This is a genomic window from Ruegeria sp. AH12, from assembly GCF_056541465.1.
In genome coordinates, this window is the sequence record NZ_JBQFYL010000002.1 from 279,039 (window position 1) to 336,457 (window position 57,419).

A 57,419-nucleotide genomic window follows, 5' to 3' on the forward strand; every position below is an offset into this window, starting at 1 on the left:
CCGGACGCAACCAAAATCTTTGGGAGGAGACAGATGCGGAGACATCTACTTTCCGCAGTGGCGGCGGCTGCCGTCATTGCGGGGCACGGTCCTGCTTGGGCCGACGAAGCCGCAGCACAACGTTGGATTGACGACGAATTCCAGCCATCAACCTTGTCGAAAGACGAACAGATGGCCGAGATGCAGTGGTTCATCGAAGCTGCACAACCCTATGCGGGCATGGAGATTAACGTCCTGTCCGAAGGCATCCCCACCCACTCGTATGAATCCGAGGTTCTGACCAAGGCGTTCGAGGAAATCACCGGTATCAAGGTCAACCACCAGATCCTGGGTGAAGGCGAAGTGGTACAGGCCGTACAGACCCAGATGCAAACGGGTCGGAACCTGTATGACGGATATGTCAACGACAGCGACCTGATCGGAACCCACTCGCGCCTGCAGTTGGCCTACCCGCTGACAGACATGATGGGCGGTGGCTGGGCGGCGACAACCTCGCCGACGCTGGATCTGGATGACTTCATGGGCATTCAGTTCACCACAGGTCCGGATGGCAAGCTATATCAGCTGCCCGACCAGCAGTTCGCGAACCTCTACTGGTTCCGCAAGGACTGGTTCGATGACGAAGCCAACAAGGCCGCGTTCAAAGAGAAATACGGCTATGATCTGGGTGTTCCGGTCAACTGGTCCGCTTACGAAGACATCGCCGAGTTCTTCACGAATGACGTCAAGGAAGTCGATGGTGTGACAATCTATGGTCACATGGACTACGGCAAGCGTGCGCCTGACTTGGGTTGGCGTATGACCGACGCCTGGCTGTCGATGGCCGGTGCTGGTGACGTGGGCGAACCGAATGGTGTACCCGTTGATGAATGGGGCATCCGCATGGAAGCGGGCACCTGTAACCCTGTCGGGGCCTCCGTCTCGCGTGGTGGTGCGGCCAACGGTCCGGCTGCGGTCTATGCTATCCGCAAGTGGGATGAATGGCTGCGGGCCTACGCTCCTCCAGGTGCGGCGTCTTATGACTTCTACCAGTCGCTGCCGGCACTTAGCCAAGGCAACGTGGCCCAGCAGATCTTCTGGTACACCGCCTTTACCGCCGACATGGTGAAGCCGAAGTCCGAAGGCAATAACACTGTCGACGACGAAGGCACGCCGCTATGGCGCATGGCGCCCAGCCCGCACGGCCCCTATTGGGAAGAAGGCCAGAAGGTTGGTTATCAGGACGTGGGTTCCTGGACCTTCCTGAAGTCGACCCCCGAGGATCGTGCTCAGGCAGCTTGGCTCTATGCCCAGTTCGTGACCTCGAAGACTGTCGATGTGAAGAAGTCCCATGTGGGTCTGACTTTCATCCGCGACAGCTCGGTCAATCACGAGTCGTTCACTGAACGTGCACCCAAGCTGGGTGGTCTGGTCGAGTTCTATCGCTCGCCTGACCGTGTGGCATGGTCGCCGACCGGCATCAACGTTCCGGACTATCCGAAGCTGGCCCAGATCTGGTGGCAGCAGATCGGTGACGTGAACTCGGGTGCGTTTACGCCGCAAGAGGCGATGGACCGTCTGGCCGAAGAGATGGACATCACCATGGCCCGGATGCAGGCCGCGGATGAAAGCGCCGGTGTCTATGGTGGCTGTGGTCCGCGCCTGAACGAGCCGCAGGATCCTGCCTTCTGGCTGGAAAAAGCGGGCTCGCCCAAGGCCAAGCTTGAGAACGAAAAGCCGCAAGGCCAGACCGTCAACTATGACGAACTGGTTCAGCGCTGGCAGTCTCAGTAAGCTCGAAAGAACTGGGGGTGCCGTTTTCGGCACCTCCTTCCCAAGACCAGTGCGTGCACTGAAGGACCGGAATCCACGGACATGATCGAACTACAAGACGCCACCAAACGGGTTGGCAACACCATCCATATCAAGCCCACGACCCTGACGTTGCGCACCGGCCATTTCAATGTGCTTTTGGGGGCGACAGGATCGGGCAAGACCTCTCTGATCAAGCTGATGGCGGGGCTGGACCCGATTGCCTCGGGCAAGGTCTTTATGGATGGGCAGGACGTCACTAAGCTGAACACACAAAAACGGCAGATCAGCTTGGTTCACCAGTTCTTCGTGAACTACCCGCACATGACCGTTTTTGACAACATCGCCTCGCCTTTGCGCGTGGCTGGCATGGCGAAATCCGAAATCGAAGGCCGCGTGGAAGAGGCTGCTGACCTCTTGCAACTGCGCCCGATGCTGCACCGCCGCCCGCATGAGCTGTCGGGTGGCCAACAACAACGGACCGCCCTAGCGCGTGCGATTGCGAAAGAGAGCCGGGCTGTGTTTCTGGATGAGCCCCTGGCAAATCTGGACTACAAGCTGCGTGAGGAATTGCGCGAACAACTTCCTGATCTGTTTGCAGGACGCGGTGCCGTTGTCGTCTACGCGACCTCGGAACCCGAAGAAGCCCTGCTTTTGGGCGGTTACACGGCTTTGATGGAAGACGGTCGCGTCACGCAATTCGGTCCGACCGCAGACATCTATCGCAATCCCGAAAACATCGCGGCCGCCCGCGTTTTCTCGGACCCGCCGATCAATGTTGCCCGCATCACCGTATCAGGTGCGCAGGCACAATTGGCAGGCGGCGGAGGCTGGACGGTCTCGGACATGGCCGACGGAGACTACATGGTCGCCGTGCGCCCGCATCGTGTGACACCGTTCCGCACATCGGATGCTGATGTGGAACTAACGGGCCGCGTGATCGTGACAGAACTGTCGGGTTCCGACTCCAGCGCGCATTTCAGGCATGGATCGGATGACTGGGTGTCCCTGGCCGTAGGGGTGCACCCCTATGAGGTCGGCGAAGATCACAGTTTCTACATGAACCCGGCCCATTGCCGGTATTTCGGCCAAGACGGCCAAAGGGTGGCCTGACATGGCACAGATCAAGCTTTCCAACCTGCGACACAGCTATTTCCCAACACCAAAGGGACCCGAGGACTATGCGTTGAAAGAAATCGATGTGACCTGGCGCGATGGCGGGGCCTATGCTTTGCTTGGGCCATCGGGCTGCGGCAAGTCCACGCTGCTGAACATCATCTCGGGCTTGCTGACCCCGTCTGAGGGGCAGATTCTGTTTGATGGTCAGGATGTTACAGCCCTGCCGCCAGATCAGCGCAACATCGCGCAGGTGTTCCAGTTTCCGGTGATCTACGACACGATGACCGTGGGCGAAAACCTGGCGTTCCCGCTGAAGAACCGAGGCGTCGATGCCGCGACGATCAAACGACGTGTCAACGAGATTGCCGAGATGTTGGACGTCACGGATATGCAGAACACCCGCGCCAGCGGCCTCAGCCCGGACAATAAGCAGAAAATCTCGATGGGGCGCGGTCTGGTGCGCGATGACGTGAACGCGGTGATGTTCGACGAGCCGCTGACCGTGATTGACCCGCACCTGAAATGGAAGCTGCGCTCGAAGCTGAAAGAGCTACACCAGCGCGTCAAAGCCACGATGATTTACGTGACCCACGACCAGACCGAGGCGCTGACCTTTGCCGACGAGGTCGTGGTGATGCAGGAAGGCGAAGTGGTGCAGATCGGCACCCCGGTCGAACTGTTCGAGCGCCCTCAGCACACCTTTGTCGGTCATTTCATCGGCTCCCCCGGCATGAACGTCCTGCCCTGCGAGGCCAAAGGCGACCGCGCGCTGTTCGAAGGCCACGAGGTCATACTGGAAGGCCCCACCCACGGCGAGGGTGGTCGCACCGATCTGGGTATCCGCCCGGAATATGTGGGCTTCGGCGACACGGGCATCCCGGCGCATGTCACCAAAGTGTCCGATATCGGCCGCCACTATGTGGTCAGCGCGATGGTCGGCAATACGGCCCTCAAGGCCGTGACCGAACACAGTGTGCCTGAACCGGGCTCACAGGTCTTCCTGCAATTCAAACCAGAACAATCCCGCGTTTACCGCGACGGCTGGATCGCAACCGAGGAGCGCAGCTGATGAGAACAGAAAACCAAAAAGCCTGGTTCTTTGTCCTGCCGGTGCTGGCACTGGTCGCGTTCAACGCGCTGGTGCCGATGATGACGGTGGTCAACTACTCGGTGCAGGAAACCTTCGGCAACAACCAGTTTTTCTGGGAAGGTCTGAGCTGGTTCGAGCAAATCCTGCGCTCGGACCGTTTCCAAGCGGCCCTTGGTCGGCAGTTCCTCTTTACCTTCCTGATCCTGCTGATCGAGGTGCCCTTGGGTATCATCGTCGCCCTATCGATGCCCCGCAAAGGGTTCTGGGTGCCAGTCTGTCTGGTCCTGATGGCCCTGCCGATGCTGATCCCGTGGAACGTGGTTGGCTCGATGTGGAACATCTTCACCCTGCCCAAGATCGGCCTGTTGGGCTATTTCCTGAATGATGTTCTGGGCATCAACTATGACATGACGCAACAGCCTCTGTCGGCCTGGATCACGGTCATCGTGATGGATGTCTGGCATTGGACATCGCTGGTCGTGCTGCTGTGCTATGCAGGCCTCGTGTCGATCCCGGATGCCTACTATCAGGCCGCGAAGATCGACGGAGCCAGCCCATGGTCGGTGTTCCGCTATATCCAACTGCCCAAGATGAAGACCGTCCTGACCATCGCCGTTCTGCTGCGCTTCATGGACAGTTTCAACATCTATACCGAGCCATTCGTACTAACAGGCGGTGGCCCCGGCAACTCAACCACTTTGCTGTCGATCGACCTTGTGAAGATCGCCCTGGGACAGTTCGATCTCGGCCCCGCAGCCGCGATGAGTCTGATCTACTTCGCTATCACGCTGCTAGTCAGCTGGGTCTTCTACACTCTGATGACAAAGGATGACGCGCAATGAAGAAGCGGTCTCTTATTCCGATCCTCTATATCGCGTTTCTGATGCTGCCGATCTATTGGCTGGTGGCGATGTCCTTCAAGACAACGAACGAGATCCTGTCGGGCTTTTCCCTGTTTCCCCAGACCTTTACGCTGGAAAACTACATTACCATCTTCACCGATCCCACGTGGTACTGGGGCTACATCAACTCGATCATCTACGTGACGATCAACACAGTGTTGTCGGTCTGTGTCGCCCTGCCTGCCGCCTATGCGTTCTCGCGCTATCGGTTCCTGGGTGACAAGCAGTTGTTCTTCTGGCTGCTGACCAACCGGATGGCCCCGGCGGCGGTGTTCGCGCTGCCGTTCTTTCAGCTCTATTCGTCGATCCACCTGTTCGACACCTATCTGGCCGTGGCTCTGGCGCATACGCTGTTCAATGTGCCGCTGGCGGTGTGGATTTTGGAAGGCTTCATGCGCGGCATCCCAAAGGAACTGGACGAAACCGCCTATGTCGACGGCTATTCCTTCCCGCGCTTCTTCGTGACGATCTTTTTGCCGAACATCAAAGCGGGCGTGGGCGTCGCAGCCTTCTTCTGCTTCATGTTCTCGTGGGTGGAAATGCTGCTCGCCAAAACCCTGACTGCGGTCGAGGCAAAACCCATCGCTGCCGTGATGACCCGCACCGCCTCCAGCGCGGGGTATGAGTTGGGTCTGTTGGCAGCCGCCGGAACCCTGACCATCATCCCCGGTGCCATCGTCATTTGGTTTGTCCGCAACTACATCGCGCGTGGTTTCGCGATGGGACGTGTGTGAGGTTCGATATGCGCAAACTTCTTCTTGCCCTCCCCTTCCTCCCAACTATCGCCGTCGCCCAGCAAGCTGGCTGGGGCAGCGTCGGCCAGCAAGAGGAAAAAGGCTTCTCTTGGACCGACCCTCTGTGGCCCGATTTCTGGATGGCGTGGACGCCAGCGACTTTGGCCCTGTTCGTCGGCATCTTTTCGGCCATCGCGCTGATCGGCCTGCTCGAAGGGTTCAAGTACCGCGACGGGATCGAACGGCGTGGCGTGTTGGGCCTGACAACCACGCTGGGCGATAGGCTGTTTATCACACTATTAGGTTCGGCCTATATCTTCCTTGCCTGGCTCGGGCTGGTTGGTCAGCCCGTCTGGACCCCGCTTTTCCTCTCCATCGGCTGGGGCATCTTCGTCTTCTGGAAAGTTTAAGCTTTGCGAAACAGCGAAAGGATGCTTGTCTGACAGGCAGACCAAACATGACGACACCGAGATCAATGCGTAAGAAAAAGACGACAAACCTGCTGACCGAAGTCGAACTGGAGTTCATGAACGAGCTCTGGGCGCTGGGGCAAGGTTCGGTGCGTGATGTTTTGGATCGCCTGCCCCCGGAACGGAATCTGGCCTATACATCAGGCGCCACGATCCTGCGCATACTCGACGAAAAAGGATTTGTCGAAAGCCGCAAGGATGGCAAGACGCTGATCTATCGGCCACTTCTGGACAAGGACAGGTATCAGGCACGCTCACTTCAGAACCTGTCGCGGACGTTGTTTGACAACACGCCCGCCTCGCTGGTCGCCCGACTGGTGGATGATGAAGGTCTGAGCGAAACCGATCTGGAGGAAATTCGAGCACTGGTAGAGAGGAGACTGCAACATGACCGCGGTTAAACCGGTACTCGACGCTTATCTGGAAATGAATATCGTGCTGGGCCTGTCCGCTGTGATCTGGGTGATCGCACGGGCTGCTTTGGCCCGCACATCGCTGCGTGGCGGCTTTATCGCACAGCTGCGCGCGTTCAAGGTGCTGTGTATCTGCCTTCTGGTCAGTCCGCTGCTTGCGCTTGGTGTGTCCGCTCTGGCCAGCCTCATCTGGCCGGATCGAGCCGTTGCGCTTGGTGATATTGCTGTCGCCGCCTATCTGCGGGGCGAGATAGCCATGCCTGCAACCCAATTCGAAGCACTGTTGAACACACGAGAGCGTTGGTTGGATCAGATCCTGTCCGGTCAATCGACCGCCTTTACGCTCCTCTTGGCGATATTGGCCGGCATGGCGGGTATGCTGGTGCTGCGTGTCACCCGCGACGCCCTTGCCATCCGCGCCACGGTCGAGACCAGCTTTCTCTGGCGTCAGTCAAACAAGGTGGATATCCGCCTGTCCGATCGCATCACAGTTCCGTTCGCCGTGCGCGGCCTGCGCCGTCGTCACGTGGTGTTGCCCAGTCATCTTCTGGATACCCCGCGCGAGTTGCGCTTTGCCTTGGCCCATGAGTTTCAGCATATCCGCGCGGGCGATGTGGAATGGGAGCTTGGGTTCGAACTGCTGCGCCCGTTTCTGTTCTGGAATCCGGCCTATCTGGTCCTGAAATACCAGTTTGATCGCCTGCGCGAGCTGGCCTGTGATCAGTCGGTGGTCGCACGCAAACGGATCGACTCTCGCGAATACACCACATGTTTGCTGGACTATTGCGCACGCACCGTGTCCGTCGGTCACCCGCGTGTTCTGAACGTCGCGCTGGTCAGCGGGGGCAAAGCCAAACATGTGCTGCGGCAGCGCGTTCTGGCTTTGACCGAAGCACCGCATGTAGCGGCCCCCCTGCCCGTGTTCTTTCTGGGTCTGACGCTGATCTTCGCAAGCCTTCTAGCCGTTGGCTCTGCGTCCGTTCAGCAAAGGCACGACTGGAGCCATGATCGGCTGATGCTGTCGACCGTTGTGAACCTTGAGCGCCTGCAAGCGCGCAATCAGGGGAACTGAGGCAGCTACCAACCCCGCCGACCAAACAGCGAATGGATGCGGTTTTGATCCGCGAAGGGCTCAGCTGTTTGTGTCCGCTGCAGGCCGGACACCACGCGCATGACCAGACCCCAGCTGATCACAGCGAAAATGACACCACCGAACGCTTGACCGAGCAGGACACCAGATGCCCCGGCAAGGCTTGACCCGATCGTCGCAAATATCCAGGTGCCGACCGTATGACGACCCCAGTTGATCCAGGTTGAATAAACCGGATGACCCAGATTGTTGAAACTGGCGTTCGCGACAAAGATGACACCGTTGAAAAACGACGCCAGCGCCAATGGTCCGCAGAACAGGTAAATCAGGGTGCGGGTTTCGCCTTGGGCAGCAAATAGATCTGCGATCGGCGCGCGCAGCAGAAACAGGATCGCAGCCATACCAAGAACATAAATTGCAGTAAATTTGATGCCCGCCAGATAAGCTGCGCGAACACGGTCGAATTTCTCGGCCCCGTAGTTTTGTCCGATAATGGGACCAATGGCCCCCGAAAGCGCAAAGATCACCGAAAACGCCACGGGTAACAAACGCCCGATCACTGCCATACCGGCGACAGCGTCTGTTCCGTATTGGGCAATCTCGCGCACGACGATGGCGTTGCCGATGGGTGTGGCCACATTGGTCAACACCGCCGGGATCGCAATGGCCCGAACAGGCCGGATATCCTGTACCACTTGTCTCATTGAGGGGCGCGCAAAGGCCTGATGCACGCGCAAGGCAGGCCACAGGGCGGCGGCCAGCATACAAACGCGCGCGATCACGGATGCAATCGCCGCTCCATCGAGCCCGAGCCCGACCCCGAAAATCAGGATCGGGTCAAGAACCGCGTTCACCACGCCACCATAGATCGTCGCCATCATCGACCGGCGCGCATCCCCATGAGCCCGCAGAACCGCCATCGACGCCATTGCAATCGACATCACCCACATCGTTGGCAAAATGATCGAGACATAGCGGGTCGCCAGCCTTAGAACTTCCCCCTCGGCTCCGAGCAAAGATAGCAAAAAGCTGATGTTTAACAGCACCAAAGCAGAGACTATTAACCCGAGGATTAGACCGATCACAGCCACACTGGAGGCATAGTTGCGGGCTTGTTCAGGCTGGCCCGCGCCGAGCTCTCGCGCGACAAGCGCGCCTGCTGAAATCGACAGCCCGATATTGATCGCGTTGGTAAAAAACAGCAGCGTACCGGCATACCCCACCGCCGCAGCCAAGGCGTCATTTCCCAGCATTGAAATGAAGACCATGTCGACGAAATCAACGGCGAAAATGGCCATCAATCCGATGCTGGTGGTCAGCGACATGCGCGTCACGTGGCGCATCAGACTGCCGTTCAGAAATATCGCCTCACGTGCAGAAGTCTCGGCCAAGGTCCCGTCCTGATATTGCGGTTTTGTAATCGTGTTCCGAAACACCGGCGATGTGAAACACATATTCCAATCCGAACCCTCTGTGTGAGGTTTTTACGCCAGCGTGTGGCGCGCGAGTGATTTCTACCCAGTCCATCCCACCCATTGGTCCAGGATCGCAGCCGTCGATCTCAATTTGTTTACAATTTGTTATGGGATTTCTGACTGGCCCACACAATTTTTTAGGAGTGCCGCCTATAATTCGCCTTAAACAAGCTGTAAGCGTGGCGCTGCTTGGTTGCCTTTGGATGTCATCCCGCAACATCTTAGAGAGCCAAACAATGACAAAGTTTTACCCAGTGGATGAGTTTCAGGTTTAGTCATGGCGAACTATTCATATATCGGCTACGCGCCGGGTGTCATTTCAGTAAATTTTTTCGGCCAGGATACCATCACCTTATCCGCAAGCTATGACCCAGCGACGGATCGCAGGGTCTTTGATGTCGAGGACGCGGCAGGTGGCACCATTTTGAACGGGGGCAACCCGCTGCCTGACACGGGAACCGTGTTTAACGGCGACAGGTTCAGCAACGAAAACGGGGATGACGCGACGCAAACAGGCGTTGTTACCAATCTGGACGGGTCGACAACCTTTGCCAGCGGTGACATCTATCTCGAGGAATCTTACATCCTGACGGTGCCCGGTGGCGGCAGCATCACCGTCTATGCCGTTGAAGTCGAGGGCACCCTTGTCGGATACATCACGTCTGAGCCACTTGACCCGGGCGTGACCTACAACATCCAGGTCGTCAATGTCACGCCGACAAACGCGCCTGACACGACCGACCCAACCTCAATTATCGATGTGCCCTGTTTTGCCGCTGACACTCTGATTGCAACGCCATCGGGGCTGAAACCGATCGACTCCCTAAGTGCTGGTGATTTGGTTTGCACGGCTGATCACGGGGATCAGATCATTCGCTGGATTGGGTCAACTCAACTGGATCAGGCAGCGCTGGCGGCTAAACCCAAGCTCAAACCGATACGGATTGAGGCTGGTGCTTTGGGCCGAGGGTTGCCATGCCGCGATCTCTTGGTGTCGCCTCAACACAGAATGCTGGTGCGTTCGCCTATTGCCACCCGGATGTTCGACGCCACAGAGGTTCTGGTGCCCGCTCATATGCTGACCGACCTGCCGGGTATCAGCCGTGAAGACCACGCCCAGTCGGTCACTTACTACCACATGCTATTTGACCGCCATGAGGTTGTGTTTGCTGAAGGGGCGCCGTCAGAAAGCCTGTTTACGGGCCCGCAAGCCATGGACAGCTTACCCCAAGCTGCGCGCGCCGAGATTCTTGAGCTATTCCCCGACCTGAGGCAGCCTGGGTACGTGGCACGATCCGCGCGACACATTCCATCCAAAGGTCGACAAGTTCGCAATATGGTGCAGCGACACCTTAAGAACGACCGCACTTTGATCTAGGGCTGACGGGCGTTCTGACCTGCCGCTTGTGCGATCTGAGTGGCACCGATCTGGGCCATGGCGATGCTCATCTCATCGCTGAGAACCTGCCACAGCTGGTGCAGCCCCTCTTCGCCCCCCGCTGCAATGGCGAATTGCAGGATCCGGCCGAAGAAAGTGAAGTTCGCGCCTGTGAGAAGGGCTTTCAACGCATCCTCGCCGGAACGCAAGCCGCTATCGTAAAACAGCGGAAATGTTTCTCCGACTGCGGCGCGGATTTCGGGCAGGATGGAAAATGGGGCCGGCGCGCTTTCAAGTTGCCGGGCGCCGTGGCTGGAGACCTGAATGGCGTCCACCCCGGCGGCCTTGAGAGCAACCGCGTCTTCAACATCCAATACACCTTTGACCACCAGATGCCCCGACCACCGATCCCGAAGGCTTGCCAGCGTGTCCCAATCTGCTTTGGCGCGGCTTTCGGTTCGGTCAAACTCGTACCCGTCCATCAGGAAATTGGCCATTTGCGGCTTACCGTGCACGAGGGTCGACAAGGACCAGCGCGGATGCAGCGCGAAGTCCAGAAACTGACGTGGACCCAACCGGAACGGCATGCGGAACCCGTGCCGCAACTCTCGGGGCCTGCGCCCAACCTCAGGGACATCGACAGTCAGAACAAGGGTGTCGTACCCCGCAGCCTTGGCTCGATCCACAAGCTTAGAGGTTCCTGATCCATCCCCGCTGAAATATAGCTGAAACCAGGCATTGCCCTCTGACACCTCCAGCATCTTTTCCATCGGGGTGGAGGCCACAGTCGATACGCCCAACGGCACCGAATAGCGGGCAGACAAACGGGCCAGCATCAGATCAGCCTCTGGGCCCGACAGGTTGCACATCCCCATGGGCGCAATGCCAAAGGGACGTTGCGCGGATTTGCCAAAGACAGAGCTTGCCAATGACCGCTCACTCACATCCCGCAGGATTCGCGGACGCAGGGTCATTGCATCCAGGGCGGCCCGATTGCGCGTGGCCCCGACCTCAGCACCCGCAGCACCATCAATGTAGTCGAACACCATCCACGGCAAACGCCGCCGCGCAAGGCGGCGGGCGTCTTCCGCACTGTGGATGTCGCTTGCGGCCATCAGGCCTCGACAGCCTTCATAAAGCGGTCTCGGATCACCACCGGGTCCATCGTGATAACCGGCATCTTAGCGTTGCCGCTTTCACATTTGCTGACGATAATAGTCATCTGTTTGCTGTCCAGCGCCTCTTGCAGCACGCGACCCGTATCCTCGGCGGCACATTCGACTACCCGCTCACACCCGGCGGCCTGCGCCATTTTCGTCAAAGAGGTTTTCTGACCCGCATAGGTTGGCTGGTCTCCGGTTGAGCCGTAAGAGCCGTTGTCGACGATCAGCAGGATATAGTTATCCGCCACGTTATTAGCGATGGTTGGAAGTGTGCCCAGATTGGTCAGGATCGAGCCATCCCCGTCAATCACGATCACCGGTTTAGGCTGCGCTAAAGCCAGACCCAGACCAATGGACGAAGCCAAACCCATGGTACCCAGCATGTAGAAATTCGTAGGCTGATCATCGATGGCGTGCAGTTCCTGGCTGGGAATGCCAATGTTGCAGACCACAAGTTGGTCGCGCAGGATCGGGGCGATTTCTTTCAGAATCTCAGAACGGATCATTGGTCGCCATAGCCTCCCCAAAAGTTCGCATCGGTCAGAATGGCAACCGGTTTGTTGCACATGAATGTGTATTTCAGGATCATATCGAGTTCTTCGACATCAGATTGATTGTGGAAGTGGTAGGTCGGGATGTTCATCTGTGCCAACAACGCCTTGGTATGCACAGCCATCTCGACCTGACAGGCGACTGGTTCCCGCAATTCCCCACGATACGAGATCAGCATGGGCAGTGGCATCCGGTAATATTGGATCAGCGTCGCCAGTGTGTTGATCGTCACACCAATGGCCGTGTTCTGCATGATGATGGCAGGGCGTTTCCCGCCCATCCAGGCACCTGCGCACAGGCCCATGCCTTCGTCTTCCTTGTTTGACGGGATATGGAATATGCCCTCGCGCTGGTCGATTTCTTCTATCACTCCGGCCAGTTGCTTGCAGGGGACGGTCGTCACGAACGAGATGTCGTTCGCCACCAGATCGTCAGTGATCTTCTTGTCTATGTTCATGGTCCAGCTTTTGGTCCTGTTTAGGGCGCGGTATGCGCGATTGATGATGTTTAGGTTCTGCGATGCACATGCACTGCACAGTGCGCGTGGCGAACGACGCGCGAGGCGGTCGATCCCAGAAAATAGTCGCTCAGGTCCGGCTTGTGCGAGCCGATCACGATGCAATCGATACCGTTGCTGTCGGCATAGTCGATGATGGTGCGTGCCGTGTGTCCTTTGACAATCTCGGCAGTCACACCATCTAACCCTTCGACCTTGTCCAGCAACTGGCGACGGGCACGCTCGAACCCTTCGGCGACCAGTGTTTTGTCCAGATAGGCGCTGACCGAGCCCTGAGGCATCTCATAGACATGCAAGGCAACGATCTCGGCCCCATCTTCGGACAGGGCGTGGGCAACCTCCAGCGTGTGTTGCGAGATGCCGTGATCCAGCGCCATAGGAACAAGAACTTTCTTATACATATCAATCTCCTTTTCAGCCCGGTCTATTCCCACGGGTCCAGGATAATCTTTGGCGCGGTAACCACGCCAGTGCGCAGGTCGCGAAACGCCCTTGCCCCTTCGGACAGAGGGCGCGCTTCGGTCCAGTCTAAGGCACCCAAACGCCCATCGAATATGGCCTGCGTCGTTTGGCGGAAATCTTCGGCGGTGTAGGTATACGTGCCGATAAAGGTGATTTCCTGCAAGGTCATGCGACGGATATCAAGCCCGCCTGTATCCTCACCCAAGCCGACATGCGCAATTACCCCACCAGGTTCTGCACAGGCCGACGCTGTCGCGCGCGTCGCTGCATAACCGACCGCATCAATCGCAATCAGATAGGTTCCCGCGGCTTCATCTAGGACGCGAAATCCTAGCTCTTGCAGGAATGCGCGTCGTCCAGAGTTCGGCTCAACCAGCGTCACGTCCTCAATGCTCATCGCTTTCAAAGCCAATGCCGCAGCCAGACCAATGGCGCCGCCGCCCAAAACCAATGCGCGTTTTTCGCTGGTCGGATGCAACGCTTCAACGACCAGTCGAACGGTGTGCCAGCTAACGGCCAAGGGTTCGGCCAAGGCGGCTTTGTCCAATGGCACACCATCTGGCACTTCAACCAGATTGCGGTCGGGCATCGACACATATTGCGCAAAGGCCCCTTCGCGTGGAGGCATCGAGATGATCTGGCGCTGCGGGCAAAGGTTTTCTCGGCCCGAGGTGCAAGCCGGACACAGCCCGCAGGACACAAGCGGATTGATCGTCACGCGCGTACCATCACGCGGGCCGCCGACGATCACACCAGCGGCCTCGTGGCCGAGGATCAGCGGTGCCGGACGCCGGGCATCATGCCCCAGATAGGCATGCATATCCGAGCCGCAGATGCCAACCGCCTGGACACGGATCAGATGCTCGTCCGTGCCGGGTGCAGCGTCGGGCATATCCCGATACGCAACCTCTTCGACCCCCTCATACACAAGCGCTTTCATTTCGCGGTGAACCCCCCATCGACCATGAGGACCTGCCCAGTGACATAATCCGAAGCTTTCGAGCACAGAAACAGGATCGGCCCGTCCATATCCTCCATCCGGCCGTTGCGCCCAGTGCAGGTTTGCGCCGCATTACGGGCGGCACGATCAGGGTCGTCAAACACGGCCTGCGTTAATTCAGTCGGGAAGAACCCTGGCCCAATGGCATTGGCGGTGATGCCATGGGGCGACCATGCCTCGGCCATCGCGCGGGTCAATTGCCCAATCCCGGCTTTGGTCGCGCCATAGGCGATGCCGCCCGGAAAGGCGCGTGTGGTTTGCAGCGAGGCAAAATTCACAATCCGGCCCCAGCCTTTTTCCTTCATCGCGGGCACCATCGCCTGGCTCAGGAAGAACGGCGCGCTCAGGTTCAGGGCCAATGTCGCATCCCACCCCTGCCCGGTCACGTCATCCGCCGCCTCACGGGTATTCACACCTGCGGCGTGGACGATGATATCGGGCGCACCAAAATGGGATGAGACCTCATTCACAAGTGCGCCCACATTCTCACGATCCGCAACATCACCGGTCACGGCGGCGGCATTTGCCCCGATCTCATCGCATAGTTGAGACAGCGCATCGGCCCGCCGTGCAACGCCAACGACTTTAGCACCAGCTTGCGCCAGAACCAAAGCCACCCGTCGCCCCAGTCCCGAGCTTGCACCAGTGACACAGGCCACGCGCCCTGTCAGATCAAAGAGCGCGCGTGGGTCATCCATCTGCGGTCAGGTCGAATTGCTCATCCGGGAAATACTTGGCCAGACGCACATCAGCGGCACGGGCATGACCCTCCATCCCCTCCAGACGCGAAATGCGGGCGGTAGCGACTGCGATGGGCTTGGACCCTTCACGCGTTGCCCGCTGCCATGTCACGATTTTCATGTATTTGTGGACGCTCAGGCCACCGGTATAGCTGGCCGCGCCCGAAGTGGGCAGAACATGATTGGTCCCGGTAGCTTTATCACCGTAGGACACGGTGGTTTCTTCACCCAGAAACAACGAGCCATAGCAGGTCAACCGGTCCAGCCACCAATCCAGATCCTCGGCCTGAACGGTCAGGTGTTCAGGCGCATAGTCGTCGGAACAGGCCGCCATTTCTTCACGATCCGCACAGACGATCACCTCGGCATAGTCGCGCCAAGCAGCAGATGCGTTTTCACGGTTAAGTTCGGGCAGGTCCTCAATCAGCGCGGGCACAAGCTCCATCACTTTTTCTGCCAACTCCCGATCATCGGTCACCAGCCAGACAGGCGAGTTATACCCGTGCTCCGCCTGACTGACCAAATCGGTCGCGACCACATGTGCATCTGCGCTGCCGTCGGCGAGGATCAGGCTGTCCGTCGGTCCCGCGATCATGTCGATACCGACCTTGCCGTAGAGAATACGCTTTGCCTCGGCCACGAACTGGTTGCCAGGCCCGACAAGGATATTCGCGCGCGGAAGTCCGAACAGGCCATAGGTCATGGCTGCTACGCCTTGTACACCGCCCATCGCCAAGATGCTGTCGGCTCCGCAGATATGCGCGGCGTAGACGATCGCAGGTGCGACGCCCTCACCCGGACGGGGAGGAGAGCATGCTGTGATATGGCGACACCCGGCTACTTTGGCTGTGGTTACCGTCATAATCGCACTGGCGATATGGCTGTAGCGTCCACCAGGCACATAGCACCCTGCCGCATCCACGGGGATGGCCTTTTGCCCCGCGACAACGCCGGGCACGATCTCGGTCTGCACATCCGACACGGTGGCTTTTTGCGTTTCGGCAAAGCGGCGCACGTTGTCATGGGCAAATCGGATATCGGCCTTCAGTTTCTCGGGCACCAAGGCGATGGCCGCGTCGATCTCGTCCTGAGTCATAAGGACATTGCCTTCGAACTTGTCAAATTTGGCGGCATATTCCAGCGCTTTGGCGTCACCCCCCGCCTCGATATCGGACAGGATGGTTTTGACCGTATCGTGCACCTCGGACGCATGAGATTGCGCCGTCAAGGTTGCCTTTTTCAGATAGTCACGCGGCATATTCAGCAAATCCTATTGGTAGATTTCAGGGAGCAATGTGGTTGAAACTGCGGGTACATACGCGATCAACAGAACCACAATCAGCATGGTCAAGACAAAGGGAACGGCGCGGGCCGCGATTTTTAGGATTGATTCTCCGGTTATCCCGGAAACAACAAACAGGTTCAGGCCCAGCGGCGGGGTGATAAAGCCCACGCCCAAGGCTGTGATCATCATGATGCAGAACTGAATCTCGTTCATGCCGATATTGTCGGCCAGAGGTTTCAGGATCGGTGCAAGGATCACGATGTTTGGCGTTGTTTCCATCACACAGCCAGCCGCGATCAGGATGCCGATCATCAGCAAGATCAGCAAGTACGGGTCATCGGTCAGGTTGGTAACAGAGGTCACAAAGCCCTGCGGCACACCCATGATCGCCAGCGCCTCGGCCAGCGGGGCCGAGAATGCAATGATCGGCAGGATCACCCCGTTCACCTTGGCCGAGCTGACCAGCATTGACGGGAAATCGGCCAGCGTCAGCGTGCGCAGTATGAAGCCCATGATAATGGTGACAACAACTGCCGTGGCACCGGCCTCGGTGGGGGTCAGACGGCCCGAGAAGATGCCGTAGAAGATGATGCCCGGCACGATGAAAGCGTACCAGCCGGATTTCAGCGCCTTGCCCAGATTGGCCAGCCACTCACCCATGGTCATCATGCCGCCGCCCTCATAGGCGTAAAGGCGGTTCATGATGATGTTGGTGATCAGGATCGAGACCAGAATGGCCAGACCGGGGATCAGCGCGGCCAGGAACAGGGTCGAGGCAGATATACCCAGCACAAGCCCGATGATGATGTAGGCAATCGAGGGCGGGATCAGGATGCCGGTACAGGCCCCTGCCGCAACCAATGCACAGGCATAGGGGCGCGGATAGCCGCTCTCGACCAGACGGTTGATCGTCATGCGCCCAACTGCGGCAGCACCCGCCGCGTCGGACCCGGAAATGGCCGCGAACATGCCGCAGACCAGAACGGTGGCCGAGCCAAAACCGCCCTTGGCGAAACAGGTCAACGCCTCGGCCACGTCCAGGAATTTTCGGGACAATCCGGTGCGAACCAGCACGTCACCGGTTAGGATGAACAGCGGCACGGCGGTCAGGGCAAAAGCATCAATGCCGGTGAAAAGGCTTTCACCCACGAGGCTGAGCGGCAGGTCGCCGGACATGACAAGCATCAGGATCGCTGCTGACCCGATCGCCGCCCAGACAGGCACGGCCATGGCGATCAGACCCACGAACAGGATCACGGGCAGATAAAAATCCCAGCCCAATTCGACCGTTTGATTGAGGGTATTCCAAAGCATCTCAGATCTCCTCAGTCAAACAGCTTGTCGCCTTCGAAGACGGGCGTGCCGTCACGAAGGGATTTCAAGTCGCGCATCAGGGATTGGATCAGACGCCAGATCATTAGCGCAAATCCGGTCGGTACAGCCATCAGGAACCAGACTTTCGAAATCCGCAAACCATCGGTGACCGAGCCGAACTTGGCCGAGACATGCACCGCCTCGTAAGACCAATAAAGGGCGATGATCGCGACAACGAACATGACCAGATCGCCGAAGATATACAGCAGTGCCTTGGGGCGCGGCCCGAGGTAATGCATGATCACATCGATGCGGATATGCGCGCGTTCCTTCACTGCGGCGGCGGCTCCGATCCATGCGAGGTAGATAAAGGAATACCGGACGATCTCTTCGCCCCAGATCGAGGAATAGGCGAAAATCTCGCGTCTTAGCACCTCGATTGCCATGGTGATAACCAGCATCACGTAGAACACCAGCAACAGCCAGCGCTCGGCGTCCCGGTCTATTTTCTGAAGTACAGTCATGTCCGGTTCCAATTCTTGGCAGCACTTCAGAATGCGGTCACGGTAACCGCTTCAACATGCTACTTATTGTGGAGCAAACGGGTGCGCCACGGCGCACCCGCCTAGATCGCATTAGGCGTCGTGGACGTAGTATTTGCCCTGCGTACCGGCCGCTTCGACCAGCTTCTCGAAGTTGTCCATCGATCCGGCCAGCTCGGTCTTGAACGGATCCCAATCGGCGTTCTGATAGCCGCCTGCGTCCTGCCATTCGGCCAGTTGATCGCCGCTGAGCGAGTGGAACTGAACGCCCGCCTTGTTCAGCTCGGCCATGGCATAGGCGCGCGCTGAAGGAACCTTGGACAGGTTCTGGTGGCTGGTCATTTCCGAACCCCACATGATGCCTTCTTGCACGTCGGCAGGCATCGAATTGAACCATTCCAGGTTACAGGAATAGACCTGACTGTCTGGCACCGCCTGAGTAAAGGTCACGTGGCTCAGGATGTCCTTGAAACCAAAGACAAACAGTGCGCCCACCGACGGGTCAAGCGCATCCGCCACGCCCTGCTTGATGGCCGAGGGGGTCTCGCCCCAGGCAACAGGCGTCGGGTTGGCACCGACCATACGGTAGTACTGCTGCAGCATTTTCGAGCCAGGCACGCGAAACTTGATCCCGCTCATATCGCCGGGCGTGATCACGGCATCGCCGCCTTGACGCACTGCAACCACGCGGGGATCGATCACGACATAGAACAGCGCCTTAAAGCCTGCGGCCTCGACCTTGGGATGCACCTCATTCTTCCAGGTGTCAGAGTGTACCAGGTTGGTGAAGCGCTGGTTCGAGCCGCAGAGATACGGCATGTTGATCAGGTCAACCGTCGATGCAAAGGGCGCAAAATTCGACAGCGAATGCTGCGCGGCCTGAATGGTTCCGCCCTGCACTTTCTGTACAAGTGAGCCACCCGCACCCAACTGACCGCCCGGCGCCAGTTTGACATAAACCTTGCCGTTTGTGGCGTTCTGGATGTTTTCTTTCAGGTCCAGCTGCATGATCGGATAGCTGCGGGACGCTCCCAGCACATAGGCGGTTGCGACGGTCATCACATGATCGGCGGCCTTTTCACGCTCGCTTTCTTCCTTGGCGGTTTGTGCTGCGGCCTCGGATGACCAAAGTACACCACCAGCGCCCGCGACTAGGGCGGCTGTGAACGCGCCACTGGCGCTCAGCTTCAGGAAATTGCGGCGCTCCGCGGACGCCAGTTCGTTTTTGTCGTTGTGCATTAAGTGCCCTCCCAAGCAGAAAATTCAGCCGCCGTTTTCGGTATCCCGATCGGCCTCTTTTTTCAGAATTGCGACAACGAACAGGATCGACGCCGCGAACAGGACCAACATTTCTCCGACATCCCCGAAAACTGCAGCATTTGCGAAGGCCCCCAAGGCAACGTTCGCAAAATAGATGACGAACACGACAATCGAGGCTGCAAGAAACATTTCCGGGACTCCCTATAGAATCGGTCCATCTTCATTTGTAAGCGCTTACATCATAAATGCAAGCGCTTACATTGATGCTTCCCCCAGACCCACGAACAGGATAAAGTTCAAAGAAATCGAAGCATGAGTTTGAAAATGCCAAAACCCCGGTCAGCACCCACCCTGGATGATGTCGCCAGAAAGGCAGGTGTGTCTACGGCGACAGTGTCCCGGTGTTTGAATGACCCGAAGCGCGTGGTCGAGGCGACACGCACCCGGGTGATGGCTGCGGTTTCAGAACTGGGGTACACTCCCAATTTTGCGGCGCGGGTCATGGCCGCGAAGCGATCCTTCACCATCGGCGCGATCATCCCAACGATGGAAAACGCAATCTTTGCCAGAGGGTTACAGGCCTTTCAGGAAGAGATTCACAACCAGGGCTATACTCTGCTGGTGTCCAGTTCAGCCTATCAGCCCGAGGCTGAAGAAGAGCAAATTCGCACCCTAGTCGCGCGCGGGGCAGATGGGCTTTTGTTGATCGGTCATGACCGTGATCCGCGCATTTTCGACTATCTGGACCGGCAGAGAATTCCCGTCGTTGTCGCCTGGTCTTTTGCTCCGAACCAAAGCGCCCCATCGGTTGGGTTCGACAACCGTGAGGCGATGCAGGCGCTGGCCGAACAGGTGATGAAACTTGGGCATACGCGCCTTGCGGCGATATCTGCGCTGACGCAAGGTAATGACCGCGCGCGGTTCCGGATCGAGGGGATAAGGGACGCAATGCGGGCAAATGGCCTGCCAGAGACATCGCTAAACGTGATCGAAACGACCTACGAGATCGAAAATGGCGCAGCCGCTTTCGAGCAGCTGATGTCCCTGCCCCGGCGCCCGACCGCCGTTCTTTGCGGCAACGACGTTTTGGCCGTCGGCGCGGTGCGTCAGGCGGAAAAGATGGGCATCTCGATCCCGGGTGAAGTCTCGATCACCGGGTTTGATGACATAGAGCTGGCGCGGATCATACGCCCCTCGCTGACAACCGTGCATGTACCCCATCGTGAAATGGGCCGCAAAGCCGCCGTCGAGCTGATTGATATGGTCGAAACCGGCTCAACCGGGCAATCGCTGCGGTTGGAAACCAATGTGATCAACCGCGAGTCCTTGGGTCCTGTCGCCTGACTATTTACCCATGATCGACTTGCGGCGTGCCTGCATGCGCTCATTCGCCTCAACCGTGCCGTCATGGAACGAGCCGAACCACTTATCCCAAGGTATCTCAAGCGAGCCGTAGTTACATTCAAAGTACCGGTGGTGCATTTGGTGGTGGAACGTACCCAAGGCCAACCTGTTCTTGTCTTTGATCACCAACCCCTGAAAGCCCGTATGCGTCGTCACCGCCGACAGCGTGTAATATTGCAGGTGGAAGATGATTTGCAGCGGATGCGCACCAACCACAAAATGGATCAGGACCGAGCCCAGATAGATCGCATGTTCCGCAGGATGCATAGACAGCCCGGACCACGGCCCCACATTGATGTTCCTGTGGTGGACCGCATGAATGTGTTTGTACAGAAACGGGAGGTGGATCAGCCTGTGAATCCAATAGAAATAGAAGCTTTCCCAAAGCGGTATCAGCAGGAAGATCGCCACAAACCAGATCGGATTCGCACCCCATGTCACCAAAGGGGCGTAGCCGTTTGCCAGCGACCAAAACATCAACACTTCGTAAGCCGACCAGAAAAACACTCCTGACCCTAACGTCCAGAACATATTGTCGCGCACCTGCCCGCCCAGGGTAAATTGCTTGCCCTTCAGCATCAAAGGCCGAGGATCATATTTTAGCTGGTCCCCCTGCGCCGAATATTTGTAGAACCACAAATGCAGCAGTCCTGCGATGCAAAAGATGAGAACCAGATTTCGAACGTAGATCTGTGCGATCCATCCGACCTCTAGCTGCGCCGCCTCCTCTAAGCTGGGACTGAGCCACAGGTAGCAGGCACAGGAGATTGCAAGGATGATGAGCTTCTCAGAGATCAGCAGCCAGGATTCCCAAACCCAGCGCAGCATAGAAAGCGGTCTGAGTGGCCACCTGAAAAAGGGAGAAACCTGTATTGGAACCTCTGGGATATGGTTCCAGCCTTTTAACTTCGGTTCAGACATCTGCGCGATCCCGCTGCGTATACGCGTCAGTCTGGCACGAACCACGCCTTGGACAAAGCAATTGTTCTGGCCTGCGTTTGCCGTCGTTAAGCGGATTCGAGCGGCAAAACGCGAAAGTCCTGTTCGATCCAGCGATATCTGGTGCAGATCGGGTCACAATAGTTTTGCTTGATCAGTTTGCTCAGAACGCGGTGTATCAGCATCGACGTTGAGGACGGATAGACCTCGGTCGTGAACAAAGACACGGTGCGCGCAAAGTTTCTGCCGGGAAAGGGCTGCACGTTGATGTTGTCGTGAAACCTGCGCGCACGTCGAAAGCTGGCGGCGGTGGTCACGGCCCATCCACTGCCTTCGGCGACCAGCCCGGCGATGGACTGGTTGCACTCTAGCTCGAACCGATTGGGCAGATTGATTTTGCTGCGCGTCAGCTGAATTTCGATCTGCTTTCCGATCGTGTAGTCGCGGGAATACCGCAGGAACGGCAGATCAGCATCTGGTTTCAGAACGTCTTCTACCGTGCCGGAATAGGTCCTGGGCAGGATGACCAGGAACGGATCGCGCAGTAGCGGGTATTCGATCAGCCCCTCTGTACGGCCCGGTGGGCGTGTGGCAACTCCAGCGTCCAGCTTATGCTCCTGCAACTTAACAATGATTTCATGGCTCGGACGGGTGAAATGCCGAAAGTTACACCGGGGAAGCGTCTGCGCCAGATAGCGGAACAGTTCCGGCGCGACCTGGTTGTCAAAATCATCAACCAGGGCCAATCGCAGAGATGTGGCGTGCAGCCAGTTCCCAGACCGGATTTCTGCCTCACCCCGTTTCAGCACGGTCAGCCCCTCGCGCACATATCGCGCGAACACTTCACCTGCAGGGGTAAGGCCCATCGGTCGACGCCCGTGATCAACCAGATCAATACCCAGCGCGGTTTCCAGACTGCGCAGATGGTTCGAAACGGTACTGATAGACAACCCCGTTTCAGACGCCGTTTGCTGGATGGATCCGGACTTGGCGATCAACTGGAACACCTCTAGCCAGCGCAAACTTAGCGATTTCGACATCAGCGTGTCTCCCGCTGCCCACTGTTTCGGAAAAACCGAAACAGAGAATCGCAGAGACAGCAATGCGGAAATTGAATTTGAGGCCAAGAAGGCGGCTTAAATAGCCAAATTGCGCAGTTTAGTGCCTAGCTCTGCATTCGCTCAAACTGTGAATCATAGGGCGAAGGCGCGATGATCATTGCTTCGACTCGCGTTCCGCACATGTCGATTTCATGTTTAGTGCCGATGTCGGCACACTCGGGCTCGATAAAGGCATAGGCCAGGTTCAACCCTGTCCGATGCCCCCATTCGCCTGACGTCACCGTCCCGACGACACGCCCCCCTTGCATCACGGAGGCCCCGCCATGTGCTGGCGCTTGGTCAGTTTGCACAGCAAGCGTCACGAGGCATTTGGACGGCCCTTTCTCGCGCCGTTCCACCAAGGCCTCTCGCCCGATAAAATCACCTTTATGAGGTTTCACAAACCGGGCCAAACCGGTCTCATACGGATCGAATTCGGTGATCAGATCAGCTTTCCAATGCAGAAAGCCTTTCTCCATTCGCATCGACTCGACCGCGCGCGCGCCAAACAGGCGCATATCAAACGCGCCCCCAGCCTGGCGCAAAGCTAAGTATGCGGCATAGAGCGATGAATTGGGTACATGGATTTCATAGGCAAGCTCGCCCGAAAAACTCAAGTTCATCACAGTCGCGGGTGCAATACCGACAAAACACTCCCGCACGCTGAGCCATGGAAACGCGTCTGCGGACCAATCACCACGGGCACAACCGGCCAAGACTGCGCGAGCATTGGGGCCTGCCAAAACAAGGATCGTCTGGTCGTTGGTCAGGCTTCTGAGACACACATCCTCGTCCGCGCGCAGATGCTGGTCGAGCCAATCCATGTCATGATATTCGCTGGCCGCCGCCGAGCCGTACCAGACCCGCGCAGGGCCGCGATCACTGGCAGGCAAGTTCGCAACCGTCGCCTCAGCTTTGATCATTCCGTGATGGTTCAGCAAGTATCCCAGCCCCACCCGGCCTTCGCGTTTCGTCACCGTGCCGCAGAACACGCGGTCCAGAAAGGCATGGCGGTCCGATCCGGTGATCTCGATCCGGTTGAACCCATTCACCTCCGCTAACCCGACATTGGTTTGCACGTTCTGGACTTCGGATGCGACGATGTCGAAGCTTTCGTCAAAGTCGAAACCGAGGGTCGGTTCGAACTCGGGATGGGGTTTGATATAGTCAACGCGTTCCCACCCATTCACCACAGTGAATTCCGCCCTTTCTGCCGCCAAAACGGGGGTTAAAGGCGTGGTTTTGGCCGGACGTCCCGCAGGCCGATGCTCGTGTGGAAAATGAAATCGGAATTCATTTTGATAATCCTCAATGGCTTTCAGCGCCGTAAGCTCGACATTGGCATGACCGGTAAAGCGCCGCGGGTCGAGACACCAGGTGTCATAACAGGCCTCGCCATGCACGATCTGTTGAGCCAACAGCCAGCCGTGCCCGCCGCCTTCGCCCAGGCCAGCGCGTAGGCCGATAATACAAAATGCGTTGCGCTTGCCGGGTATCGGCCCAACCAAAGGCGCGCCGTCGATCGTGTAGGTGATCGGACCATTGACGACGGTGTGTATACCAACCTCCATCAAGGCGGGCATCCGCGCAAAGGCCCCTTCCAGAACGTCCGTTACGCGGTCCAGATCATCTGGGCACAAGGCGTTGACGAAATTTGGATCAATCCCGTCCATGCCCCAGGTTTTGCAATCCTGTTCATAGAACCCAACCAGTAGGCCGTTCTTTTCCTGACGGCAGTAATAATCGCTGATCGGGCATCTGAGCAGCGGCATCCGGTGACCTGCATCGCGAATGGCTGCGATCTCTTCTGTCAGAAAGTACTGATGCTCCATCGATGCGACCGGGTGCTGAACCCCCATCATCGCGCCGACTTCGTTCACGCGATAGCCGCAGGCATTCACGACGATGTCGCAGTCGATATCGCCATGTTCTGTCTGCACGGTCCAGGTGTCATCACTGTGCTGGACCAGACCCGTCACCGGCGTATTGCGGTAGACCTCGGCCCCTGCCTTGCGGGCGCGCCGCGCTAGAGCCTGACACAGTTGCGCCGGATCAATATCGCCATCCAGCGGATCCCACAGCCCTCCGATCAGATTGTCGGTCGAAATCAAAGGGTGCCTGCGGGCGCATTCTTCGGCATCGATCACCTCGAAATGCACATCCATCCCCCGCGCCATCGACCTGAAATGGCGGTAGCCTTGCATCTGCGCTTCGGTATTGGCCAGCCGAATGCCCCCATCGGCGTGATGGTAGTTGATCGGATAATCCGGATCGTCGGCCAATTCCTTGTACAAACGAATCGAGTGGGATTTCAGCCCAACCATCGTCTGGTTCATGCCGAAATTCGTCACCTGCGCGGCGGAATGCCAGGTGGTGCCCGATGTCAGCTCATTCCGTTCGACCAGAACCACATCGCTCCAGCCTTCCTGCGTCAGATGGTACAAGGTGGAACATCCGGCGATCCCCCCTCCGATCACAACGACCTTTGTGCGTGACTTCATCGCGCGCTCCCTCCTGCGTCGGTCAGATGGTGGGGACAAACCGGGCCTATCAGCAACGCGGGTTTTGTGAGTTTGAAAAAATCGAAACTGTGGTTTTAGATTTCAAAAGGCTGATTTCTGGTTTTGCGGGTAGCCATCTCTGAGTTTTACGGTGATCCCAGATAAGACGGAGGAGCGCCCTGCGCATGGCATCGGACGGAAACAGACGCAGCGGCCGCAAGGCCCGCCATGCGCAACGGGCCGCCAAGCCCGAGGTTGATCCTTGTGCACCAGGACAGGTCGGCGGGTTCTACAAACCGCTGACAGAAGCCGAGATTTCCCGCATCTATGATACCGCGCTTCGCCTGTTGGAAACGCTCGGTATGGGTGAAGTTCCAGATCGGCTGCGCAGGGATCTACTATCGGCGGGCGCGTTGGAGGCTGAACAAGACCGCGTTTTGCTTCCGCGCGGCATGGTCGAAAACGCAATCAGCACAGCCGCCAAAACCTTCACCCTGCACGGCCGAGACGCGGCGCGATCCATCGAAGTGGGGGGCGATCGGGTGTTTTTCGGAACCGGAGGCGCCGCGGTTCAGACACTGGATCTTGAGAGCGGCGTGTACCGCCCCTCAACCCTCGCCGATCTGCATGATTTTACGCGGCTGCAGGACACGCTGGCCAATGTCAGTTGGTTCACTCGCTGCTGCGTGGCCACGGATGTACCCGATGTTTTGGATTTGGACGTAAACACCGCCTATGCGCTTGTCAAAAACACCACGAAACCTGTCGCAACCTCATTCACCTTGGCCGAGCATGTCGCCCCGATTGTCTCGCTATTAGACATTGCCGCAGGTGGCCCCGGCGCGTTTTCCGAACGCCCGTTCTTGAAGGCACATATCAGCCCGGTGATATCCCCGTTGCGCTACGGCGAAGATGCGGTGGACGTTGTCTATGAATGCGTCCGTCACAACATCCCGATGTCCTGCATCACAGCCGCGCAGGCCGGGGCGACGGCACCGGCGACACTGGCCGGCTTTCTAGCGCAATCGCTGGCTGAGACACTGGCCAGTCTGGTGATGGTCAACACGATCCAACCCGGCTTTCCGATGGTGTTTTCCAACTGGCCTTTCATCGTTGATTTACGCACAGGGGCGTTTGCGGGCGGCAGTGGGGAAACCGCCATCCTGAACGCGGCCTCGGCCCAGATCATCAACTGGCTGGGCCTACCCTCGGGCGTTGCTGCCTCGATGACGGACGCCAAGGCCATTGACGCGCAATACGGGGTTGAGAAGGGCATGACCTCGCTGGCGGCGGCGCTGGCCGGTGGAAACCTGATCTACGAAAGCTCGGGCATGACCGCGTCGCTGTTGGGTGCGAGTTTTGAAGCCTTTGTCCTAGACAACGAAATGCACTCTCACACGTACCGCGCGTTGCGGGGGATTGAAGTGACCGAAGAAAACCTGGGCTTCGAGGCGATCTGCCAGTCGGTTCTGGGCGATGGTCACTTTCTCGGCAGTTCTCATACCTATGAAGCCATGGAGCGGGACTATTTCTACCCCGCCCTCGCCGACCGGACCGAGCCGCGCACGTGGCAAGAGGACGGTGCAAAGGACGCCTGGACCAATGCCCGCGAACAGGCGCTCGAAACCCTGCAAACACACCACCCGGCCTATCTGACGCCCGAGCAGGATGCAGAGATCCGCAAGCAGTTTCGCATTCTCTACTGACCCCAAACTATCGATTGGCGACACGCCGCCAGCCGGTTAGGGTCGCACGACGATTAGGAGCAAGGGGTCACCATGGCAGACGCGTTTTTTCAACCGGTATCAGCGATGGAGCTTGCGCGATTTGCGGGTGTTCCAACCTTCATGCGCCTGCCGAACCTGACACCCGAGCATGAGCGATACAAAGACGTCGATCTGGCGCTGGTCGGTATCCCGTGGGACGGCGGCACAACAAACCGGCCCGGCGCGCGGCATGGCCCCCGGCAATTGCGCGACTTTTCTACCATGATCCGCGCCATGAACCCGGTGACCGGTGTTAGCCCGTTTTCCTTGGTGAACTGCGCCGATCTAGGGGACGTCGCACCCAACCCGGTGGACATCGACGACACATTGGATCACGTGACAAGCTTCTATGATCGTCTTGTGTCAGATGGCATTACGCCGCTTACCGCTGGCGGGGATCACCTGACGACCCTGCCAGTCCTGCGCGCTTTGGCAGCATCCGGTCCGCTGGGCCTGATCCAGTTCGACAGCCATACCGACCTGTTTGATACCTATTTCGGTGGCCACAAGTTCACCCACGGCACCCCGTTCCGCCGCGCCGTCGAAGAGGGTTTGGTCGATCCCAAACGCTTTGTTCAGGTCGGCATTCGGGGCACCGCCTACAATACCGAGGATATCGAATGGGGCGAGGCGCAAGGCATTCGTATTATCCGCATTGAGGAACTATTCGACCGCGGCATCGACGATGTCATGGCCGAGGTCCGACAGATTGTCGGCACAGCCCCGACCTATTGCACCTATGACATCGACTTTGTCGACCCAACCTACGCCCCCGGCACAGGCACGCCTGAAATCGGTGGACCCAACAGTTTTCAGGCGCAACAGGTCATTCGGCAGATGTCCGGCGTGAACCTTGTGGGCGCGGATTTGGTCGAAGTTGCCCCCCCGTTCGATCCAAACGGGGGCACGGCATGGCTTGGTATTTCACTGATGTTCGAACTGCTCTGTGTGCTGGCGCAGGCCGTGGATGCGCGGTGCTAGCTGACGTTTTCGGCAATCATCGAGATCATCTCGAACATCACCGCAGCCGCTGTCAGCGCGGTAATGTTGTTCGGGCTGTCTTTGGTGGGCATCATACAGACCACATCCCCGCCGATAATGTTCAAGCCGCGCGCCGCATGTAGGAGACCCACCGCCTCATCAATATCGAAACCCTTCTCGCCGGGTTCCAGATTGGACACCGCAGGCGCAACAGTCGGGTCGAGGCAATCCAGATCGAAGGTGATATAAACCGGACGGTCGCCCAAAACTTCGCGCGTTTGCGACACCACATCGGCAAGGCCGCGCTGGCGAAACTCGCGCATTGTCACGATGTTGTAGCCGTAGTCATAAGACGGTTGCAGCCAGTCCAGACTGCGTGGATGCCCCCTTAGGCCAATCTGCATCGACCGGCTTGGGTCAACCTGCCCCTGATCGGCCAAATACGCGCCCCAATGCGCGGCGGATTTCTTGGCGCCGAGGAAGTGATCCACCTTGGTAAATACATCCGTATGGGCATCGAGATGCAGAAAGCTGACCGGCTCGCCCCCCGCCAGCTTGCCACAGCCCAGCGCCTGAACGATCCCGCCGGTGATCGAGTGATCGCCACCAATCGAAACCGGGCGCGCGCCGGCGGCGTCGATGTCTTTGTAGAACCTGGTGATCTGCTCGATACAGGCTTCGTTATCATTAGCTCGGGGAAACGGCACATCGCCGACATCAGCGATCTTGGCGCTGGTCCAAGGATCAATCTGAAACAGCGAATGAACCCGGCGCTGCAAAGCTGAGACATGGCGCAGCGCGCGCGGGCCCAGGTGCTGATCACGTTCAGTGGTGCCATTACCGGTGGAATGGGGCACACCGACCAGGGCAATATCCTGACCCTCAGGACCTGTGTTCGGGCACCGGAAAAGCGTCGGCACGCCCCACCAATACAGGTTGTCCATCATGGATTGTTCGTAACGATCCACCATTTCGCTCTCCCTCACAGAAAAACGCCCCCGGCGGGAACCGGGGGCGCTTGTATTTAGATTTTTTCGTCTTCTCGCCGGAAGGCCCCTTGCACGATCCGGTCGATGACCATCGCGCAGAATAGGATGGCAAAGCCGCCCAGCAGACCTGGACCCTTCGCCGCGTATTGCAGCGCCTCAAGGATTTCCTTGCCCAGACCGCCACCGCCGATCAGCGAGATAATCACCACCATCGACAGGCACATCAGGATGGTCTGGTTCACCCCTGTCATGATCGAGGGCAAGGCCAACGGTATCTCCACATCCTTCAGCAACTGCCATTTCGAGGCACCGAAGGCGACCGCAGCCTCTTTGATACTGTCTGGCACCCCTCGCATCCCCAGCGCGGTCAGTCGAATGACCGGCGGCATACCAAAGATGATGGTGGCCAGAATGCCCGGCGGGTTGCCCGTGCCGAAGAAAGCGATAATCGGGATCAGGTAGACGAACGCGGGGAGAGTCTGCATCAGGTCCAACACCGGCTCAGCTGCGCGATAGGCGCGCTGCGACTTGCCGAACCAAATGCCCAGCGGAATGCCGAACACGACGCACAGGATCACCGCTGCACCCACCAGCGCAACCGTCTCCATCGCCACATCCCAGTATCCCAGCAGTGCAATATACGCCAACGACGCCGCGGTGAAGATCGCGACCCGAGGACCAGCCGCGCGCCACGCGGTCACGCAGATGACCAGCATGACCACCGGCCAAGGTGATCCGATCAGCGCAATGGTCAGCGCATCCAGAACCGAGCGAACACCCGCTACGATCCCATCAAACACATCGCCCCCAGCCGCGGCGGCGGCATCTATCCGCGCCTCCATCCAGTTGGCAAGCGCTGAGAACAAGGTGCCTCCGCCCTCGCCCAGGAACACAGCGGACACTTCCTGTTCTGGGAAGGCATCCAGCAATGGCAGCGATGCGTTTACAGTGAACTTGTAAACGATCAGCGGGCCGATCGCGGCGATCAGGATCGCTCCCATCACGATGTTTCGGGTCGAGCGCCCGCTTTCAACGCTGTCAGGGTTGATCCGCCAGTTGGAATACTGCTTCTCGTAAATACGATCCGCGTAGAACCCCTGCACCAGCTTGAACACCAATAGCATCAGCAAACCGGTCAGCAGGATGCCTGTGGCCTCGGATTGCGCGGCCAATGCGCGTTCAAGGCTGGTATCCGCCGCTTTCTGGATGTTCTCAGCCAGTTTGGTGAACCGGTCGATATCCGCCTGCTCGGTCGCGGCGGCGGCCCGACTAAGCAGCTCATCCGCGCGTTCCTGCTGGCGCGCGGCCCGGTCAGCGAAATCTGCGCCCGGATTGCCCCAGGCGCCGCGCCCGATCTGCACCCAGGCGATGATTTCGAGGATCAGAAAGGTCCAAAACATACCCCAGATAGCCCGCGAGGCCGACCAGAATGGCCCTAGAACGGCAGCCCAAAGGTTGAACGTATTCGGGACAGGGCTGGTTGCGTCATGGATCTTGTGAAACGCATTGACGTAGTAGTCGCCGTTCGGCCCTGCGAATTCGTGGATCGATTGATCCAGCGTCTCGCGGTCGACTTCGATATCCGAGGCGGCGGTGACTTTCATTTCCATGGCTGCATCAGTCATTTTTGCCCCCCTGAATTCCACGCAGCAGACGCGGTTTGGTTACAACACCCACGTCTGCACCTGCGTCTGTGATGACCACTGGCATCTCGGTATTGACGGCCAGATCAATCAGCTGATCCAGATCGGCCCCTTCATCCGCACGGGGCGCACCCTCTAGCGGACCGGAATAGCTGGCCACCGGTTCCATGATCGAGTGCGCCTTGACCAGTTTCAGTTTCGATATGCCCTGAACAAACTCGCGCACATAGTCGTCTGCCGGGTTCATAACGATATCTTCCGGCGTTCCGATTTGAACGATCACGCCGTCCTTCATGATGGCGATCCGATGGCCAATGCGAATGGCCTCATCCAGGTCATGGGTAATGAACAGGGTCGTTTTTTTCAGCTGTGCCACAAGCGCCTTGAACTGATCCTGCAATTGCAGGCGGATCAGCGGGTCCAGCGCCGAGAATGGTTCATCCATCAGCAGGATTTCAGGGTCCGAGGCCAAAGCGCGGGCAATGCCCACACGCTGTTGCATCCCGCCTGACAATTCTTTGGGCAGGCGGTCTTCGTACCCGGTCAGGTCCACAAGGCCCAGCGCGTGATCGGATACCGCCCAGCGCTTGGATTTTGAGACTTTGCGGATTTCCAGCGGATAGGCCACGTTATCGCGTACCGAGCGGTGCGGCATCAGCGCCATATGCTGGAACACCATCCCGATCTGTTGCGCCCGGATGCGGCGCAATTCGTTCTCGGAAATGGCGGAAACATCCTTACCCAGAATTTCGATTTTGCCCGCCGTGGGCTCGATCAGGCGATTCACATGCCGGACCAGAGTGGATTTGCCTGAACCAGACAGACCCATGATACAGAATATTTCACCGCGCGAGACTTCGAAACTGGCATCCTGCACACCAACAACACAGCCATATTGTTCTAGAACCTGAGCCTTGGTCAGCCCTTCTTTCAGAACGGCGCCCATGGCCTCGGCAGCGCGATTGCCGAAGATTTTCCAAACATTTTCAAGTTTTACGACAGATTCGTCCATTTGCCCCCCATGAAGGCGTCGTTGCGCCAGGCAGATAGGAAACGGGCCGCTGCGATTTTTCGCAACGGCCCGGATATGTATGGCTTAGTTGGTCAACCAGCCGATCACAGTGTCTTCGTTATCTGACACCCATTGGCGCGCGAAATCCGCGGCTTCGACATTGTCCACGGCCAGCGCCTTGCCCATCGCGCTCAGGTCATCGCCCTGCATTTGGTAGTTGGCAAACAGAGCTGCAACTTCGGGATAAGCCTCTTCCAGTTCCTTGGCATAGTGCAGGTGCAGGGTCGCACCATTCCAAGCCGAGGACGCCTCGGACTTGGCTAGCCAATCGGGATCATCCGTGGGCTGCACGATGGTCCAGGTTGCCGGATCATGTGGAGGCTCTTCCAGAACGGTCAGCTCCTGTGTCACAAAGATATAGTGCGGGCTGTAGCAGAAGCCGATCCAAGGATCGCCCGCCTTGGTGGCGTTGGCCAGATTTGCGTAGGCGATGGTTTCTTCATACTCAGTCAGATCGAAGATCTGATCATAGCCATATGATTTCGCACGGATTTTCTCGACCACAGTCGACGCCCAACCAGGCGCGCCAATCCACACTTCTGGGGTTCCGTTCCCATCGGTGTCAAAAATGGCCATTTTGTCCGGATCGCTTAGATCATCGATTGATTTGATGTCATGCTGTTCGGCAATATAGGTTGGGACGCACATGCCTTGTTCGGCCTGAACCGGGTTCTGGTTCATCACGACCGTGCCATTATCTTTTACATAAGTGTCGTGCAGGTTTTGCTGGTTTGGCATCCAAACCTCGGGGTGGACATGCATGGATCCACTGTCCATCGCCTCAAACACGATCGGGTTCGTTCCGTTCTGAAGCTCCACATCCAGCCCCAGGTTTTCTTCGATCACAACCTCAAGGATATGCGCCGTTGCGTTGACCGAGGCCCAGTTGGGAACGCCGATCACAATGTCGGCCGCAAATGCGGGCAAAGCGACCACTGCAGATGCGCCACCCAGTAGCATCGAAAATTTGTTCATCAGGTCTCTCCATGTTGGACATGTAGCGCGCAGTCTTCCGGTGCGTCCCGGCGCGCGCGCTTATTCTATTGACAACATGTGCGTTCTCAGTTTGTTAGCGTCTGATTGTGAGCAAAACACATGCTCCAAAAGACAAACATGCGAAGCTATCGCGCTTCAAGGTCGACATAGCCGGAATCGGCAAGATTCTACTTTATCCAAACAGACCTATGATTTTTTCGAAATACGCCTGCAGCTTCGCCCTACGAACGGGCAAGGCACCTGTTCGGTGCCAGCAATATCCGCCTAGCAGCACCCGCACTTGCATGCAGCGACATAGCTGTCGCAATGGTTCGGCAAGACAGCAACAGCAACAAGAACAGGGCGCGAGATACAGCCATCCGCACTGACCCGGGCGTATGCCACTTCGCATCGATCGACATCCAGATGTCTTTCCTTCGTCTTGTCGCCACGTCCCGCTGCCGCGGATCCAGAGGCACCGTTTTTGGAGAAGGCAGAGCAATCGACATTGACAACCAACTGCACTACCTTTTCTTCACACGGCCCGAGTTCGAACTTTGTGTCAGACAGCGCGGCCGTCCACCCCAGATCGTGCCCGCTGGCGGTGGTGAAACTGCTCAGCGACAGCGTCACCTCGCGCGTGCGGCGCGTATCATTGGCGAAGGTCAGCGAAATCACCCGGCGTTCCGAACACCGGGCTTCGATCAGAACATCGCCATCGCAAATGCAGCAATCGCAGCAACTGTCGTATGACTTTGTATCACAAACGCAGTCACAGCCCTTACCCTTCGAAGCGCCTGAATACCCTCCGCCAGGAACCCGGTAGAACCCTTGCGTATAGGCCTGCAGCTGCACATAGCCTTCCTGCAAATTTTCAAAATAGTCATCGACATTCATCATCCGCATGCCCTGCGTCCGATAGCAGTAGCCGTAGAAGACTTCGGGCTTCTTATCGCATCCGTCGGAATGCCGAGTCATTGTCCTTTGCATGGTCGTGCCTCCTTGTATCAGGCAGAGCGTTCAAACCGCCAAGATGTGTACTGTCACGGTTTCAGACGAAACCCGGATCATCGCCGTGGCATCGACGCCTTTTGGAATGGTGCCCGGTATCGTGAATTCCCAGATTTGCGAAACGGTCCCGCCCGCGCCAACGGTCACAGCATCGTTCTTGACCTTCAGCGGCGTGAAACTTTCCAACTCGGCATCATAGCTCAACGACATCGCGCGCATCACGTCATCTAAGGTGCGATCCGTATCGCGCAGCTTCTTGAGCATCTCGCGCTGTGCCCGGCAGTGAAGCAAGTCCAGATCCAGTTGGATTGCGCCGATGGCGGGAACATCAATCGGAACGTTGCCGTGATTTCGGAATACCATCAGTTTTTTGATCTTGGCACCCGGTTTGCCGACCAGAAACACCTCATCCGGTGTGATTTCAAAATCGACAACCTCGGTAACAATCACCTCGACCGGATGGTTGGTGCCATCAACCGGCAGTGACATCTTATAGACCCCCGGCGGGGTTGATGGGTTAAGCGCTGCAGTGACCGGAACAGATTTACTGGCACCAGCACGCAGTTTGACCCGTGGCAAATCTGCTGAGAGCAGTGGCTGAGCCTTTGCGCCGCGCGTCTTCGGCTTAACCTCTGTCAGCTTCAAATCCCGCAGGGCTTTGCGTTCGGCACCTGTATTCGACAACGCCAAGGTGCCGTGCAACGCACCAGGCGCGCCCGTCAGAACAAGCGGCTCTAGAAGTGAGACATCAGGGGTCTTTTTCTTTGCAGCCGTCGCCATGTCGCGCCCCTATTTAATGTGGATTTTCACGCCACCTGAAGATGGACTCGGTTTGGCCGCAGGTGCGCCACCCGAAGGGGCCGCGCTTTGCGCGGGCAGTTGTACCGAGGGGCGGAAGGGCAGTTCTTCGTAGACCTGTTTGCTTTCGCCGCTATAGGTCACGCCGTAATACTCGACGCCCATATAGGTCACGCCGATATGGTGATGATAGGGCTGCCGGATGATGCCGGTTGGAAGCTTGCCGTAGTTGACAGTCGTGCACAGATCCAGCGCTACGGGTTTCAGATCAACCGATAGCGGCTTGATCTCAAGCGTCAGGTCTGTGGTGTTCTCACTGACAATCGGTTCCGAAATCTTCAGGTCCTGAACGCTTTCGGTTTTGATCGGATCGCCACCTTCCAGCTTCGTCTCGGTCTTAATCGGGCGTTGCCCCCCGTTTAGCGTAACGCCGATATCGTCCAGACCATTGATTGTGACATCCGCGTCGGTGTCAGAGTCGATGTTTATAGGTCCGTTGTTGACGTTTACGGTGCTTCTGCCACCGCCACCTTTGCCGCCGCCTGGCATAGTCACCTCCAAATCCATTCTGGTGCGGGCTGCACCTGAGTAAGCGTTTGGCACGAAAACTGTGCAAAAAGTTTCGCTAGGGTAGCATATTTTGCCCTCCAGTTCACGCCAGAACCTGGGCGGGACAAGGCGGGCTACGCCAAAACGCTGATTTCATGCTATGATCGGGCCAGATCAGTCGTTGGGTGTGCGCTGCGCATGTGGGTATCACCAGAGGTGACAGACGCTGTGAGTGTAGAAATCGCATTGACTCCGCAGAACCCTACCCATGCCGGGCTGTCGGGTCGGTTGGTCTGTTTCCCACATGCAGGCGGCGCGGCTGAGCGCTTTCACGACTGGATGAGCGGATTTGCGCCGGTTCTGGATGTGCGAGCTGTCACTCTGCCGGGGCGTGGCAGACTTTTGGATCAATCGCCGATGCAGAACTGGCCAGACCTGATCAGGTCGATTGTGACGCGTCTTCAGCCTTTGACCGACCGCCCGCTTGCCATCTTCGGCCATAGTTTCGGGGCCCTTCTGGCCTATGAAGTCACACGCGCTTTGGCAGATGACGAGCAGGCTCCCAATCTGTTGATCGTCGCGGGGCCTGCGCCGCAGATGGCACAACGCGACCGCAAGATATCTGGTCTGCCTCGGCCTGCGTTTCTGGCCGAGATCGAAGCCATCAATGGTACGCCGCCCGAAGTTCTAGCCAATACCGATCTGATGGATCGCATGCTGCCCGCCTTACGCGCCGATTTTGCGCTGCTCGAAACCTATGAGGCTGACCGCGCCAGCAAGCATTCTCCGCTGCCCTGCCCGATCCTGGCTGTCGGATCGGATAATGATCCACAGGTGCCATTCCACAACATTCTGGGTTGGCGACACCGTACGCGCAGCCGTTTTGAATGCCGCCTGTTTGCGGGCGATCATTTTTTTCCCTTCTCCAACCCGGATTTTGCCGACACGCTTTTCGACTACGTTGATGATGCCCTGAATGAACACGCAAAGGACCTCCATCGCGCCGGATGAGGCGTCGATTGCCATTATCGGCATGCAGGGCCGCTTTCCCGGCGCGGCCAGTGTCGATGAGTTATGGCAGAACCTGCTGACCGGGCATGAGGCGGTCACGACTCTGACACCCGAGCAGATGGAAGGCGCGCAGGTTCCGAAAGATCTGCATGAGCTTCCTAACTACGTCAACAAGGCCACCCTGCTGGATGACGTCGACAAGTTCGATGCCGAATTCTTCGGGTTCAGCCCCCGCGACGCGGAACTGACCGACCCGCAGCACCGCCTGTTTCTGGAATGCGCCTGGCATGCGCTTGAGGATGCGGGCTATGTGCCCGAGCGCTACAAGGGCGATATCGGTGTATTCGGGGGCTGTGAACTGTCGGGCTATTTGTACCAGATCAACCGTAACCTTGACCGCCTGGGCTTTCTGGACGGCATGCAGTTAATGATCACTAACGACAAGGACTACATGGCCACGCAGGTGGCCTATAAGCTGAACCTGACCGGTCCTGCGATCACGGTTCAGACCTCTTGTTCGACATCCCTTGTTGCAACCTGTCTGGCCTGTCAGAGCCTGCTTGAAGAAAGCTGTGACATTGCCCTTGCGGGCGGCGTCACGGTCAAGGTTCCACAGCGGCGCGGCTACCTGTTCGCCGCAGGTGGCATCCTGTCCCCGGACGGTCAGTGCCGCCCGTTCGATGCGGCGGCGCAGGGCACGATTGTTGGCAGCGGCGTGGGTCTGGTTGTCCTCAAAAGGCTGGATAAGGCGCTGCGCGACGGCGACCGCATTCGCGCCGTGATCCGAGGCTTTGGCCACAATAACGACGGGTCCAACAAGGTCAGCTATGCTGCGCCCAGCGCCGAAGGTCAGGCGCGCGCGATTGAGACCGCGTTCGAGATGGCGGGAATCCCGCCCCGCTCGGTCGGCTATATCGAAGCGCATGGAACCGCGACCATGCTGGGCGACCCGATCGAGGTCGCGGCACTATCGCGCGTATTCCGCAAATCGACCGAGGATACGCAGTTCTGCGCCATCGGTTCCGTCAAAGCCAATGTGGGCCACCTGAGTTGCGCCGCTGGCGTCACGGGGCTGATCAAGGCCGCCCTTGTGACTGAGACGGGCACAATCCCCCCGAACCCGCATTTCAACGTCCCTGCGCCTGGCATCGATTTCCCGGCCACCCCGTTTTTCGTCAACCGCGACAGGGCCGAGGTCACAGAAAGCAATGGTCCGCGCCGCGCTGGCGTTAGCTCATTCGGGGTTGGTGGGACCAACGCGCACATCCTGCTTGAGGAGCCTCCAAAACAAGCACCTTCAGGGCCCGGCCGCGCGCAGCATCTGATCGTTATGTCCGCCCGCAATGAGGCTGCGCTGGACCGGTTGGCCCTTTCCCATGCACGTCGTGTTATGACTGCCACGCCGTCTGAACTGGCCGATATTGCTTTCACAACAAAAACCTCCCGCACGCGATTTGCGCATCGGCGCTACGTACGCGTAGACGCTGACAACCCCGCAGGCAGCGCGTTGGCCTTGCTAGCGCATAACAGCGACAAGGTGCGCACCATCGAAGCCAATGGCGAGGATCGGCCCGTCATTTTCATGTTCTCGGGCCAAGGCGCGCAATATCCGGATATGAGCAAGGGTCTCTATCGATCAGAGCCGGTGTTCCGCAAAGGCTTTGACCGCTGCTGCCGCGCATTTCGGGATGGCAGCGGGTTAGACCTAAAACCGATAGTTTTTCCCAAGAAAGCGGATCGTGAACGCGCGGCTGAGAAGCTCAAACAAACCCAGTTCACACAGCCCGCACTGTTTACTGTCGAATATGCCTTGGCGCAGCTTTGGATGTCCTGGGGCGTACGACCCAAGGCCATGATCGGACACAGCATTGGCGAATATGTTGCAGCGGCACTGGCCGGGGTGATGACGTTAAAGGATGCCGCCGCGCTGGTGGTGCGGCGCGGGGCGCTCATGGCCTCGTGCAAGCCGGGCTCGATGCTTGCCGTTCCGAAGGAGGAAGCCTATCTGCGCCCGCTGCTGCCGAATGACATCGCGATCGCCACCGTGAACGCCCCCGGAATGACAGTTGTGGCAGGACCAAGCCCGGCGATCAAACGGCTGGCAAAGCGGCTGGAAAACCAGAAGATCAAAGCCACGCTTCTGCGCACCTCGCACGCCTTCCATTCGGCGATGATGGATCCAATTTTGGACGACTTCATTAATGCATTTCAGGGCATTCGCCTGCACGCACCGCAGATCGACATCTATTCGAACCTCACCGGCACCGTCTTAACCAAAACCGCCGCAACCGATCCGGCTTATTGGGCGATGCATCTGCGCAGTGCGGTGCGGTTCGCCGATTGCGTCAAAGCTGGGCTGGATCTGCCCGATGCGATTTTCCTTGAGGTTGGCCCCGGTCGATCGCTGACCAATCTTGCTGGGTTGCAACTGAGTGGAAGCGGTTCGGTCGCCCTGCCCTCGATGGACAGCAAGTCCGGCCCGCAGGTTGAGGCTGATTTGGTGACCGATACGCTGGGTCAACTTTGGGCGCATGGAGCCGAGATCGATTGGCAGCGATACTACGCCGAAGAAGTGAGACGTAAAATACCGGTGCCCCTCTACCCGTTTGAGCGGGATAGCTATTGGGTCGGCGGCGCGGAAGACCCTAGCGTGGACGCCGCAGCAACACGCAAGGCGATGGTCGATTGGGGATATGTGCCAAAGTGGAAAGACGCCCCGATTACGGACACCAATGACCTGCCCGCAAACGCGCGCGTACTGATTTTCAGCGACAAAAGCCCAGCAGCCCGAGTTTTGCAAAAAACGCTTAGGGACAAGGGCATCGCAATTACCACCATCACGGCCTCATCACGATTCATGCACCGCAAGGATGGCGCATTCTCGGTCGATCCAACCGTTTCAGAGCATTTCACCCGTCTCGCCAACGCGCTACGAGACGATGACAACCCTATTTCGCACATCGTTTACCTGTGGCCTCTCGCGCTTGGGGACGCCGAGGCCAACGTGATTGCGATGCAGAACGCGGCCATGGTTATCACCAAAGCCAGTGGGCTTGCCAAGCTTAGAATGATATCGGTGACCGCTCAGGCGCAGCCCGCCCGGACAGACAAAACAACGGGAGTGGAAAGCTCGGCCACGCTTGCGCTGGCGAAGGTGTTGGGACAGGAGGTTCCCTCTCTGCGCGTCACCTCTGTCGATATAGCCGAAAGCGATCGAAGTAAGCCCTCTGCGGACCGCCTTGCAGGTTGGCTTTTGAACGAGCTGCAAGCGCAACAGTTTGTTCCTTCGGTTGCTTACATCAAAGGGAAACGGCTTCGCCTCAGCTATCAGGCGCGACCACTGGAGCCGGTCGAAAATTCCACAGTATTCAAGCCCGGTGGCGTCTATGTCATCACTGGCGGTTTAGGCAATATCGGGCTGGCGATGGCTGATATGTTGGCGGATCTCTACGAGGCCAAGCTGGTACTTCTGTCCCGCTCGGGTGCGCCTGCAAGATCCGAATGGAAGGCGCTGGCCGCTGGTCCCAACGAGTTCGATAAAACGGCGAGGCTGGCGCGCAGGTTGCTGGATTTGGATCGAAAGACAGATCTCTTGGTTCTGAAGACCGACGTCTGTGACGCAAACGCCCTGCAAGTGGCGATGTCGGAAGCCACCAAAGCCTTCGGCCCCATCGACGGTATCTTTCACATGGCTGGAAATGTCGGTAGCGGGTTTGGCAAACTCAGCGACCTGACAACCGAAGACCTGAGCAGCCAGATCGCCCCCAAGATCAACGGTGCCCGCGCGCTTGCACATGCATTGCGGGACCATACCCCGGATTTTGTCCTGCTGGGCTCATCCCTGTCGGCTGTTCTGGGCGGGTTGAACCTTGGCTACTACGCGGCGGCAAACCAGATGCTGGACACATTTGCCGCGTCGCAGCCGACATCTACGCGCTGGATCAGTGTGAACTGGGATCAATGGGCCTTTGCCGATCAGACGCATTGGGAAGATGCAATCTCTCCCGCAGATGGGGTTGAGGCGCTGAACCGCCTATCTGCGTTGGATACCGATCAGATCGCCATATCGACCACACCGCTGAACACTCGGCTTGCGGAATGGGTTGAATTCACCGCCACCCCCAAAGCCACGGAGGCCACAACAACAGGCCACAGCCGCCCCAACCTGAGCAATCCGTTCGAAGCACCGAAAACGGATATGGAAACCATCCTTGCCGGGATTTGGGAAGACCTGCTGGGCCTGTCCCCGGTTGGCATAAACGACAAGTTTTTTGAGCTGGGCGGGCATTCCCTTCTGGCCATCGAAATGACCATGCGGATCGAAGAGAGGTTTGGCTTCAACCCCGAGGTCGGCCAGATCTTCGACACTCCGACCATTGCGGGGCTTGCCCCGATTATCGAGGCAAATATGGGGACAACCGCTGTTAAGCAGGTCACCGCTAAGGCCGCACCACCGCCGCCGCCAGAGCCCGACTTGAACTTGGAAGGCGCAAAGAAAAGTTTTCAGGACATGTATGATGGTGTCACCAAGCAGCTGGACAGCTCAGGCTTCGGAACCTTCGCGCATTTTCTGAACTATGGTTACACACCGAACGGAGCACCCGAGGCGTCTGATATCCTGTTGAGCGATAAGATGATGAACCGGAATTCGGTCAAACTGGCTCTTGAGGTTATCGGGGCCCACCCGATCGATGGGTCGTCGGTTCTGGATGTGGGCTGCGGGCGCGGCGGCACAGCCCGCGCACTGGTTGAGTTCTTCGATCCCGCCGCTGTCACCGGGTTGGACCTGTCCGGCGCGGCAATCGAGTTTTGCCGCAAGACGCATACAGATGCGCGTTTGAGTTTTGTACAGGGTGATGCCGAAAACCTCCCATTCGACAATAGGCAATTCGATGCCGTGACCAATATCGAAAGCTCGCACACTTACCCTGCGATCCAACGCTTCTATGCCTCGGTCTTGCGGGTCCTCAAACCCGGCGGCGCGTTTTTGTATACCGACCTTCTGCCTTTGGGAAAGCTCAACCAATGTCTCGAACTGCTGAAGGATCTCGGCTTTGACCTCGAAGACGAGCGTGACATCACGCAGAACGTGCTGCTGTCCTGCGATGAAATCGCGGCCTCGCGTCTGGGCGCGTTCGGAGGCGATCAGGAGATGAGCAATTTCCTGGCAGCCCCTGGATCAGCGGTCTACGAGTCCATGAAATCCGGTGAATGGAGCTATCGGATATGGCGTTTGAAACGCCCGATCAACTGATATCAATCTCCAACGTTATCAATTGATTACGCGCCCGTCCTAATCCAACGATGACCAGCGCCGTCGAATAGCAATGCCCGGCGCGGTACAGATCAGCGTCGACAGGCACCATCACCTTGACCAGTTGCTTTTGACCCGGTGCTAGATTGATCAGGTCTGGGATCACATCAATCATGGCCCCTTCTATCGCAACGCCATCTTCATCCAGAACCGGCGTGGTAGACACGCGCGGGCTGACGCTAATCGCCGTGCTGTTCTCGACCTCAAAACTGGCTGAAAGCGTGCTGCCAGCAGGACCAGACAATGTGATCGCCGCGGCCTGCGGGGCGGTTGCCGCTTCGGCTGCATATCCGTTCACGCCTCGGCTATTAAGAAACTGAAACAGCTCATCCGTATAGCGCTTCGACAGCACCTGAGCCGAAGCCGCATAACGGATCGCAAGCTGCAAACCTTCCTGTGCGATCTCGGCCCCGCGCGTCTCGGTGAACTCTTTGTACAGATCCGCCATTTCCGGCACATAGCCCTGTTCAGTCAAGTGCTGATACTGGGTCCCGGCATCCGTGTATTGCTGCGTGAAGGCCGTGTAGATGGACTGCAACTGGCGATAGCTTTCCTCCATCGCGGCCTGCAATTCGGCCTGTTTGCTAGGGCCATGGGGCGTGCCTTGCCCGCCCGTAGAGCTGACCCCATCCTCATATCCCGCCTGAACGGGTTTAACGGGCTCTGGCTGCGGCTTAGACGCTCCTGGTTTCGCCTTGGGGCGCGCGCGTTTTGCGGGTTGCTTGCGGGTTGCCTTAGCCATCTCAGCCCCTTTTGTGCTGCGGTTTCGCTTCGGTCATTCTTGTCGCCAGTCTACACCAAACTCTTGAGTTCCGCCAATTTCTCTTCGCTTTTCCGGCGTATTGCGGCCTGATACCAGGTGCCCAGCAAGGCGATATACCCCGCCAAATTGGTCGATGTAACAGCACCCGCCGCATTCATAGGTCCGCGCAAACCCCGTTCAACGGCAAGCCTGCCATACAGGTCGATTACCTGCTGAATCATGGTCGGTGCAGCATAGGCCAGCGACAAGTGTTCCGGCTCCCAGACCGTATTGAAGTAGAGTACCGCCCCCAGATCGTCGGCAAAAGCTATCAGGTCTGCCAATTCCTGCCAGTTCACCGTCATGATACAAGCCGAAATGCCGAATGGGCGGTCATGGTACTGCGAATACTCGGCCAGCCAACGCGTGTTCTTAATCACTTCATCAAAATCCGCGTTGCGGCGGATCGAGCAATAGGTTTCACGCCGGACACTATCGAGCGATATGCCGATATGCACATTTCCTCGCTCGAGAACAGATAAGGCCTGATCCGGCAGCAGACTTGCATTGGTCTGAATTGTAATCTCACACTCTGGGTTTGCGGCAATCAATCTCTCCCAGATTTGATAACAAAGCCGCATCACAAAGGGCTCGCCCCCATAGAAGGTCGTGCCTTCAAGATGCGGAATAAAATCTTCTAATTCCTCAACAAATTTGCCCCCATAGGCCTGCGGCATCGCCGGGCGCAGCTCGCGGTAGCGCCGGATACGCGAAGACAGTTCCCCGTTGCACATGATGCATTCCAGATTGCACGCATTGTGGAGCTCGAACGAAAACGAGGTCGGGTGATCGGGGTCAACGCTCCAGCGATCGAAATGCTGTGCGACGACAGCGCCGTAGTTCCCGGTTTCAATCTGCGACCCGCATCCATTGCACCCGCCACCCAGATCACCTTGCGCCACGCGCTGGCACAGGGTTTGCCTTGGACGTCCTTGCCAGATTTCGCGGATGGATTGATCCGGATATCGGCCCAGCGGTTCACGATTGTAACAACAGCTTGAAACCTTACCTTCGGTCCCGAAATACAGGCTCGTCGACGGGCTGTAACATAAAAAAGGCCGAGGTCCGGCGCGGCGCTGTTGGTTGTAGTGATAGTTCTGAACTGGGTTAATCATGGCCCCACCAAAACATCTCTTGCGCTTGATCTTATCACATACCGCACCTCAATTGGCTAAAAACCGCCATCCAGCACAGTTTGGCCGGGCAACTCGGATGCGGGCATCCCGCGGCCAGCATCCATCCCCCGTGAAACCAGCCTCATTCCATGCTATGCTCTGTTTTTTAGAGAATTTTCACGCAAAGGGGCGCCCTCGTGTCCGAACGTCGCGTAGAACTGCATTACTTTTTGATCGTCGCGCTGCCGATTTGCGTGTTTCTGATCCATGAGTTGATCCAGACTCACATGCTGCCAAAAGACCTAGACTTATCCGTTGGCATTCTAATCGCGGATCAGGATTGGTTGGAAACCGTTGGCCGTTACCGGTTCCTTGCGGCGTCATGGTTCTTTGTCGCGCTGGCTATTCTTCCGGTCGCCGTCCTTGTACGCAATCTGAGACGACCGACGGAACGCGCTACCAGACTGGCCGCAATTCTGACGGTTGTAACGGTTTTCTGCCTCGCGATGATCCCGGTCATTCAGCAGCACATGACTAACACGCCCCCGCAGATTTATGGGCAAGTCGGAAAAGAGCTATTTGAGATGGCTCTGTCCAAAGGCACGTTGCCGGGCTGCGATGGCCCTGATGACCTTTGGGCCCTGGGCACCTGCGGAGATATCCCCGTCTTCTCACTCTTTCGGCGGGTGATGGATATTGTCACCGCACTGGCTGGTCTGGCCGTAGGCGCGCTGATTGCTGGGATGATCTTGTGCCTGTCATCTGGCGGCGGTGACGATCTCGAAGATACGGCCGCCAGCCTGGCCCGCAGCATCCGCCAAATGAAGCAACAGCTGTATTTATCCAGCCTGATCCTGACCTTTGGGATGTTCTTTGCGTCGAGCTGGATGTACTGGCCCTTACCCGTCATTGCAGAGGCCGAAAAGGCCGCATTTAGCTCTTTGGTTACAGCATCGGCTTTGTTCACCGGAACCTATTTCTGTCTGCTGATGCTCAGCTTCTATCTGCCGGTGGCACTGATCCTGGATGGTCGGGTAACGCAACTGGCCATTGCTGCCCGGCAGATAGACGAAGCAGAGGACGACTTCGATGTCGATGGCTGGCGATCCACACACGGTCTGTCAGATGGGCCCGGCGATTTCATGCGTGCAGGCATCGCGCTGGCCGCACCGATCCTTGCGGCTTTTGCCGGAGGAATCTCCCCCCTCAGCCTTTGAGGTTTAAAAGTGCACAGAGCGGTTGACCCAAAACCCTGCTGGCTGCAGGTTTTGAAAGCCGACGCTTGACGCCACTGCCAATCAGGATCTCCGCAAACTATGAAATTGCTTCGCTACGGCCCAAAGGGCGCAGAAAAACCGGGGATGCTGGATGACGGCGGTGCCATTCGGGACCTGTCTGCAATGGTCGATGATATCACGGGTGAGATGCTGGACGATGTCTCCCTCGACCGGGTGCGCGCGCTTGACGTATCAACTCTGCCCGTTGTTACCAGCAATCCGCGCATTGGGGCCTGCGTCGGCCAGGTTGGCAAATTCATCTGCATCGGCCTGAACTATGCCGATCACGCGGCGGAAAGCGGGATGGATTTGCCCGCCGAACCGGTGATCTTTTTCAAAGCGACCTCGGCCATCTCAGGGCCCAATGACTCGGTCGAGATCCCACGCGGGTCGACCAAAACCGATTGGGAAGTCGAACTGGGCGTCGTGATCGGTAAGGAAGCCAAGTATGTCTCGGAGGCTGATGCATTAGACTATGTTGCCGGATATTGCGTGGTCAACGACGTGTCCGAACGTGATTTTCAGCTGCACCGCTCGGGCCAATGGACCAAAGGCAAATCAGCCGACAGCTTCGGCCCAATCGGCCCATGGCTGGTGACCCAGGATGAGGTTCCAGACCCGCAAAACCTGTCGATCTATCTTGAGGTGAACGGCCATCGATATCAGGATGGTTCAACCCGAACGATGCATTTTGGCGTGGCTGCTGTGGTATCTCACCTGTCTCAGTTCATGTCGCTACAACCGGGTGACGTGATTTCTACCGGCACACCCCCCGGCGTTGGCATGGGGCAAAATCCTCCCGTCTACCTGAAACCCGGAGACATCCTTGAACTTGGTATCGAAGGCTTAGGTGTTCAGCGACAGATGGTGGTGGCGGGTTGAGGCGTCATTGATCCCAATGGATACAAAGCACCGAACACTGCGGGGGTTAACCTGTAGTTTACCATAAGTAACCTAAAACATGACTAATAAATACCACATTTACTATGAAGGTTTTAGATCAAGATAGTGATGTTCAAAGGTTAGCTTGTTATGGATGGTTCGACGCTTGGCGATCCCGCTCTGGTCCAGTTTTCAGGTGTTTTGAAATGGTTTGCTGCCAAACACGGATACGGATTTGTCACCTGCGACGAAACGGGCAAAGATGCACTGCTCCATCAGAACACGCTCAACGAGTTTGGCCAAACATCCATAGCACCCGGATGTAAAATCAAAGCGCTCACGCGCCGCACATCCAAGGGCACACAAATCGTCGAGATCCTGGAGCTGCAGGCTGAACCGGTGCCAGATTTTCTGCCTGAAGGGACCAGCGAACGGGAAGGTAGAACTTACCTGCCCGCACGGGTCAAATGGTTCTGCGAGAAAAAGCAATACGGGTTCGTAAATGTGTTTGATGACCCACGCGATTGTTTTTTGCACTTGAACACTCTGGCAAAAACAGGACTTGGGATGGTGAATGTCGGCGAAGCGCTTGGCGTGGAACTGGATGACGGCCCAGACGGCAGAGTTGTCGTCTCTGTTAAGTCCTGGAGCTAGTCAGCACACCAAAACAAACCGTCGTCCTGTCGGCAGTCTCGAACCCCAGTTATCTAGAATGTAGTGAACGTCCTTGTCATTGCAGTCATGGTGCAATGATGGCAAGGGTGCGTCGACACAGCGAGCGCAGTTGTATCCGGTAGAGTCAGAACTCGCTTCATTTTACGCTTCCCTCAAACTGATCAACTCAGGGCCATGCGGAATTCACGCAGCTTCAACTCTCGGCTCAGGTCGCGTGACCTGAAGTCGCAATAGTTGCTGGAACCGTTCTTGGAGTGATTGGATTGTAAGGGCCAAGTGGCGGGGAGACAGGGATTCGAACCCTGGGAACGCTCTCACGTTCAACGGTTTTCAAGACCGCCGCATTCGACCACTCTGCCACCTCCCCGTCGGAGGCACGGTCTAAGCCCAACTGAGATCAGAGGCAAGCCGAAATCGGGAAAACTTGCTCAACCCTGCGCAGCAGCCTTTCCTTGGCCCTTCAGCCACGTTATGATCTGGCCTTAAGATCGCAGCAGACTGGCGCTTAGAACCGGTCATTCGGCGGGGCTGGAAAAAAACGAAGCCCTTTCAGGCAAGGGAACAAAAGATGAAGCGAGCGACACAGACACGCGCAAATCCGCGAGGACTGGCTTTACTAGCTGTGACTTTGACAGTTTTGTCCGGGTGTGACAACGTTCTTCAATCTCAGGACGGCTCTGCGAAACCCAAGAACGAAGGCGCGGACAATTCGACAATCGAACTGGTACCTCAGGTAACTAACAGTTCGCAGCGCGACGTTGAGGCACCGGATGTGTTTTCGGTAACCGAAGCTGGGCTTTGGGATGGGCGGCCTTCGCTGGGCGGCATCTGGGTGGCGCATCCTGATGTTAACCAACCAGAACGCGTTTTGATCAAGAACACCGCGAACAACAAAAGCGTCACTGGCGCCCTGTTCCGGCGTCAGGCGAACTTACCAGGACCTGCCTTGCAGGTTTCCTCTGCCGCTGCGGAAAAACTTGGAATGCTGGCCGGTGCGCCAACGCGGGTCAGCGTTGTAGCCCTGCGCCGGGAAGAACCCAAAGAAGAACCACCCGTTGAGGAACAGACGCCCGAAGCCGAGGCTCCGAAAGAAGAAACCGAAGTTGCAGCCGCTGCGCCTGAAGCAGAGGCAGAGGCAGAGGCTGCTCCATCGGAAAAGCCTGCCAAGCGCAAGTGGTGGCAAAAGAAAGAACCGGCTGCTGCCGCAGGCGCGGCGGGCGCTGCTGCCGCGGCGGCTGGCTCGGCGGCCAATGAAGAGGCTGCGGAAGCTGCAGTAGACAGCGCCTCAGCCACTGGGGCCGCCGCACCGGGACTCTCTGACGCCCCCGTCGCCGCCCCAACTGAAAAACCAGCCAAGCGCAAGTGGTGGCAGAAAAAGCAACCCGAAGAGATAACGGCCACGCCGCTGGATCCGATTGAAGGGGCCGCCGCCGCGATTGACGCGGCCGAGGCCACTCCGGCAGCGGCCGCAGCTGCCGCCCCTGCTGCATCGAACTTGACAAAGCCCTATGTTCAGATCGGCACGTTCAGTGTTGAAGCCAATGCAAACACAGCCGCAGAAAAAATCCGTAAGAATGGTATGGCTGCCGAGGTCCGTGCGCTTGAGGCTGAAGACAAAACCGTCTGGCGTGTTCTGGTCGGCCCTGCCGCAACACGCGCCGACCGCAAGGCGATTCAGACCGATGTCAAAGACCTGGGCTTTACCGACGCATTCACCGTGTCCAACTGATAACAGGAGGCGCCCCGTGCTATCCGCAATTCGCACATCCGTACTCACCCTTGGGATGGCTGTCCTAGCCCTGCCCGCACACGCGTTTGATACCACGGCGCGTGCCGCCTATGTGATCGATCAGTCAACCGGAACTGTACTTCTGTCGAAAGACGCCGATCAACCACTGCCGCCTGCATCAATGTCGAAACTCATGACGCTCTATGTCGCGTTCGAGGCGCTGCGCGATGGGCGTTTGACTTTGCAGGAAACTTTGCCCGTATCTGAACACGCGATGAGCTATGGCGGCTCGACCATGTTCCTGAACACGCAAGATCGCGTGACGGTCGAGGATCTCTTGCGCGGTATTATCGTTCTGTCGGGCAATGATGCCTGCGTGGTGATCGCTGAAGCGCTCAGCCCCGATGGGACCGAGGCGGGATTTGCCCGTTACATGACACAACGCGGCAAACAGATGGGCATGGACAATTCCAACTTTGCCAATTCAAACGGCTGGCCCGCCGCAGGGCATATGATGTCGGTGCATGATCTGGCGGTTCTTGCAGATCGGTTGATCAGCGACTTCCCGGAATACTACCCGTTATTTGCAGAAGAAGAGTTCGAATTTGACGGGCGCGCACCGTCGAACAAACGCAATCGGAACCCTCTGCTGCGGCTGGACATCGGCGCCGACGGGCTGAAAACCGGCCACACGCAAGAGGCGGGTTATGGCCTCGTCGGATCGGCCAAACAAGGTGACCGCCGGGTGATCTTCGTCCTGTCCGGTCTCGATAGCACCGCACAGCGGGCAGAGGAGGCTGAGGCCGTGGTTAACTGGTCGTTTCGAAATTTTGTCGAGAGGACAGTTGCCACCGAAGAAACGCCGATAGCCGAAGCCAAGCTGTGGATGGGTGAGAAGAAGACCGTGGGGTTGGTGCCCGAGGGCGACCTGAACGTTCTGTTCCCGGTTCTGGGCACTCAGAATGTGCAGGCCGAGGTCGTTTACGACGGCCCGATCAACGCCCCTGTTGCCAAGGGCGATCAACTGGCTGAGCTCGTCATCAAACCCGAAGGCCTGCCCGAAATTCGCCGCCCGCTGGTTGCAGCCGAAGATGTGCCTCTGGGTGGGTTCATGGTGCGCATGATGACCGTGGGCGGTATTGTTCTGAAAGACGTGATCAATAACCCGCTGGAGTCGATGTGACGAAACGCGGGTTATTCCTGACCTTTGAAGGCATAGACGGATCAGGTAAATCAACTCAGGCCCGGATGTTGGCCGAGTTTCTGCGCGAGTCGGGCCACCAGGTCATTCTGACCCGCGAACCTGGGGGATCGCCCGGAGCTGAGGAAATCCGCAGGCTGGTGCTGGAAGGCGACCCGGATCGTTGGTCGGCTGAAACCGAAATTCTGCTGTTCACCGCCGCCCGTCGCGACCACCTGGAACGCACCATCGAACCAGCGCTGGCCGATGGCAAGGTGGTGATCTGCGACCGTTTTGCCGACAGCACCCGCATGTATCAGGGCCTCTCGCGCGGTGATCTGAGGGGCATTGTCGACCAGTTGCACAGTCTCATGATCGGGCGCGAACCCGACATGACCCTGCTGGTCGATATGGACCCGGAAACCGGCCTGTCCCGCGCCAAAGGCCGCCAGGGCACCGAGGAACGGTTTGAAGATTTCGGCCCTGCCTTGCAAAAACAGATGCGCGCCGGGTTTCTGGCTTTGGCCAATGAGTTTTCCGAAAGGTTTCGCGTCGTCGATGGCAATCGCGACATGGACAGCGTTGCGCAAGATGTGAGAGACATCGTCCAGGCAGCTTTGCGATAGACGATGAGCGACGACACCCCAACCTCAGATCAGGCCCCCGGCGCGCCACATCCGCGCGAGACCGCCCGATTGTTCGGGCAGGACGCGGCAGAACAGGCATTTCTGACTGCCTATACCTCGGACCGGTTGCACCACGGCTGGCTTCTGACCGGCCCGCGCGGCGTTGGGAAGGCCACTCTGGCGTGGCGAATTGCGCGGTTTCTTCTGGCAACGCCTCCGGCTGATGACGGTGGGCTATTCGGCGCACCTCCACCCCCTGAAACACTGGATATTGATCCGGACCACCCGGTCTCGCACCGCATCATGGCGGGTGCAGAACCCGGTTTGGCGGCCATCACACGCTCGCTGAACGATCAGGGGCGGTTACGTGGTGAGATTGTCGTGGATGACATCCGCAAACTGGGAAAGTTTTTCGGCCTGTCCTCGGCAGATGGCGGGCGGCGCGTGGTCATTGTCGACTCTGCCGATGAGATGAATGTCAGCGCCGCAAATGCTCTGCTGAAAATGCTGGAAGAACCACCAGCGCGAACCACGCTACTGCTGATCTCGCACCAGCCTTCGCGCCTGTTGCCGACGATAAGGTCGCGCTGCCGAACCTTGCGCCTCTCACCGCTGGGGCCCGAGGACATGCAGAACGCCTTAGCGCAGACCGGGGCGGAACCGCCATCGCAGGCGGATCATCTGGCCGCACTGGCCGCCGGATCGGTCGGCGATGCGGTGCGTCTGATCAATCTGGACGGATTGGACCTCTATGCAGAACTGATCGCTATTCTGGGCACTCTGCCCCGCATGGATCGCCAACGCGCTTTGAAGCTGGCTGAAACCGCCGCCCAGCGCGGCGCAGCCGAGCGGTTCGAACTGTTATTGACCCTGATCGACATCGCCCTGTCCCGCCTGGCCCTGACCGGGGCAACCGGTGCGCCGCCCGCGCCTGAAGCCGCCCCAAACGAAGCCGCAACGCTCGCGCACCTGTCTCCGTCACCCGATCAGGCGCGCCGCTGGGCCGAGGTTGCCGCGACAATCACAGCCCGCGCACGTCATGGTCAGGCGGTGAACCTTGACCCTGCCGCATTGGTCCTAGATACGGTGTTCAAGATACAGGAAACCGCCGGTCAGAGCAGATGAGCGATACGCCCGAAATCACCGACAGCCATTGCCATCTGGACTTCCCCGATTTCGAAGGGCAGCTGGACCAGATCATCGCCAAAGCCGCCGATGCGGGGGTAACCCGGATGGTCACCATCTGTACCCGCCTGCGCAATGAAACCAACGTCCGCGCCATAGCCGAGGCCCACGCTCCGGTCTTCTACGCCGCAGGCACTCACCCGATGAGCGCTGCAGACGAGCCGATGGCAACGGTCGATGAACTGGTCGCGCTTGCACAGCACCCGAAATTCGTAGGCATCGGCGAATCTGGACTGGATTACCACTACACCGCCGACAGCGCCGAGGTGCAGAAGCAATCGCTGCGCATTCATATCGAGGCTGCCCAGCGCACGGGCCTGCCGCTGATCATCCACGCCCGCGCCGCCGATGATGACATGGCCCGCATCCTGACCGAGGAACACCGCAACGCGCCCTATTCCTGTGTCATGCATTGCTTTTCGTCCTCGGCTGAACTGGCCCGCGCCGCTTTGGATTTGGGATTCTACCTGTCCATGTCCGGCATCGCAGCCTTCCCCAAAAGTCAGGAGCTGCGCGATATCTTCGCCGCCGCCCCGCTGGATCGCATTCTGGTCGAAACCGACGCGCCCTATCTGGCCCCGCCACCCTATCGCGGGAAGCGCAACGAACCCGCCTATACCGCGCACACCGCCCGCAAAGGGGCCGAGGTGTTCGGCATAGACTACGCCGCATTCGCAGCACAAACTCAGTTGAACTTCGACCGCCTGTTTTCCAAGGTCGGCCAGTTTAAGGCCGCTGCATGAGCTTGCTGCGCTGCACCATTCTGGGCTGCGGATCTTCGGGCGGCGTGCCGCGCCTGGGCGGTCAATGGGGCGATTGCGACCCTGCAAACCCGCGCAACATCCGCCGCCGCTGCTCTCTGCTGGTAGAACGGGACGGCTCGGATGGCACCACTTCGGTTCTGATCGACACCACGCCGGATATGCGCAGCCAGTTGCTGGATACCGGCACCGGGCGGTTGGACGGCGTGGTTTACACCCATTCCCACGCGGATCACATGCATGGGATCGACGATCTGAGAATGATCGTCTTCAACATGCGAACCCGCGTTCCAGTCTGGGCGGATGGCGATACGCAAAACGCCCTGCTGGGTCGGTTTGGGTATGCCTTCATTCAGCCCGAAGGCTCACCCTATCCGCCGATCCTCGATCTGAAATCCATTGACGGCGCTTTCGAAGTCGACGGTCCCGGCGGCCCGATCCCGTTTGAGCCATTCAAGGTGAACCACGGTTCGATCGACTCACTGGGCTTTCGGATGGGTAACCTTGCCTACCTGCCGGATGTTGCGGAAATCTACGACGAAGCATGGCCTGCGATGGAAGGGCTGGATTGCCTTGTCATCGACGCCCTGCGTCGCACACCGCACCCGACACACGCGCATCTGGAAAAGACGCTGGGTTGGATAGATCAGCTGAGCCCGAAACGCGCGGTTCTGACCAATATGCATATCGATCTGGACTATGCGACGGTCGAGGCCGAGACACCCGATCACATCACCCCCGCCTATGACGGGATGGTGATCGAACAGGTGCTGTAAGGCCCTGCCCCGCGCAATCCAGATATCGCCAAGCCGTGGGGCGATATGCTTCAAAGCCTGATCAATGTCATTCTTCCGGTTTTTCTGGTCATCGGTGCAGGCTATGCGGCGACGCGGTCGGGCTATTTCAAAGAAGTCCATGTAGATGGCTTGATGAAGTTCACGCAAGGGTTTGCCATCCCCTGCCTGCTGTTTCTGGCCATTGCGCATTTGGATCTGAGCGCCAGTTTCGACCCTCGCCTGCTGATCAGCTTCTACTCCGCCGCTGCCCTGTGCTTTACCGCAGGGCTGTTCGGCGCACGGTTGATCTTTGGGCGCGCTTGGGAGGATTGCGTTGCCATCGGCTTCTGCTGCCTATTCTCGAATTCGGTCCTGTTGGGCCTGCCCATCACGGAACGCGCCTACGGGCCTGACAACCTGACGGGCAATTACGCCATCATCGCCTTCCACTCGCCCTTTTGCTACGGCGTCGGCATCACGGTGATGGAGATTGTTCGAAATCGCGGTCATGGCGGCATGCGCATGGCGCGGTCGGTTTTGTCTGCGATGTTCAAGAATGCCCTGATTCTGGGTATCGCGCTTGGGTTTGTCGTGAACCTGTCGGGTCTTGTCATACCTCGGGTGGTCGATGAGGCGCTTGGCCTTGTGACTCGCGCGGCCCTGCCCGGAGCTTTGTTTGCGCTGGGGGGCGTGCTGGTTAAGTACAAACCCGAAGGCGATTTAAGGACGATTGCTTACGTTTGTGGCATTTCCCTTATGCTGCATCCTAGTCTGGTTTGGATCTTCGGTGCATCCACGGGCCTGCCACAGGACCTGTTTCGCTCGGGTGTGTTAAACGCAGCGATGGCCCCCGGTTTTAATGCCTATATCTTTGCCAATATGTATGGCCGGGCCAAGCGGGTGGCTGCTTCATCTGTACTGATCGGAACTGCGGCGTCCATCATAACTGTCTGGCTTTGGCTGACCCTTTTGGGATAATCCCCGCCTTGACTTACACGTCCGGCGCGACACCTAACGGGCAAACAGAAGGAACCACATATGCCGCAGGCCATTATCGTTGCCCATGGTCAACCCTCGGACCCGGATCCGGCAGAGACATCGCTCGCCCGATTTGCGGCTCAGGTCGATGTTCTGACCCAGGATGTCTCGGTGCATTCGGCCACCTTGGCTGCCCCTGGCCGGCTTGAGGCGGTGATGGGCGAACTGCCATCTGATGCGGTGATCTATCCTTTGTTCATGGCCAAAGGCTGGTTTGTTACCAGTGCCTTGCCCAAACGCGTCGGCAACCGTGGGCTTCGGGTTTTGGACCCACTTGGCGTCGATCCGGAGTTGCCAACTTTGGTGTGCACCGCCCTGCGCGAGGCCTTGACATCAAAGGACTGGGTCACCGAAGATACAGATCTGGTGATCGCCGCCCATGGATCTGGGCGCAGCCGCAATCCATCCGCCGTGACATTAGAGTTCGCCGAAACGTTGGGCGGGCTGCTGCCTTTCAGAACCCTGAAAGTCGGGTTTGTCGAAGAACCCCCATCCATCGCAGATGCGGCAAGCGGGGTCGGTGCGCAGTCTCTTTGTCTGCCCTTCTTCGCCTGCACCGGAGGCCATGTGCTGGAAGATGTCCCACAGGAACTGGACCGCGCAGGATTCCAAGGCGCAACCCTGCCGGTGATCGGAGAGCTTCCGCCCATTCAACGCCAGATCGCCCGCAAGCTCGACGCGGCCTTTGCGGAAGCGTAGTGCAGATCAGGTGCGGGCCTGTGACAGGCTAGAATACAACCGATGGCGCGACCGCCCTTCTCGTTTGGCCTGATACAAGGCCAGATCGGCGGCATGTAGTATGTCAGCCGCCTTTACCGTTTCGAACTGCGTCGACAGCGCGGTTCCGATGCTTGCGGATATGCGGCAGGGTTGCTGTTCGAACATCATCGGTTCGTTAAGGCGTTTGATTAGACGATCGGCTATGGATGACAGAATTTCTTCCTGGGTCAGACCCTTGAAGATGATGACGAACTCATCACCCCCAACTCGCGCTACCATATCGTTCGACCGGGTTTCCTCGACCATGATCTGGGCGGCCTGTTGCAGCACATAATCCCCGGCTGCATGCCCCAAGCGATCATTGACGGATTTGAAGAAATCAAGATCCAAATGCATCAGCGCAAATGTCGCGTTTGCCGCGCTGAGCTGCGCCAACATGTGATCCATCGCGCGGCGGTTCTTCAGGCCAGTCAATGTATCGGTGTACGCCTGCTCTTCAGCGGCAAGCATCGCCCCCTGCAGCCGCAGGTTCAGCGAGCGCGACGCCTCCATCGCGGCAGATTTCGCCTCGACCAGATACAGCAGTTCGATCGCCAGATCGGTGCCCGAGAAATCGGCACTGGTCAGGGCATAGTCCCGCACCGCATCCAGAATTGAAATCCCGAAAGACAGATTGATCACTGCCCCGCCGCCATCCGGCAATGGGGCGACCAGGCCCTTCAAGGCGGTGCGTGGCTCATCATGGAACTTCAGATGCAGCTTTGCACCGGCCATGGACATCAGCGCCGGAATGGTCGTTATGGTCCGTGGTCGGATCAACTGGAACACATCCAGAAAGCTTTTGCCTATCAGGGGCGTATCTGGTCGCAGCTTTTGCAATGTCGGTCCAACCTTCTGGATAAGACCCTTGTCATCCAGCAGCAGAAACATCGGGCAAAGGGTTTCCAGCAGTTGAGCCAGATCCAGAGTCTTGGTCATTCGTTTCGCGCCCCCAAATCAAAGTGACGCCCTTCGGCAAAAGCAGTCTCGACCAACATAATGGATATGACCTCAGCGCTTTCCTGTTGCCCCTCCTCCGACAGCATTACCAAGGCGCCATAGTCATCTGCCATGGCGCGCAACACCCCAACCATGACGCCGGCATAGCCCGGTAGACCAGGATGGCAGAGCAGTTGATATTCAGTCACCGAAAGCTCTCGCAATTCCAGCGCGGGCAGGGTCAGGTCTGAGACGGCCAGGCGAACACGGTCGGGCAGATCATCCAGCGAGTGTAGGAATTCGACATAGCTGACACCGCCAAACCGCAACAGGCGCCGCAGCCCTTCCATATTGGGATGCGAGACCAGATAGGTTCCAACATCTTCGAGTATTTCGGGCTGCGGGCGGCCAAGTTCAGCGCTTAGCGCCTCCAGAACCCTGAACAACACATCGTCTTCATAGGTCAGCATGGCCTCGAACTCGACAAAGCCCAGTCGTGCAGCCTCGGTCACGCGCAGCCAGCACGATTGACCATAAGTCGCGCAAACAAAAGACTGGATCGCCCGATTTATCAGACCATGCATAAGATGCCCCATTTGGTTCCATCTCACTTTGGTCGGATAAATCTTAACAATTACCCAAAATCCACCGCTGTTTGCGGAGAATGCAACCGAGTATCAAAGCGATAGTTTTAACGCTAGAAATCAGTCGGTGCCCCGCCTTCTGCCTTGCGACGGGCCACAAAGTCAGCCAGTTCGTCCCGGATGCCATCGTCCAAAGCCGGGGGTTCAAAGCTGGTAATGATCTCTTTGAACATGTGATGCGCACGCTCAGCAGTCCAGATACCTCCGGCAACCTCCCAGCCTTCGTAGTTTTTCCAATCGCTCAGGAAGGGTTGATAGAACGCCGTGGTATAGCGATCCTGGGTGTGCTGAATGCCGAAGAAGTGGCCATCATTTCCGACCGAACGAATTGCGTCCAGCGCTATTTCATCCGGGCCTGTTGCCACAAGCTGCGGGTCCATATATCGTTGAATTTGCTGTAAAATCTCACAATCCATAATGAACTTTTCGGGGCTTGCAATCAGCCCGCCCTCAAGCCAGCCTGCCGCATGGTAGACCATGTTGGTGCCCGACTGCACAGCGGCCCAAAGAGAGTTCGACGTTTCCCAAACCGATTGCCCATCTGGCACGTTGGCGGCACAAACGCCCGAAGACCGCATCGGCAGATTGTAGTACCGGGCCATCTGCCCTGTCATCTGGGTTGAACGGATGTACTCCGGCGTACCAAAGGCAGGCGCACCTGTTTTCATGTCAACATTTGACGTGAATGTACCAATGGCACAGGGCGTGCCTGGGCGCACATATTGGAACAGCGCAATTGCACACAGGGCTTCTGCCAGCGACTGAGCTACAGCGCCCGCCATTGTCACCGGCGCCATAGCACCAGCCAAGGTGAACGGCGTCACAACAATCGCCTGACCACGCCGTGCCAGACGCAAGCACCCGTCGATCATCGGATAGTCATGCTTCAGCGGCGAGGTCGAGTTGATGTTGGTATACATCCGCGGGGTCGCCTCGAACTCCTCGTGGCTCAACCCGCCCGCGATCCGCACCATCTCCATCACGTCTTCGACCCGCTCTTTGCCCAGCGAATAGGCGTGCATCGCCTTGTCTGTCAGCGTCAGCTTGTCATAGAGCACGTCCAGGTGCCGAACGCTGGCATGCAGATCGACCGGCTCAACCGGATACCCGCCGGCAAAGTGGATACAGTTGAAATACTGGGTCAATTTCAGCAGGTTTCGGCACATCTCGCGATTGCCCGGAACCTTCTTGCCGATCTCCATATCCCAGTAGTTCGGAGGAGACGATACATTGCCAAACAGAAGGTGCTTGCCACCAATTTGAATCGTGTGGTCCGGGTTTCTGGGCGTGATCGAGAACTGGCTGGGGGCTTTGGCGATCATCTCCATTACGAAGTCACGGCCCATGCGCACATTGTCACCATCAATCGTACACCCGGCTTCACGCAGGATGCCGATGGCCTCGTCATTGTAGAACTCGATCCCGATCTCTTCGAGGATGCGCATCGCGCCATCATGGATCGCTTCCACTCCCTCTGGACCCAAAGGTTCGGTCGGGCAGTCGATATTAACCGGCGGATTCCATGGCATTTGATCAATCACGGCACTGCCACGACGAGCCGCTGCACCTGCGCGACCTCCGCCACGACGTCTGCGGGTATTGGTATCGGCCATAGTCCTCTCCTGCTTTGCTTGTTTCTAAGCAAGCCTCGAAGACCGCATCTCAGCCGCTCTATCTGCGA

52 protein-coding genes and 1 tRNA gene are annotated in these 57,419 nt (G+C 57.9%); 25 read left to right on the plus strand and 28 right to left on the minus strand.

Features of this window, described 5'->3' with window-relative positions; translation table 11 throughout:
* Positions 1–33: 33 nt before the first annotated feature.
* The 8 genes from ACR0EL_RS05470 (at position 34) to ACR0EL_RS05505 (ending at position 7,591) form a co-directional block, all read left to right on the plus strand.
* The gene (locus ACR0EL_RS05470) at positions 34–1,773 is read left to right on the plus strand and encodes an ABC transporter substrate-binding protein (protein ID WP_480498787.1); all 1,740 of its coding nucleotides are present in this window, start codon (positions 34–36) and stop codon (positions 1,771–1,773) included.
* Positions 1,774–1,854: 81 nt separating this feature from the next.
* Complete coding sequence (locus tag ACR0EL_RS05475; RefSeq protein ID WP_480498788.1) at positions 1,855–2,904, plus strand: ABC transporter ATP-binding protein; 1,050 nt, start codon at positions 1,855–1,857, stop codon at positions 2,902–2,904.
* Position 2,905: 1 nt separating this feature from the next.
* A complete protein-coding gene (locus ACR0EL_RS05480) occupies positions 2,906–3,979 on the plus strand; it encodes an ABC transporter ATP-binding protein (protein ID WP_480498789.1) in 1,074 nt (357 codons plus the stop codon).
* Positions 3,979–4,842, plus strand: a complete 864-nt coding sequence (locus tag ACR0EL_RS05485) for a carbohydrate ABC transporter permease (protein WP_480498790.1) — start codon at positions 3,979–3,981, stop codon at positions 4,840–4,842. The genes ACR0EL_RS05480 and ACR0EL_RS05485 overlap by 1 nt, the downstream gene beginning before the upstream one ends.
* Positions 4,839–5,636 (plus strand): carbohydrate ABC transporter permease, encoded by a 798-nt coding sequence (locus ACR0EL_RS05490; protein WP_058280831.1) that lies wholly within the window; start codon positions 4,839–4,841, stop codon positions 5,634–5,636. Before ACR0EL_RS05485 ends, ACR0EL_RS05490 begins: the two co-directional genes overlap by 4 nt.
* Before the next feature lie 8 nt (positions 5,637–5,644).
* Positions 5,645–6,046 carry a DUF2160 domain-containing protein gene (locus ACR0EL_RS05495; protein WP_353008023.1) on the plus strand — a complete coding sequence of 134 codons (402 nt, stop codon included), beginning with the start codon at positions 5,645–5,647 and terminating at the stop codon, positions 6,044–6,046.
* Positions 6,047–6,111: 65 nt separating this feature from the next.
* Positions 6,112–6,507 carry a BlaI/MecI/CopY family transcriptional regulator gene (locus ACR0EL_RS05500; protein ID WP_480499005.1) on the plus strand — a complete coding sequence of 132 codons (396 nt, stop codon included), beginning with the start codon at positions 6,112–6,114 and terminating at the stop codon, positions 6,505–6,507.
* A complete protein-coding gene (locus tag ACR0EL_RS05505) occupies positions 6,494–7,591 on the plus strand; it encodes a M56 family metallopeptidase (RefSeq protein ID WP_480498791.1) in 1,098 nt (365 codons plus the stop codon). The genes ACR0EL_RS05500 and ACR0EL_RS05505 overlap by 14 nt, the downstream gene beginning before the upstream one ends.
* A gap of 5 nt (positions 7,592–7,596) precedes the next feature.
* Here ACR0EL_RS05505 and ACR0EL_RS05510 read toward each other — a convergent pair whose 3' ends face one another.
* On the minus strand, positions 7,597–9,063 hold the full coding sequence (locus tag ACR0EL_RS05510) for an MATE family efflux transporter (RefSeq protein ID WP_480498792.1): 1,467 nt from the start codon (positions 9,061–9,063) through the stop codon (positions 7,597–7,599).
* 298 nt (positions 9,064–9,361) lie between these two features.
* Between ACR0EL_RS05510 and ACR0EL_RS05515 the strand changes: the two genes are divergently transcribed.
* The gene (locus tag ACR0EL_RS05515; RefSeq protein ID WP_480498793.1) at positions 9,362–10,462 is read left to right on the plus strand and encodes a Hint domain-containing protein; all 1,101 of its coding nucleotides are present in this window, start codon (positions 9,362–9,364) and stop codon (positions 10,460–10,462) included.
* Here ACR0EL_RS05515 and ACR0EL_RS05520 read toward each other — a convergent pair.
* From ACR0EL_RS05520 to ACR0EL_RS05570, 11 genes are all read right to left on the minus strand, one after another.
* Positions 10,459–11,577, minus strand: coding sequence for an alpha-hydroxy acid oxidase (locus ACR0EL_RS05520; RefSeq protein ID WP_480498794.1), 1,119 nt, complete (start codon positions 11,575–11,577; stop codon positions 10,459–10,461). The two genes, ACR0EL_RS05515 and ACR0EL_RS05520, sit on opposite strands and share 4 nt — an antisense overlap.
* A complete protein-coding gene (gene comE / locus ACR0EL_RS05525) occupies positions 11,577–12,131 on the minus strand; it encodes a sulfopyruvate decarboxylase subunit beta (RefSeq protein WP_480498795.1) in 555 nt (184 codons plus the stop codon). Before comE ends, ACR0EL_RS05520 begins: the two co-directional genes overlap by 1 nt.
* A complete protein-coding gene (gene comD, locus ACR0EL_RS05530) occupies positions 12,128–12,634 on the minus strand; it encodes a sulfopyruvate decarboxylase subunit alpha (protein ID WP_353008029.1) in 507 nt (168 codons plus the stop codon). Before comD ends, comE begins: the two co-directional genes overlap by 4 nt.
* 50 nt (positions 12,635–12,684) lie before the next feature.
* Positions 12,685–13,095 carry a universal stress protein gene (locus ACR0EL_RS05535; RefSeq protein ID WP_480498796.1) on the minus strand — a complete coding sequence of 137 codons (411 nt, stop codon included), beginning with the start codon at positions 13,093–13,095 and terminating at the stop codon, positions 12,685–12,687.
* Between the two features lie 23 nt (positions 13,096–13,118).
* A complete protein-coding gene (locus ACR0EL_RS05540) occupies positions 13,119–14,096 on the minus strand; it encodes an alcohol dehydrogenase catalytic domain-containing protein (protein WP_480498797.1) in 978 nt (325 codons plus the stop codon).
* Positions 14,093–14,854, minus strand: a complete 762-nt coding sequence (locus ACR0EL_RS05545) for an SDR family NAD(P)-dependent oxidoreductase (RefSeq protein WP_480498798.1) — start codon at positions 14,852–14,854, stop codon at positions 14,093–14,095. Before ACR0EL_RS05545 ends, ACR0EL_RS05540 begins: the two co-directional genes overlap by 4 nt.
* Positions 14,847–16,154 carry a histidinol dehydrogenase gene (gene hisD / locus ACR0EL_RS05550; RefSeq protein ID WP_480498799.1) on the minus strand — a complete coding sequence of 436 codons (1,308 nt, stop codon included), beginning with the start codon at positions 16,152–16,154 and terminating at the stop codon, positions 14,847–14,849. Before hisD ends, ACR0EL_RS05545 begins: the two co-directional genes overlap by 8 nt.
* A 12-nt stretch (positions 16,155–16,166) precedes the next feature.
* Positions 16,167–17,495: a TRAP transporter large permease gene (locus ACR0EL_RS05555; protein WP_170532424.1), complete on the minus strand. Its 1,329-nt coding sequence runs from the start codon at positions 17,493–17,495 to the stop codon at positions 16,167–16,169.
* Positions 17,496–17,506: 11 nt separating this feature from the next.
* Positions 17,507–18,019 carry a TRAP transporter small permease gene (locus ACR0EL_RS05560; RefSeq protein ID WP_170532422.1) on the minus strand — a complete coding sequence of 171 codons (513 nt, stop codon included), beginning with the start codon at positions 18,017–18,019 and terminating at the stop codon, positions 17,507–17,509.
* 111 nt (positions 18,020–18,130) lie between these two features.
* Positions 18,131–19,276, minus strand: coding sequence for a TRAP transporter substrate-binding protein (locus ACR0EL_RS05565; RefSeq protein ID WP_480498800.1), 1,146 nt, complete (start codon positions 19,274–19,276; stop codon positions 18,131–18,133).
* 24 nt (positions 19,277–19,300) lie between these two features.
* Positions 19,301–19,486 carry a hypothetical protein gene (locus ACR0EL_RS05570; RefSeq protein WP_170532418.1) on the minus strand — a complete coding sequence of 62 codons (186 nt, stop codon included), beginning with the start codon at positions 19,484–19,486 and terminating at the stop codon, positions 19,301–19,303.
* Between the two features lie 135 nt (positions 19,487–19,621).
* On the opposite strand from ACR0EL_RS05570, the gene ACR0EL_RS05575 reads away from it, so the two are divergent.
* Complete coding sequence (locus ACR0EL_RS05575) at positions 19,622–20,641, plus strand: LacI family DNA-binding transcriptional regulator (protein ID WP_480499006.1); 1,020 nt, start codon at positions 19,622–19,624, stop codon at positions 20,639–20,641.
* On the opposite strand, the gene ACR0EL_RS05580 is transcribed toward ACR0EL_RS05575, so the two are convergent.
* The 3 genes from ACR0EL_RS05580 to ACR0EL_RS05590 form a co-directional block, all read right to left on the minus strand.
* Positions 20,642–21,529 carry a sterol desaturase family protein gene (locus ACR0EL_RS05580; RefSeq protein WP_480498801.1) on the minus strand — a complete coding sequence of 296 codons (888 nt, stop codon included), beginning with the start codon at positions 21,527–21,529 and terminating at the stop codon, positions 20,642–20,644.
* Positions 21,530–21,708: 179 nt separating this feature from the next.
* Positions 21,709–22,680, minus strand: coding sequence for a LysR family transcriptional regulator (locus tag ACR0EL_RS05585; protein ID WP_480498802.1), 972 nt, complete (start codon positions 22,678–22,680; stop codon positions 21,709–21,711).
* A gap of 125 nt (positions 22,681–22,805) precedes the next feature.
* Positions 22,806–25,241 carry a GcvT family protein gene (locus ACR0EL_RS05590; protein WP_480498803.1) on the minus strand — a complete coding sequence of 812 codons (2,436 nt, stop codon included), beginning with the start codon at positions 25,239–25,241 and terminating at the stop codon, positions 22,806–22,808.
* 185 nt (positions 25,242–25,426) lie between these two features.
* Here ACR0EL_RS05590 and ACR0EL_RS05595 point away from each other — a divergent pair, with 185 nt between their 5' ends.
* Together ACR0EL_RS05595 and speB are read left to right on the plus strand one after the other, a co-directional pair.
* Complete coding sequence (locus ACR0EL_RS05595; protein WP_480498804.1) at positions 25,427–26,947, plus strand: trimethylamine methyltransferase family protein; 1,521 nt, start codon at positions 25,427–25,429, stop codon at positions 26,945–26,947.
* 72 nt (positions 26,948–27,019) lie between these two features.
* Positions 27,020–27,988 carry an agmatinase gene (gene speB / locus ACR0EL_RS05600; protein WP_480498805.1) on the plus strand — a complete coding sequence of 323 codons (969 nt, stop codon included), beginning with the start codon at positions 27,020–27,022 and terminating at the stop codon, positions 27,986–27,988.
* Here the strand turns inward: speB and ACR0EL_RS05605 are convergent.
* The 7 genes from ACR0EL_RS05605 to ACR0EL_RS05635 form a co-directional block, all read right to left on the minus strand.
* A complete protein-coding gene (locus ACR0EL_RS05605; protein WP_480498806.1) occupies positions 27,985–28,959 on the minus strand; it encodes an arginase family protein in 975 nt (324 codons plus the stop codon). The two genes, speB and ACR0EL_RS05605, sit on opposite strands and share 4 nt — an antisense overlap.
* Positions 28,960–29,012: 53 nt before the next feature.
* Positions 29,013–30,602: an ABC transporter permease gene (locus tag ACR0EL_RS05610; RefSeq protein WP_480498807.1), complete on the minus strand. Its 1,590-nt coding sequence runs from the start codon at positions 30,600–30,602 to the stop codon at positions 29,013–29,015.
* A complete protein-coding gene (locus ACR0EL_RS05615) occupies positions 30,595–31,632 on the minus strand; it encodes a quaternary amine ABC transporter ATP-binding protein (protein WP_480498808.1) in 1,038 nt (345 codons plus the stop codon). Before ACR0EL_RS05615 ends, ACR0EL_RS05610 begins: the two co-directional genes overlap by 8 nt.
* Positions 31,633–31,716: 84 nt before the next feature.
* Positions 31,717–32,667 carry an ABC transporter substrate-binding protein gene (locus ACR0EL_RS05620; protein WP_170532402.1) on the minus strand — a complete coding sequence of 317 codons (951 nt, stop codon included), beginning with the start codon at positions 32,665–32,667 and terminating at the stop codon, positions 31,717–31,719.
* A 285-nt stretch (positions 32,668–32,952) separates the two neighbouring features.
* A complete protein-coding gene (locus tag ACR0EL_RS05625; RefSeq protein ID WP_480498809.1) occupies positions 32,953–33,657 on the minus strand; it encodes a hypothetical protein in 705 nt (234 codons plus the stop codon).
* 30 nt (positions 33,658–33,687) lie between these two features.
* Positions 33,688–34,458, minus strand: a complete 771-nt coding sequence (locus ACR0EL_RS05630; protein WP_480498810.1) for a COG1470 family protein — start codon at positions 34,456–34,458, stop codon at positions 33,688–33,690.
* A 9-nt stretch (positions 34,459–34,467) separates the two neighbouring features.
* Positions 34,468–35,025 carry a hypothetical protein gene (locus ACR0EL_RS05635; RefSeq protein WP_480498811.1) on the minus strand — a complete coding sequence of 186 codons (558 nt, stop codon included), beginning with the start codon at positions 35,023–35,025 and terminating at the stop codon, positions 34,468–34,470.
* Between the two features lie 228 nt (positions 35,026–35,253).
* Here ACR0EL_RS05635 and ACR0EL_RS05640 point away from each other — a divergent pair, with 228 nt between their 5' ends.
* Together ACR0EL_RS05640 and ACR0EL_RS05645 are read left to right on the plus strand one after the other, a co-directional pair.
* Positions 35,254–36,036: a thioesterase II family protein gene (locus tag ACR0EL_RS05640; RefSeq protein ID WP_480498812.1), complete on the plus strand. Its 783-nt coding sequence runs from the start codon at positions 35,254–35,256 to the stop codon at positions 36,034–36,036.
* Complete coding sequence (locus ACR0EL_RS05645) at positions 36,002–41,290, plus strand: SDR family oxidoreductase (protein WP_480498813.1); 5,289 nt, start codon at positions 36,002–36,004, stop codon at positions 41,288–41,290. Before ACR0EL_RS05640 ends, ACR0EL_RS05645 begins: the two co-directional genes overlap by 35 nt.
* Here ACR0EL_RS05645 and ACR0EL_RS05650 read toward each other — a convergent pair.
* Positions 41,283–42,092, minus strand: a complete 810-nt coding sequence (locus ACR0EL_RS05650) for a hypothetical protein (protein ID WP_480498814.1) — start codon at positions 42,090–42,092, stop codon at positions 41,283–41,285. The genes ACR0EL_RS05645 and ACR0EL_RS05650 overlap by 8 nt on opposite strands.
* A gap of 50 nt (positions 42,093–42,142) precedes the next feature.
* Positions 42,143–43,267, minus strand: a complete 1,125-nt coding sequence (locus tag ACR0EL_RS05655) for a radical SAM protein (RefSeq protein ID WP_480498815.1) — start codon at positions 43,265–43,267, stop codon at positions 42,143–42,145.
* A 197-nt stretch (positions 43,268–43,464) separates the two neighbouring features.
* Here ACR0EL_RS05655 and ACR0EL_RS05660 point away from each other — a divergent pair, with 197 nt between their 5' ends.
* The 3 genes from ACR0EL_RS05660 to ACR0EL_RS05670 all read left to right on the plus strand — a co-directional run bounded on the left by ACR0EL_RS05660 (position 43,465) and on the right by ACR0EL_RS05670 (position 46,080).
* Positions 43,465–44,484, plus strand: coding sequence for a hypothetical protein (locus ACR0EL_RS05660; protein WP_480498816.1), 1,020 nt, complete (start codon positions 43,465–43,467; stop codon positions 44,482–44,484).
* 99 nt (positions 44,485–44,583) lie between these two features.
* Positions 44,584–45,426 (plus strand): fumarylacetoacetate hydrolase family protein, encoded by an 843-nt coding sequence (locus ACR0EL_RS05665; RefSeq protein WP_480498817.1) that lies wholly within the window; start codon positions 44,584–44,586, stop codon positions 45,424–45,426.
* Positions 45,427–45,576: 150 nt separating this feature from the next.
* Positions 45,577–46,080: a cold shock domain-containing protein gene (locus ACR0EL_RS05670; RefSeq protein ID WP_480498818.1), complete on the plus strand. Its 504-nt coding sequence runs from the start codon at positions 45,577–45,579 to the stop codon at positions 46,078–46,080.
* 298 nt (positions 46,081–46,378) lie between these two features.
* Here ACR0EL_RS05670 and ACR0EL_RS05675 read toward each other — a convergent pair.
* Positions 46,379–46,468: transfer RNA gene (locus ACR0EL_RS05675), tRNA-Ser, on the minus strand.
* 201 nt (positions 46,469–46,669) lie between these two features.
* Between ACR0EL_RS05675 and ACR0EL_RS05680 the strand changes: the two genes are divergently transcribed.
* The 8 genes from ACR0EL_RS05680 to ACR0EL_RS05715 are packed head-to-tail and all read left to right on the plus strand — an operon-like array spanning position 46,670 to position 54,095.
* Positions 46,670–47,830, plus strand: a complete 1,161-nt coding sequence (locus ACR0EL_RS05680) for an SPOR domain-containing protein (protein ID WP_480498819.1) — start codon at positions 46,670–46,672, stop codon at positions 47,828–47,830.
* Positions 47,831–47,885: 55 nt separating this feature from the next.
* Positions 47,886–49,013: a D-alanyl-D-alanine carboxypeptidase family protein gene (locus tag ACR0EL_RS05685; protein WP_480499007.1), complete on the plus strand. Its 1,128-nt coding sequence runs from the start codon at positions 47,886–47,888 to the stop codon at positions 49,011–49,013.
* A complete protein-coding gene (tmk, locus tag ACR0EL_RS05690) occupies positions 49,010–49,636 on the plus strand; it encodes a dTMP kinase (RefSeq protein WP_480498820.1) in 627 nt (208 codons plus the stop codon). Before ACR0EL_RS05685 ends, tmk begins: the two co-directional genes overlap by 4 nt.
* 3 nt (positions 49,637–49,639) lie before the next feature.
* Complete coding sequence (locus tag ACR0EL_RS05695; RefSeq protein WP_480498821.1) at positions 49,640–50,761, plus strand: DNA polymerase III subunit delta'; 1,122 nt, start codon at positions 49,640–49,642, stop codon at positions 50,759–50,761.
* A complete protein-coding gene (locus ACR0EL_RS05700) occupies positions 50,758–51,564 on the plus strand; it encodes a TatD family hydrolase (protein ID WP_480498822.1) in 807 nt (268 codons plus the stop codon). Before ACR0EL_RS05695 ends, ACR0EL_RS05700 begins: the two co-directional genes overlap by 4 nt.
* A complete protein-coding gene (locus ACR0EL_RS05705) occupies positions 51,561–52,358 on the plus strand; it encodes an MBL fold metallo-hydrolase (protein ID WP_480498823.1) in 798 nt (265 codons plus the stop codon). Before ACR0EL_RS05700 ends, ACR0EL_RS05705 begins: the two co-directional genes overlap by 4 nt.
* 45 nt (positions 52,359–52,403) lie before the next feature.
* Positions 52,404–53,336 (plus strand): AEC family transporter, encoded by a 933-nt coding sequence (locus ACR0EL_RS05710; RefSeq protein ID WP_480498824.1) that lies wholly within the window; start codon positions 52,404–52,406, stop codon positions 53,334–53,336.
* A 60-nt stretch (positions 53,337–53,396) separates the two neighbouring features.
* The gene (locus ACR0EL_RS05715) at positions 53,397–54,095 is read left to right on the plus strand and encodes a CbiX/SirB N-terminal domain-containing protein (protein ID WP_480498825.1); all 699 of its coding nucleotides are present in this window, start codon (positions 53,397–53,399) and stop codon (positions 54,093–54,095) included.
* 6 nt (positions 54,096–54,101) lie between these two features.
* Here the strand turns inward: ACR0EL_RS05715 and ACR0EL_RS05720 are convergent, their stop codons facing one another.
* The 3 genes from ACR0EL_RS05720 to ACR0EL_RS05730 form a co-directional block, all read right to left on the minus strand.
* Complete coding sequence (locus ACR0EL_RS05720; protein ID WP_480498826.1) at positions 54,102–55,094, minus strand: GGDEF domain-containing protein; 993 nt, start codon at positions 55,092–55,094, stop codon at positions 54,102–54,104.
* Positions 55,091–55,678: a heme NO-binding domain-containing protein gene (locus ACR0EL_RS05725; protein ID WP_480498827.1), complete on the minus strand. Its 588-nt coding sequence runs from the start codon at positions 55,676–55,678 to the stop codon at positions 55,091–55,093. The genes ACR0EL_RS05720 and ACR0EL_RS05725 overlap by 4 nt, the downstream gene beginning before the upstream one ends.
* Positions 55,679–55,791: 113 nt before the next feature.
* Positions 55,792–57,351, minus strand: a complete 1,560-nt coding sequence (locus ACR0EL_RS05730) for a trimethylamine methyltransferase family protein (protein WP_480498828.1) — start codon at positions 57,349–57,351, stop codon at positions 55,792–55,794.
* Positions 57,352–57,419 lie beyond the last annotated feature (68 nt).

Excerpts from the sequence above, each read along its gene's own strand:
- ACR0EL_RS05470 (WP_480498787.1), top strand. The coding sequence starts at position 34 with ATGCGGAGACATCTACTTTCCGCAGTGGCGGCGGCTGCCGTCATTGCG.
- ACR0EL_RS05475 (WP_480498788.1), top strand. The coding sequence starts at position 1,855 with ATGATCGAACTACAAGACGCCACCAAACGGGTTGGCAACACCATCCAT.
- ACR0EL_RS05480 (WP_480498789.1), top strand. The coding sequence starts at position 2,906 with ATGGCACAGATCAAGCTTTCCAACCTGCGACACAGCTATTTCCCAACA.
- ACR0EL_RS05485 (WP_480498790.1), top strand. The coding sequence starts at position 3,979 with ATGAGAACAGAAAACCAAAAAGCCTGGTTCTTTGTCCTGCCGGTGCTG.
- ACR0EL_RS05490 (WP_058280831.1), top strand. The coding sequence starts at position 4,839 with ATGAAGAAGCGGTCTCTTATTCCGATCCTCTATATCGCGTTTCTGATG.
- ACR0EL_RS05495 (WP_353008023.1), top strand. The coding sequence starts at position 5,645 with ATGCGCAAACTTCTTCTTGCCCTCCCCTTCCTCCCAACTATCGCCGTC.
- ACR0EL_RS05500 (WP_480499005.1), top strand. The coding sequence starts at position 6,112 with ATGCGTAAGAAAAAGACGACAAACCTGCTGACCGAAGTCGAACTGGAG.
- ACR0EL_RS05505 (WP_480498791.1), top strand. The coding sequence starts at position 6,494 with ATGACCGCGGTTAAACCGGTACTCGACGCTTATCTGGAAATGAATATC.
- ACR0EL_RS05510 (WP_480498792.1), bottom strand. The coding sequence starts at position 9,063 with ATGTGTTTCACATCGCCGGTGTTTCGGAACACGATTACAAAACCGCAA.
- ACR0EL_RS05515 (WP_480498793.1), top strand. The coding sequence starts at position 9,362 with ATGGCGAACTATTCATATATCGGCTACGCGCCGGGTGTCATTTCAGTA.
- ACR0EL_RS05520 (WP_480498794.1), bottom strand. The coding sequence starts at position 11,577 with ATGGCCGCAAGCGACATCCACAGTGCGGAAGACGCCCGCCGCCTTGCG.
- comE (WP_480498795.1), bottom strand. The coding sequence starts at position 12,131 with ATGATCCGTTCTGAGATTCTGAAAGAAATCGCCCCGATCCTGCGCGAC.
- comD (WP_353008029.1), bottom strand. The coding sequence starts at position 12,634 with ATGAACATAGACAAGAAGATCACTGACGATCTGGTGGCGAACGACATC.
- ACR0EL_RS05535 (WP_480498796.1), bottom strand. The coding sequence starts at position 13,095 with ATGTATAAGAAAGTTCTTGTTCCTATGGCGCTGGATCACGGCATCTCG.
- ACR0EL_RS05540 (WP_480498797.1), bottom strand. The coding sequence starts at position 14,096 with ATGAAAGCGCTTGTGTATGAGGGGGTCGAAGAGGTTGCGTATCGGGAT.
- ACR0EL_RS05545 (WP_480498798.1), bottom strand. The coding sequence starts at position 14,854 with ATGGATGACCCACGCGCGCTCTTTGATCTGACAGGGCGCGTGGCCTGT.
- hisD (WP_480498799.1), bottom strand. The coding sequence starts at position 16,154 with ATGCCGCGTGACTATCTGAAAAAGGCAACCTTGACGGCGCAATCTCAT.
- ACR0EL_RS05555 (WP_170532424.1), bottom strand. The coding sequence starts at position 17,495 with ATGCTTTGGAATACCCTCAATCAAACGGTCGAATTGGGCTGGGATTTT.
- ACR0EL_RS05560 (WP_170532422.1), bottom strand. The coding sequence starts at position 18,019 with ATGACTGTACTTCAGAAAATAGACCGGGACGCCGAGCGCTGGCTGTTG.
- ACR0EL_RS05565 (WP_480498800.1), bottom strand. The coding sequence starts at position 19,276 with ATGCACAACGACAAAAACGAACTGGCGTCCGCGGAGCGCCGCAATTTC.
- ACR0EL_RS05570 (WP_170532418.1), bottom strand. The coding sequence starts at position 19,486 with ATGTTTCTTGCAGCCTCGATTGTCGTGTTCGTCATCTATTTTGCGAAC.
- ACR0EL_RS05575 (WP_480499006.1), top strand. The coding sequence starts at position 19,622 with ATGCCAAAACCCCGGTCAGCACCCACCCTGGATGATGTCGCCAGAAAG.
- ACR0EL_RS05580 (WP_480498801.1), bottom strand. The coding sequence starts at position 21,529 with ATGCTGCGCTGGGTTTGGGAATCCTGGCTGCTGATCTCTGAGAAGCTC.
- ACR0EL_RS05585 (WP_480498802.1), bottom strand. The coding sequence starts at position 22,680 with ATGTCGAAATCGCTAAGTTTGCGCTGGCTAGAGGTGTTCCAGTTGATC.
- ACR0EL_RS05590 (WP_480498803.1), bottom strand. The coding sequence starts at position 25,241 with ATGAAGTCACGCACAAAGGTCGTTGTGATCGGAGGGGGGATCGCCGGA.
- ACR0EL_RS05595 (WP_480498804.1), top strand. The coding sequence starts at position 25,427 with ATGGCATCGGACGGAAACAGACGCAGCGGCCGCAAGGCCCGCCATGCG.
- speB (WP_480498805.1), top strand. The coding sequence starts at position 27,020 with ATGGCAGACGCGTTTTTTCAACCGGTATCAGCGATGGAGCTTGCGCGA.
- ACR0EL_RS05605 (WP_480498806.1), bottom strand. The coding sequence starts at position 28,959 with ATGGTGGATCGTTACGAACAATCCATGATGGACAACCTGTATTGGTGG.
- ACR0EL_RS05610 (WP_480498807.1), bottom strand. The coding sequence starts at position 30,602 with ATGACTGATGCAGCCATGGAAATGAAAGTCACCGCCGCCTCGGATATC.
- ACR0EL_RS05615 (WP_480498808.1), bottom strand. The coding sequence starts at position 31,632 with ATGGACGAATCTGTCGTAAAACTTGAAAATGTTTGGAAAATCTTCGGC.
- ACR0EL_RS05620 (WP_170532402.1), bottom strand. The coding sequence starts at position 32,667 with ATGAACAAATTTTCGATGCTACTGGGTGGCGCATCTGCAGTGGTCGCT.
- ACR0EL_RS05625 (WP_480498809.1), bottom strand. The coding sequence starts at position 33,657 with ATGCAAAGGACAATGACTCGGCATTCCGACGGATGCGATAAGAAGCCC.
- ACR0EL_RS05630 (WP_480498810.1), bottom strand. The coding sequence starts at position 34,458 with ATGGCGACGGCTGCAAAGAAAAAGACCCCTGATGTCTCACTTCTAGAG.
- ACR0EL_RS05635 (WP_480498811.1), bottom strand. The coding sequence starts at position 35,025 with ATGCCAGGCGGCGGCAAAGGTGGCGGTGGCAGAAGCACCGTAAACGTC.
- ACR0EL_RS05645 (WP_480498813.1), top strand. The coding sequence starts at position 36,002 with ATGAACACGCAAAGGACCTCCATCGCGCCGGATGAGGCGTCGATTGCC.
- ACR0EL_RS05650 (WP_480498814.1), bottom strand. The coding sequence starts at position 42,092 with ATGGCTAAGGCAACCCGCAAGCAACCCGCAAAACGCGCGCGCCCCAAG.
- ACR0EL_RS05655 (WP_480498815.1), bottom strand. The coding sequence starts at position 43,267 with ATGATTAACCCAGTTCAGAACTATCACTACAACCAACAGCGCCGCGCC.
- ACR0EL_RS05665 (WP_480498817.1), top strand. The coding sequence starts at position 44,584 with ATGAAATTGCTTCGCTACGGCCCAAAGGGCGCAGAAAAACCGGGGATG.
- ACR0EL_RS05670 (WP_480498818.1), top strand. The coding sequence starts at position 45,577 with ATGGATGGTTCGACGCTTGGCGATCCCGCTCTGGTCCAGTTTTCAGGT.
- ACR0EL_RS05680 (WP_480498819.1), top strand. The coding sequence starts at position 46,670 with ATGAAGCGAGCGACACAGACACGCGCAAATCCGCGAGGACTGGCTTTA.
- ACR0EL_RS05685 (WP_480499007.1), top strand. The coding sequence starts at position 47,886 with ATGGCTGTCCTAGCCCTGCCCGCACACGCGTTTGATACCACGGCGCGT.
- ACR0EL_RS05695 (WP_480498821.1), top strand. The coding sequence starts at position 49,640 with ATGAGCGACGACACCCCAACCTCAGATCAGGCCCCCGGCGCGCCACAT.
- ACR0EL_RS05700 (WP_480498822.1), top strand. The coding sequence starts at position 50,758 with ATGAGCGATACGCCCGAAATCACCGACAGCCATTGCCATCTGGACTTC.
- ACR0EL_RS05705 (WP_480498823.1), top strand. The coding sequence starts at position 51,561 with ATGAGCTTGCTGCGCTGCACCATTCTGGGCTGCGGATCTTCGGGCGGC.
- ACR0EL_RS05710 (WP_480498824.1), top strand. The coding sequence starts at position 52,404 with ATGCTTCAAAGCCTGATCAATGTCATTCTTCCGGTTTTTCTGGTCATC.
- ACR0EL_RS05715 (WP_480498825.1), top strand. The coding sequence starts at position 53,397 with ATGCCGCAGGCCATTATCGTTGCCCATGGTCAACCCTCGGACCCGGAT.
- ACR0EL_RS05720 (WP_480498826.1), bottom strand. The coding sequence starts at position 55,094 with ATGACCAAGACTCTGGATCTGGCTCAACTGCTGGAAACCCTTTGCCCG.
- ACR0EL_RS05725 (WP_480498827.1), bottom strand. The coding sequence starts at position 55,678 with ATGCATGGTCTGATAAATCGGGCGATCCAGTCTTTTGTTTGCGCGACT.
- ACR0EL_RS05730 (WP_480498828.1), bottom strand. The coding sequence starts at position 57,351 with ATGGCCGATACCAATACCCGCAGACGTCGTGGCGGAGGTCGCGCAGGT.